Origin of the sequence: Streptococcus australis (genome assembly GCF_015553625.1) — a bacterium.
Lineage (GTDB): Bacteria > Bacillota > Bacilli > Lactobacillales > Streptococcaceae > Streptococcus > Streptococcus australis_B.
Genome location: NZ_JADNGY010000001.1, coordinates 173,015 through 230,685 on the forward strand (window position 1 = coordinate 173,015; position 57,671 = coordinate 230,685).

Genomic DNA, 57,671 nt, shown 5'->3' on the forward strand with positions numbered 1-57,671 from the left:
GTGCCAACTCGTCAATCTCACGACCGGCTGGATAGGTCAAGCCCATGACACGGCCGACCTTATCATAGGCCTCACCCACTGCATCATCACGTGTTTCCCCAACGATCTTATAATCACCCGCCTCCGAGACATAGACCAACTCAGTGTGTCCTCCGCTGACCAGCAAGGCCAAGAGCGGAAATTCTAAAGCCTCAACGCTTTGAGCGGCCATCAAGTGCCCTGCCATATGATTGACAGGAATCAAAGGAATCCCATGGGCCCAGGCAAAGGCCTTGGCTGCAGCAAGACCGACCAAAAGAGCTCCAACCAGACCTGGTCCGTAAGTTACCGCAACTGCTGTGACTTCTTCTTCTGTAATTCCTGCTTCTTCTAGCGCTTCCTCAATACAGGCCGTAATAACTTCGACATGATGTCGACTGGCAACTTCTGGAACCACTCCCCCGAAGCGTTTATGGCTTTCAATTTGGCTGGCAATGACATTGGACAAGAGCTCTGTATCGTTCTTTAAGACGGCGACACTGGTCTCATCACAAGATGTTTCAAATGCCAAAATATATCTATCCTTCATTTGCTTCCCTTTTCATCATAATGGCGTCTTCGGTAGGTGCATGATAATACCCTTTCCGGCAACCAATTTCTTTAAATCCTTGTTTCTGATAGAGAGTCCGAGCCGGAGTGTTTCCTTCTCTCACCTCTAAAAAGACCTCTTTCTCCTGAGGAACAGTTTCTAGTAGCTGACGAGCAATCCCGCGCCCTTGCCACTCTTTTCGAACAGCAATTTGGACGACCTCTAGCTCATAGAGATTTTCTTGCATGGCCAAGAAGCCCACCAATGCTTCCCCACTGTAGGCCAAGGCATACCAATTTTGAGCTTGACCGAGATCCGCTAGGACTTGCTCCAAGGTCCAAGGACTTTGTCCATAGACATCGTCTAAGATTTCTACCAACTGAGGGGCTAAATCGAATCGCCCCGCCTCCTTCTCGATACGGATCATAGGCGTTTGATGTAGGACTGACCGGACTCTTGATGGTCCTTGAGCCAGTTTTCCTCAGCTTCTACCCGCTTGAGGTAGTTGGGCACAAAACCATGAACGGAGACAGCTTCTTTTGTAAGTCCTAGTCGACCGATCCGTACCGCATCCGGTAGGGTTTCTACCATCTGAGCACTCGGTAAGGCCTCTTGTATCTGCTCGCGAAAGGCTTCCACTTCCCCAAGGAAGGTCACCTTTTCAGCTCCCTTTACTCTTTCTAATACGGCTTCAAAAGAAAGGTGCCCCTCCGGGTAGACCAACTGATCCTCTTGGTAAAAGCCCGCATAGACATGGTTGCGCCGCGCATCCATGACTGGAATGGCCAGACCTTCTATCTCTTCTGGTACCAAGGCTAGTAAGCTCGACACCCCTACTAAGTCAATCTTTAGCGTTTGAGCTAGGGTTTTAGCCGTTGCTACCGCAATTCGTAAGCCAGTATAGGATCCAGGCCCTTCTGCTACTACGATACGGTCCAAATCCGTCGGTTTCCAATCAATGCTGGCCATCAAAAATTCAATGGTCGGCATCAAGGTAATGCTGTGGTTTTTCTTGATCGTCAGCGTTAACTCTGCTAATCGGTTTTCTTCCTCCAAAAGGGCAACGGATAGGGCCTTACTGGAGGTGTCAAATGCTAATACTTTCATGTTTTCTCCTCGTTGTCTGCTTCATATTATACTACAAATAGACGCCAAACGGTAGAGGAAGCACCCCCAGACTGTCAAATCACCTGCTCTCTATTCCTTCTAAAAAAGCGCTTCCTTCTGCTTTCAGACCCTGCTTGCATCTTTTCCTTAGAGGCTATTTATGGTATAATGAATAATAATTATATCGAATCAGGACAACATAAAGCAAGAATAGGTGTCTCAGCTAGTTACTAGCTGTTTCTTTTCTGCTACAGTCCGAACAAATGAAAGGAACCGAAACGAAATGATTTACAAAGTTTTCTACCAAGAAACAAAAGAACGCAACCCTCGTCGTGAAACGACTCATGCCCTCTATCTCGATATTGATGCTAAGAATGAGTTAGAAGGACGCATTGAAGCTCGTCGCCTTGTTGAGGAAAATACACCTTACAACATCGAATTTATCACCCTCTTGTCAGACCAACATCTAGAATATGAAAAAGAGTCTGGCGCATTTGAAATTACGGAGTTCTAATCCATGGCATATACCTTAAAACCTGAAGAAGTTGGTGTTTTCGCCATTGGAGGTCTCGGGGAAATTGGTAAAAATACCTATGGGATTGAATACCAAGACGAAATCATCATTGTAGATGCTGGGATCAAGTTCCCTGAAGATGATTTGTTAGGGATTGATTACGTTATTCCTGACTATTCCTATATCGTTGAAAATATCGACCGTGTCAAAGGGGTCTTGATTACTCACGGACACGAAGACCATATCGGAGGAATTCCCTTCCTCTTGAAGCAAGCCAATGTGCCTATCTATGCTGGACCTTTGGCCCTAGCCCTTATTCGTGGAAAATTAGAAGAGCATGGCCTCCTTCGTGGTGCTAAACTCTATGAAATCAACCAAAATACGGAGTTGACCTTTAAGCATATTAAAGCGACCTTCTTCCGTACGACCCACTCTATTCCAGAACCTTTGGGGATCGTTCTCCACACGCCTCAAGGAAAAATTGTCTGCACGGGAGACTTTAAATTTGACTTTACTCCAGTTGGTGAGCCAGCCGATCTGCACCGGATGGCCGCACTAGGAGAGGAAGGCGTTCTCTGTCTGCTTTCTGACTCAACCAACGCGGAAGTCCCAACCTTTACCAACTCTGAAAAAGTCGTTGGCCAATCCATTATGAAGATTATTGAAGGCATTCATGGACGCATCATCTTTGCTTCCTTTGCATCAAACATCTTCCGTCTCCAACAGGCTGCAGATGCCGCTGTTAAAACTGGCCGTAAGATTGTTGTCTTTGGACGCTCGATGGAAAAGGCCATTGTCAACGGGATTGAGCTGGGCTATATCAAGGTACCACCTGGAACAATTATTGAACCAAGTGAGATCAAAGACTACCCGGCAAACGAAATCCTCATTATGTGTACAGGGAGCCAAGGGGAGCCAATGGCGGCACTATCTCGTATCGCTAATGGAACCCACCGCCAAGTGCAATTGCAACCGGGTGATACCGTTATCTTCTCATCTAGTCCGATTCCTGGCAACACAACTAGCGTCAACCGCCTGATCAACATCATCTCTGAAGCAGGAGTCGATGTCATCCACGGTAAGATTAACAATATCCATACCTCAGGACACGGTGGTCAACAAGAACAAAAACTTATGTTGCGCTTGATCAAGCCAAAATACTTCATGCCTGTCCACGGTGAGTACCGCATGCAGAAGATTCATGCTGGACTTGCGCGTGATTGCGGAGTAGAAAAGGATAACATCTTCATCATGAGCAACGGTGATGTCCTTGCCCTCACAGCCAACTCGGCTCGTATCGCAGGAAGTTTCAATGCTCAAGATATCTATGTCGACGGAAATCGCATCGGAGAAATCGGAGCTGCTGTCCTTCGTGACCGCAAAGATTTATCAGAAGACGGTGTTGTCCTAGCTGTTGCGACAGTTGACTTCAAGTCAAAAATGATTTTAGCTGGACCAGATATTCTCAGTCGTGGTTTCATCTATATGAGAGAGTCTGGTGACCTGATCCGTGAAAGTCAACGTATCCTCTTCAATGCTATCCGAATCGCCTTGAAGAACAAAGATGCCAACATTCAAACCGTACACGGTGCTATTGTCAATGCCCTCCGTCCTTTCCTTTACGAAAGTACGGAACGTGAACCCATCATCATCCCGATGATTTTGACACCAGATGAAGAAAATTAAGTAAAAAGAATGAGGCTGGGACAAAAGTCCTAGCCTCTCAATTGTCTTTGGATTGTCGAGCAAGACGCAGTGGTTGAGGTGGGACGATGAAATCGAATTCTAACGAATGACCGACTTCTGTCCCACTCTCATTTTTTGTATGGATTTGCTTAGTACAAGTCCAAGTAGTTATCAATTTCCCATTGTGAAACGAAGGTTGCATAGCTTGCCCACTCGATGCGTTTGGCTTCTAAGAAGCTCGTGTAGATGTGTTCACCGAGAGCATTCTTAACTACTTCATCTTCCGTCAAGGCTTTCAAAGCATTGTGAAGAGTAGATGGAAGGTCAGTGATGCCAGCTTCTTTACGCTCTTCAGCTGTCATGATGTAAATATTTTCTTCGATTGGTGCTGGCGCTTCAATCTTGTTCTCAATCCCATGCAAACCAACTTCTAAAAGAACAGCCATAGCGATGTATGGGTTAGCCATCGGATCTACGGAACGCAATTCCAAACGAGTTCCCATACCGCGTGAAGCAGGTACACGCACCAATGGGGAGCGGTTGCGTCCAGCCCAAGCGATGTATACAGGAGCTTCAAAACCTGGTACCAAACGTTTGTAGGAGTTGACAGTCGGGTTCATGATGGCTGTGTAGTTGTAAGCGTGCTTGATCAAACCACCAAGGAAATGATAAGCTGTTTCTGACAACTGCATTCCTTTTGGATCATTTGGATCAAAGAAGGCGTTGTTCCCTTCGGCATCAAACAAGGACATATTGCAATGCATACCAGAACCAGCGATACCAAATTTTGGTTTAGCCATAAAGGTTGCATACAAACCATGTTTACGAGCAATGGTTTTTACAACGAGTTTAAAGATTTGAATCTTGTCACAGGCGCGAAGAACTTCATCGTACTTAAAGTCAATTTCATGCTGACCTACAGCCACTTCGTGGTGACTGGCTTCTACCTCAAATCCCATTTGGGTTAAGACATTGACGATCTCACGACGAGTGTTATCCGCAAGGTCTGTAGGTGCCAAATCAAAATAGCCACCCTTGTCATTCACTTCAAGAGTTGGGTCTCCATTTTCATCTAGTTTAAAGAGGAAGAATTCTGGCTCTGGTCCAAGGTTGAACGATTTGAAGCCAACTTCTTCCATGTGACGAAGAGCACGTTTGAGGTTTCCACGTGGATCTCCTGCAAATGGTTCCCCTTCTGTTGTATAGACATCACAAATCAAGCCTGCGACACTACCGTTCTCATCTCCCCAAGGGAAAACAGTCCAAGAGTCCAAGTCAGGATAGAGATACATATCAGACTCATTAATCCGAACAAACCCTTCGATAGAAGATCCATCAAACATAGCCTTGTTTGATAAAACTTTTTCCAACTGTTCATCTGTCGCTGGAATTTCAACGTTTTTCATGGTTCCTAAGATATCTGAGAACATCAACCGAATAAAGGTTACATTTTTTTCTTTGACTTCGCGACGAATATCTTCAACAGTAATTGACATGTGTGTCTCCTTATGAATAAAGCAATAAGTAAAAAGAATGATCAGCGTAACTGACCATATGGCGATGAGGTCGTATGAAAGCGACTTTGCTGAAGAATGTCGCGATGAAGGGCCTTGCGAACTTCCTTCTCGCTAACTACCTTGGCAGCTTGGCGTTTAGCTTCTTTCTCAGCAATCCGTTTTTTGATTCCTGCAATATTAAGGCCTTCAGATAAGTAATCCTTAATCTCCAACAGGCGATCCATATCGTTGAGAGAAAACATCCGACGATTGCCCTCTGTACGATCCGGAGTAATGAGTTGCTGATCTTCGTAATAGCGAATCTGACGAGCTGTTAAATCTGTCAATTTCATAACACTACCAATCGGAAAGACCGCTAACGTTCGTCTTAATTCCTTTTCTTTCATATCCGACCTCCTTTTCCTTCTATTATAACGCAAAAAAAACCGATGTCAAGATTAAAATGTCATATAATCTCACATGGGTTTTCTTTTTTCTTTTATAAAGTCTCGAATGCGATCCACATCTGAATTAACTAAAATCGCTACAAAGACACCGATAAAGGTTTCAAAAATGCGGGCAAAAACATATAGGAAAGTTTCACCTGTAGGAATCGAGAGAGTAATAATCAGCATAGCTGATACGCCTCCGATAATTCCGGCTTTATTGTTCATGGCGACATTGGTCATAATGGTTAACATGGTCGCAATCGGTACAAAAATCAGGGTGACCCAATAGGCATTGTGGAAGAGGATCTTGATTATAAAGAATAGCAGAGCATAAAAACCACCGATGCTGTTACCCATCACACGCGAAGCTCCGAAGTGAACACTCTTATCAAAATCTTCTCTCAAGCTAAAAACAGCTGTCAGAGCCCCAATTTGCAGTCCTCTCCAACCAAAGATACCAAAAATCAATAGAACCAGAAAAACGGCTATCCCTGTTTTGAAGGTCCGCATTCCCAATCGAAATTTGGAACGGTCAAATTTATGTCGTTTAAAGTAATCCATTGTCCCCTATCTTTCTATCTCTTTTATTCTAACATATTTCCAGAAAGGTTCAAGCAGGGAAATGAAGATCGACTAGGTTCCTTCTAATCTATAAAGACATCTTAAAAACTTTCCTTAGGTGAGTACGGACGTCAGCGAACTTCGAAGAAGTTCCATGACTTAGTTTTGAACCTAAAGTTTCAAAACTCCCGAGTGCTTGAAACAAATGTTTCAAGCACTTTTCTCACGGCGGAAAGTTTCGGGATTTCCTTGATTAATTTCAAAAATGAGATCATATTTTATTTCGATACAGAATCACTTATCTTATATAAAAATAGTTTGTATACATTCTAAAAAAAGCACCTTTCGGTGCTTCTTCTATGGTTTATGAGGAACCGTCTTATTTTTCAGTCAAAGCTGCAAGTCCTGGAAGAACTTTACCTTCAAGGAGTTCCATTGATGCTCCACCACCAGTAGAGATCCATGAGAACTTGTCTGCACGACCAAGGTTGATCGCTGCGGCAGCTGAGTCACCACCACCGATGATTGATTTAACGCCTGGTTGTTTCACGATAGCGTCCATGACACCGATTGTACCAGCTTGGAAGTCAGGGTTTTCAAATACACCCATAGGTCCGTTCCATACAACTGTTTTCGCACCAGTCAAAGCTTCGTCAAATTTAGCGATTGATTTAGGACCGATATCCAAACCAAGGAAGCCTGGGTCAACTGCTTCACCTTCAGTGTCTTTCACTTCAGTGTAGTCAGCAAATGCGTTCGCTTCTTTTGAGTCAACTGGCAAGATCAATTTGCCGTTTGCTTTTTCAAGAAGAGCTTTAGCGACATCCAATTTGTCTTCTTCTACAAGTGAGTTACCGATTTCGATACCTTGAGCTTTGTAGAATGTGTAAGTCATCCCACCACCGATAAGAACTTTATCAGCTTTTTCAAGCAAGTTTTCGATAACACCGATCTTGTCTGAAACTTTTGAACCACCAAGGATAGCCACGAATGGACGTTCTGGAGCTTCAACTGCTTCTTGGATGTAGGCAATTTCGTTTTCAAGAAGGAATCCAGCAACAGCTTTTTCAACGTTTGCTGAGATACCAACGTTAGATGCGTGCGCACGGTGAGCTGTACCGAATGCATCGTTTACGAAGATACCATCTCCAAGTGATGCCCAGTATTTACCAAGTTCAGGATCGTTTTTAGATTCTTTCTTGCCGTCAACATCTTCAAAACGAGTGTTTTCAACCAAAAGAACTTGTCCATCTTCAAGAGCGTTAATCGCAGCTTCCAATTCAGCACCACGAGTAACACCTGGAAGGAAAGCAACGTCTTGACCCAATTTAGCAGCCAAGTCAGCCGCTACAGGAGCAAGTGATTTACCTTCTTTGTCTGCTTCTTCTTTCACACGTCCAAGGTGAGAGAAGAGGATTGCACGTCCACCGTGCTCAAGGATATACTTGATTGTTGGAAGAGCGGCAGTGATACGGTTGTCGTTTGTGATCACTCCATCTTTTACAGGAACGTTGAAGTCAACACGAACGAGAACTTTTTTCCCTTTCAAGTCAACGTCTTTAACAGTCAATTTTGCCATTGGATATGACTCCTTCTATTTTTAATACATGATAATTATATCACAAAAGATGTAAAAGAGGTAGAAAAATAGTGGATTTCTACTTCATAATAGCCTATCTGGATTGATGCTCCTGATTCAGAATCTACATCATGAAACCTCCCTTGTTTTTCACAAAGGAGGTTTATGATTGATTTTAACTTTTTTAAGCCTCTAGAAAACGTTACTCTTCTTTCTTCTTACCGGCCAAGAGGAAGCCTCCAAGTGCTGCTAAGAGAACAGCTTCTGCTGCAAAAGTAGCCTCTAAACTTGCAGTTGTTGGCAATTCCTTGTCAGTTTCTTTGCTGGTTTGATCTTGTTGAGAAGAACCTTCTTTAGTCGGTGTTAAGTAGTGACTTAAAACTTGTTGAACTCGTTGATCCAGAAGATCTGATCCGTTTTCCTTTTGATTAGATGGATCAGTTGGTTTCATCGGATTCAATTGTTCTGGGGATTTTTGATTATCAGTCGGTTGGTCTGGTTTTGTTGGATTCTCCGGCTGAATCGGTTGATCTGGTGTCGCAGGTTTCTCTGGCTGAACCGGTTGATCCGGTGTCGCAGGTTTCTCTGGCTGGATCGGTTGGTCCGGTGTCACAGGTTGATCTGGCTGGATTGGCTGATCCGGTACCTCTATCTTTTGAGTTTTGTAGACAATCGCATAGTGAGTAAAGTGTGGAGCTGTAAAGATGACTACATCTCCTACACGCTCAAAGGCTAAAGATTGAGGTGCTTGACCTTCTGGGAAGAAGAGGACTTGCTCCACTTCTTTATCCTTATCCACAGGTATTTTCACAAGTGATGGATGATGGGTATCCACATCTTGACCACTTGCATCGACTCCTTCGATATCAAAGATAGCCGCTTCTCGTCCCTTCAGCTCTTCTTTTTCTGCCTGATTTGCTTCAACTTTCGCGACTTTCAACCCCTTAACAACAGTAGGTTCCAAATTAGAGAACTGAACTTCAACTCCAGTTGCAGGGTCTACAAAGACAGCCGGCTTATCTTCTTTCAAGAGCGCAATCAAGGTTTCTAGACCTGTTTTTGCGGTTGCGAGCGCTTCAGGAGTGAGTTCTGAAGAGGCTAGGAGTTCTTTATTTTTCTCAACCAGTGCCTTCAAAGCATCACCAGAAGGATGATTTGGCTTGCTTGCTAATAGAGTGGTCGCTTCCTCTGTCAGAGCAGAGAGAGTTTCTTTTTCTTTTGTTAGATTGGCTTGTCCATCCAAGGCTTTCAAGAGAGCGGTCAATTGGTTCAACTGCTCATTGACTTGATTTTGTGTGCTGGTATCATGCTCTTTCAAGACTTTTTCAGAAGCAGCTATTCCAGCCAACAAGGCTTCTTTGACTTCAGGAGTGGCAAAAGTAAAGTCTACTTTGGCTTTTGCAGCTTCAGCTTCAGCCAATTTTTGCTTGAGGTATTCATCATTGAGAGCTGGTTTTGGATTCACGAGGACATCAAAGCTTGTGCTAGCTCCCTTGTAATGGACGGTGATAGTTTGACGACCTTCCTTGCTCGCATCAAAGCCAGTTACTTCAACACCTTCATCGGTCAAGGCGTGCGTTTCAGTCGTTTCATCTTCAAAGACGACTGTAAAGCGTCCGCCTTCTTTTTCAAATGCTTCTCCGACAATATATTCGACTTTTGGTTTGTCAGTCAATTCTAGACCAGCAACGGCTTTTTCACCTGCTTCCTCTGCACTGACCACAAAAACAGTGAGAGTCTTATCCAATTTCTGACCAAGATAAGAAACTTCTAGGTGTTGTTCTCCAAGCTTGTTACTGTCAAATCCATGAATCTCTACACCTGAGTTGGTGAGGTTGACCAGTTGATCTGCTTGTCCATCTTGATAATGAACGCGAAGAGTCGCTCCTTTCAAGGAGAGAGCATCTCCTTTTCTGTAGACCTTCTTAGCTAAGCCCTCTTCTAATTGAACTCCACTAATTTCTTTATCATTTTTTGGAACTTCAATCGCTAGAACATTACTGATCTCTTTTCCTGGTGCTTGTGCACGATAGTAAAGAAGAGACGGAGTCGATTCAAAAGCGAGCGGTTTAAAGATCAGATTTCCAGCTTGATCGGCTGTCATAGTCGCAATTGGGCTAGTCGCTTCTTTATCGGCATAAAGTGAAATCGTTGTATTCGCAGGTACATCCTTAAAGCCAACCTGGACAAAATGATTGCCTAGGTTTTGCGCTGCAGCATCCTTCATCGGGATATTGACTGTTTCGGTATCTAAACTTTCATACATTTTCCAGTTATAGATTCGAATAGCTTGCCATGGAGTCCCATTATCGGCTGTAATGACATGGAGACGCCATTCTTGAGCTTTGATCGGATGGTCGAGTGTAATATCGGACACATGGGCTTTGTTTCCACGGACTTCCTTGGCCAATTTCCACTCGCCGGCTTCATCCTTGTAGTAAAGGTCGAAGTCACGGGTATTCATCTTGCCATCATCGACAGATTCTCCACCCGCACCTGCATGGTCCATGACCCAACGAACAATGGTCCGTGGTTGTGTCAAGCGAATATCGACAGTTCCACTCAATTGAGCCGACGACCATTTATCTGAAAGACTCGTAATGGTACCATTCAACATCCCCTCGATACCTTCACTACCATCTGCATCTGGGAAACTTGAACCGATGACTTTCGCCCCAATCACTACGTTTGGCGCCAATGCTTTTGGTAGGCTGGTATCCGACACTGTCATACCCCAATCAAAGGCTACAGTTCCCGCATCTGAACGTTGACCGTTCTTCCCAACAGCAACAACCTTGAGTTCTTGAGTGGTCCCTTCAGCACTTGCAGAACGACTAACTTTTGGAAGATAGACAGTTGTCGCAGAAGACCCTGTTAAGAGACGCCAGTTATCGCCATCTTTCTCATAGACTTCATAATAATCTGCATCCGCAACTCCTTTAAAGTTTAGGACTGCTTCTGCTTCTTGCGCATTTTGCAGGCGTTTGCCTTTCACGGTTACTTCAGAAGGAGCAGCTGGTTTTTCTTGGTTCGACGTAATCGACAATTGGCCGAGATTGAACTTGTAGTCTTTGACATCTGCATCATGGTCAAAGAACATCTTAACGGCATAAATGGTCTTGCCAGCTAGGTCTCCCAAATCGAAGGTTTGAGTGGACCAATCTGCGTTTGGCGTCAATTCCTTCCATACGTATTCCGAGTAATCTTCTTTTGTAGCAACAGCTACCCAAGCAGCCGCACCAACCCCACCCTTGTGAGAGACGCTTAATTTTGTTGTTTCTGTCACAGGGATTTTGGTCGAATAGAGCATGACATTTTGACTGCTATTAGCTTTCAAATCGCCTTCAAAGGTTAGAGAGTTTCCTCCATTATAGGCTTGATCAAAGTCATAGCGCCCTTTCAATGGCGTGCTGTCTTCACTATGTTCTACCCACCAGCGCCATGTTGGAAGGTAGCCAGAGACGGATCGGTAATTCCACTCGCCATCTTTTGAAATTTTTCCATCTACAAACCAATATTTTCCGTGACCAGTATTGAATGAAGTATTAAAATCAGCATTTGTGATCGGAGTTTTATCCACGACTAGATTGGACATCCCGTACCAAGATTGATCTGCTGGTTTTCCTTTGGTTGGATCACCTTGGAAACCTGTCCAGAATAGATCTTCATGGTTATGATACCCCTCTCCTGTCTTTCCTAGACCCGTAATGGTGTCAGGTGCATAAAGCCCCAGGGATAGACGCAACTTGCCATGTTCATCTAAAATCGCATTCCAGTCCACATTGGTCTTATAAGAGCCCCCTTTTTGAAGTTCGAGTCCCGCTAAAACATCATAAGGATTGCGCTGAATCCATTTGGCTGTGCTGATAGAATAATCAACTTCTGATTTGCCCCAGTTGAAGTTGGCAAAGAAGGTATCAACTGGATTTTCCCCATTTTCAGGTTGCATGAAATTATAGTTGTATTCACCCAGTGCATTTTCATGGTAACGACCATATTCATAGGTCATGGCATCATACCAAGAGTACTTGATAGGGTAGTTAATACTCTTCGCATACTCCTTGGTGTAAAGAAGGAAATCTCTTAATTTTGGTCCTAAAGGTTCTACTAGGTTCCCTGTCGTTTCTTGGTTAATAAAGTAGCCATCGAAACCATAATACTTAGCTAGATCAACTAATTTCCGTGCGATCGGGAAGGTTTTAGAGCCTTCACTATCTTCTTTCAAGGTTTCCGCAAAATGCTCTTGATCCTTGATGCTACTAGACCAGTTATAAAAGAGTGTTCCATAGATGGGCACCCCATTTCGGTGAGCAGCATCAATCACATCCGCTGATGGTACCAGACCTTCCCAGAAGACCATGGAATCCAAATACTGCCAATAGTCAAAAGCATAGGCCTTAAACTCTTCCCCACCGACGGAAGCATGATCCTTAGCCTTTGAGTTCATGTTAGACAGAGCCTGAATCTTTGCATCAGGGTTTGCTTGCTCGTTGATTTGCTTCCCTTGAAAACGGCTAGCGAGGGGGACACTTGCTCGGTTCAAATCATCATCTACTCGTTTACCAGGTTCCCATTTCAACAAATCGTCCCATGTATCAAATTTGACCTCTTTCGGTCTTAATTGTTTTTCTTCATTAGTTGGTAAATCTTCTACTTTTTCTGTGCTTGCTTTTGGCTGTTCTGTCGCTGAAACCGCTGGACTATCTGTGGTCGTCGGGCTAACTTCGGGAGTTGCTGAAGTGGCTTCCTCAACTGGTTTCGCTGATTCTGTAGTTGGCAAGACAGCATCTGCAGTGTAGACACCAGCTTCTCTGATTAAATGATTTACATCTTCTGCAGTTGCTGAAGTGGCTTCTAAGGGTTGTTCATTCGCAGCATGCGTCTCATCCGCTGAGACAGCCCCCGTTCCTAAAAATGCCAATCCAATCAGTGCAGAACAAACTCCTACACTGAATTTTCGGATACTAAAACGTTGTTGTTTTTCAAATTGATGACCTTTCATCATGACCTCCATCTTATTTTACTAATTTCCAATCTCCTAAAACACTTCTCCTTCGCTCATGTGCAATCGCTTACATTTTTGTTTAATTGGAAATCTTCACTCAGATTTAGTTTACCCCTTTAAAGAGAGGTCTGTCAATCCATTTTAGCAAATCCTATAATAAGGTGAGGAGGAACTAAAAAAAGTACAAAAAAAGAGGAGGTCACCCTCCTCTCATCATACACATGAATTATTTAGCAATTTTTGCGAAGTATTCAAGAGTACGTACAAGTTGTGCAGTGTAAGACATTTCGTTGTCATACCATGAAACAACTTTAACCAATTGTTTACCATCAACGTCAAGAACTTTAGTTTGAGTTGCGTCAAACAATGAACCGTAAGCCATACCTACGATATCTGAAGATACGATTGGATCTTCTGTGTAACCGTATGATTCGTTAGCTGCTGCTTTCATAGCTGCGTTCACTTCATCAACAGTAACGTTCTTTTCAAGAACTGCAACCAATTCAGTAACTGATCCAGTTGGAGTTGGAACGCGTTGTGCAGATCCGTCCAATTTACCGTTCAATTCTGGGATTACAAGACCGATAGCTTTAGCAGCACCAGTTGAGTTAGGAACGATGTTAGCTGCACCAGCGCGAGCACGACGAAGGTCACCACCACGGTGTGGTCCGTCAAGGATCATTTGGTCACCAGTGTAAGCGTGGATAGTAGTCATCAATCCTTCTACAACACCAAAGTTATCTTGAAGAGCTTTAGCCATTGGTGCCAAGCAGTTTGTAGTACATGAAGCACCTGAGATAACTGTTTCAGTACCATCAAGAATGTCGTGGTTAGTGTTGAATACGACTGTTTTAACGTCATTTCCACCAGGAGCAGTGATAACAACTTTCTTAGCTCCACCTGGGTGCAAGTGTTTTTCAGCAGCTTCTTTCTTAGCAAAGAAACCAGTTGCTTCAAGAACGATTTCTACACCGTCGTTAGCCCAGTCGATTTGTTCTGGATCACGTTCAGCAGAAACTTTAACGAATTTACCGTTAACTTCGAATCCACCTTCTTTAACTTCCACAGTACCGTCGAAACGACCTTGAGTTGTGTCATATTTCAACAAATGTGCAAGCATAACTGGATCTGTAAGGTCGTTGATGCGAGTAACTTCAACACCTTCTACGTTTTGGATACGACGGAAAGCAAGACGACCGATACGACCGAAACCGTTAATACCAACTTTAACTACCATTCGTGATTTCCTCCTTATGAAAATCAAAAAATTTTTTATGTGAAAAGAGTAACTTGATAGGTTACAAATCATCTTTCAACAATATTATTATATACTTTCTTCCCCTAAAATGCAACTGATTTCAGTAGGATTAGAAATATTACACAAACTTTCATATTCATTTTCACTATCTCTTATGAGGAAGAGGAGTTGAACTCTTTCAAATCAAAAAAGCCTTCCTCCTAAGAGGAAAGCTTTTAGCTAGACGGCAAAATTATGCTTCACCTTTAGCTTTTTTAATGATTTCTTCTTGTACTGATTTCGGTACATCTTCGTAGTGGTCAAATACCATCATGAAGGTACCACGTCCTTGAGTTGCAGAACGAAGGACAGTAGCGTAACCGAACATTTCAGCAAGTGGTACATAAGCACGAACGATTTGGCTTGCACCGTGTGCTTCCATACCGTCTACACGTCCACGACGAGCAGTTACGTGACCCATAACATCCCCAAGGTTTTCTTCAGGAACTGTGATGGTTACAAGCATCATTGGTTCAAGGATAGCTGGTTGTGCTGATTTAGCTGCTTCTTTAAGAGCAAGAGATGCAGCGATCTTGAAGGCAGTTTCAGATGAGTCGACATCGTGGTATGAACCATCGTAAAGCTTCGCTTTCACGTCAACCATTGGGTAGCCAGCAAGAACACCGTTCGCCATAGATTCTTGAAGTCCTTTTTCTACTGCAGGGATGAATTCACGTGGAACCACACCACCGACGATTGCATTTTCGAACTCGAATCCTTTTCCTTCTTCGTTTGGAGTAAATTCGATCCAAACATCACCAAACTGACCTTTACCACCAGATTGACGTTTGAAGAATCCACGTGCTTGTGTAGAAGCGCGGAATGTTTCACGGTAAGATACTTGAGGAGCACCAACGTTTGCTTCAACCTTGAATTCACGTTTCATACGGTCAACAAGGACATCCAAGTGCAACTCACCCATACCAGAGATAACTGTTTCACCAGTTTCAGGGTTTGTTTCAACGCGGAATGTTGGATCTTCTTCAGCCAATTTTTGAAGGGCAATACCCATCTTGTCTTGGTCTGCTTTAGATTTAGGCTCAACCATCAATTGGATAACTGGTTCTGGAACTTCGATTGACTCAAGGATAACTTTTGCTTTTTCATCTGTCAATGAGTCACCAGTTGTTGTATCTTTCAAACCAACAGCAGCTGCGATATCTCCAGAGTAAACTGTTTCGATTTCCATACGAGTGTTGGCGTGCATTTGAAGGATACGTCCGATACGTTCACGTTTACCTTTAGTAGTGTTCAATACGTAAGAACCTGAGTTCAAGACACCTGAGTAAACACGGAAGAACGTCAAACGACCTACGAATGGGTCAGTCATGATCTTGAAGGCAAGCGCTGCAAATGGCTCTTCGTCAGATGCTGGACGTTCTACTTGTTCGTCTGTATCTGGGTCGATACCTTTGATCGCTGGGATATCAAGTGGGCTTGGAAGGTAGTCAAGGACCGCATCCAACATCAATTGAACCCCTTTGTTCTTGAAGGCTGAACCACACAATACTGGGAAGAATTCAACATTGATAGTCGCTTTACGGATACCAGCTTTCAATTCTTCGTTAGTGATTTCTTCACCTTCAAGGTATTTCATCATCAAGTCTTCGTCAGTTTCAGCAACTGCTTCGACCAATTTTTCGCGGTATTCTTGAGCTTGTTCAAGGTATTCAGCTGGGATATCTTCTTCAAGAATATCTGTACCAAGGTCGTTGGTGTAGATTTCAGCTTTCATCTTGATCAAGTCGATGATTCCACGGAAGTCATCTTCTGAACCGATTGGCAATTGGATTGGGTGAGCATTTGCTTGAAGACGGTCATGAAGAGTGCTTACTGAGTAAAGGAAGTCAGCACCGATTTTATCCATCTTGTTCGCAAATACGATACGAGGAACTCTGTATTCAGTTGCTTGGCGCCAAACAGTTTCTGTTTGAGGCTCAACACCTGATTGTGAGTCAAGAACGGTTACAGCACCGTCCAAAACGCGGAGTGAACGTTGAACTTCGATTGTGAAGTCCACGTGTCCTGGTGTGTCGATGATGTTTACACGAGTGTCTTTCCATTGAGCTGTTGTAGCCGCAGAAGTGATAGTGATACCACGTTCTTGCTCTTGCTCCATCCAGTCCATTTGTGACGCACCTTCGTGAGTTTCACCAATTTTGTGAATCTTACCAGTGTAGTAAAGGATACGCTCAGTTGTAGTTGTCTTACCAGCATCGACGTGGGCCATGATACCGATATTACGAGTTTTTTCAAGTGAAAATTCGCGTGCCATGAGGTTTTGTTCTCCTATATTTTTTATTTCTATACTATTATAACATGATTTAACAAAAACGGATAGGCAGGACCTACCCGTTCTCAGTGTTCTCATGTATGTGTTGGTTTCAACTTACAAATAAGTTGAATTGAACTAAAGAGCGGACCGAGCTCAATTGAACCCGGGCTAAAAGCTCGGAAAATAGATAAGCTTTCCTAGAATCTTTGATTCTGCGTCAAACTTCCTAATTTTCAGTCGCTTTTTTAACGCCCTCAGTATCTTATTCTTACCAGCGGAAGTGTGCGAAGGCACGGTTAGCTTCAGCCATACGGTGAGTGTCTTCACGTTTCTTAACAGCTGCACCAGTGTTGTTTGCAGCATCCAAGATTTCTTTAGCAAGGCGGTCAACCATTGTGTGCTCACCACGTTGACGAGCGATTGTTACCAACCAACGAAGTCCAAGTGTTGTACGGCGTTCTGGACGAACTTCAACTGGGACTTGGTAGTTTGATCCACCAACACGACGTGCACGTACTTCAAGTACAGGCATGATGTTTTCCATAGCTGTTTCAAATACTTCAAGTGCGTCATTTCCAGTAGCTTCTTTGATTTGCTCAAAAGCACCGTAAACGATTGAAGCTGCTGTACCACGTTTACCATCAAGCATAACGCGGTTGATAAGACGAGTAACTAGTTGTGAATTGTAAAGCGGATCTGGCAATACGTCACGTTTTGGAGCTCTATTTTTACGACTCATTTCTCTTTATCCCCTTTCCTTATGCTTTTTTCGGACGTTTAGTACCGTATTTAGAACGGCCTTGTTTACGATCGTTAACACCTGCAGTATCAAGTGCACCACGGACGATATGGTAACGTACCCCTGGAAGGTCTTTTACACGTCCACCGCGAAGAAGCACCACGCTGTGCTCTTGCAAGTTGTGTCCGATACCTGGGATGTAGGCAGTAACTTCGATCAAGTTGCTCAAACGTACACGAGCGAATTTACGAAGGGCAGAGTTAGGTTTTTTAGGTGTCATAGTTCCAACACGAGTTGCTACACCACGTTTTTGTGGTGAAGAAACGTTTGTTTGAACTTTTTTATGACTGTTGTAACCAACGTTCAAAGCTGGTGATTTAGATTTTTCTACTTTTGATTTACGCGGTTTGCGAACCAATTGGTTAATTGTAGGCATCTACATTCTCCTGTGTTTTTTTATTTTTGGTGATGATACACTTGGTGACAGCTATCATCTGTGTGTACTTTTGCAACATTTGTCAGCACGTCCCTGTACACTCTTGAGAGACCAAAAGTAAAAAGTACCGTCTATTATTGTAACATAGCGGTACTTTCACTGTCAAGATTTTTTTCTCTTTTTTGCACGATTGCTTCTTCTTAAAACCGTGCTAAATTATTGTTCATATTGTTGCGTTACAGCTGGAATTGTAGCATTCGAAACTTGAGGAACCTCATTGGACTGATATTGAGGGACTTCTGCTGGAACGACTTGTTGAGGTTGACCTGTTTGGCTAGCTTGATTCGTATCAGTTGATTGAGTATTCTGATTGGTCTGCATTCCGTAATAGTCTACAATGTACTGAATACGAGCTTGAAAGGCCTGTTTCTTTGTTTCGTCCTTCACTTTTTCCACGGCTTCTCGGGCAGCTGTTAAGGTTTCTTGGGTTGCAGTCGTTTCAAAATGAGCGACTGCCTTTTCTGCATCTTCAGCGATTTTCGCTTCCTCTTCTTCTTTTGCTTTTTTAGGGTCTTTCTTTTTAATAGGAAGAGAACCTGTCTTTTTGGCTTCTTGTTTCACCACTGTAACTTGGTCTGCAGAATTTTTTCGAACCGTATAAAGCCCACCGACAAGAACTCCTGTCAAGATGAATATCGTTGCCAATCGAAGCCATAGGGGGCTACGATCAAAACGGTCTAAAATTGTTTTCATTTTCCTATCTCCCTCTCCAGACTTAATCCTTATCGAAAATATTTCCGATTTCTACATCAATTTTATTTTCTGCTACATCAATGTTGGTTACACGTAGAAGTGACTTGTGATCAAATAAATCTTTACTTCTAGCCGAAGCATTGTCCGCAAAAATAGCGACTCCTGCTAACTCTGATTCAAACTCAGCTAAGAGGCTAACCATCCCACTGATAGTTCCCCCCCCTTTAAGGAAGTCATCGACAATCAAGACACGGCTGCCTGCTTTCAAACTGCGTTTGGACAAAAACATTTTCTCAATCCGATCGCCACTGGAACCTGATACATAGTTCACACTGACCGTTGATCCTTCTGTAATTTTTAGATCTCGTCGCACAATGACAAAGGGAACATTTAAGACATTGGCTACCGCGTTTGCTAATGGAACTCCCTTGGTTGCCACCGTCATAACAGCATCGATTTTTTGATCTCGAAAAGCCTTGGCAATAATGCGCCCAATATTATTTAGGATTTTTGGATTGCTCAACAAGTCTGAAAGGTAGATATAACCACCTGGTAAAATCCGATTGCTTTCTGACAATTGATTGCACAAGTTTTGGACAATTTCTCTTGAATCTGCATCCGAAATCGATGGTGTAAAGATGACCCCTCCACCTGCCCCAGTAAGAGTTTCAATGTGACCAATTTCCATCTCTTCAAAGGCCCGTTTAATAATGACAATGTCCTCAGAAATAGAGGATTTGGCAGATTCATATTTCTCCGCAAATGTATTTAAACTTGTCAATTCGTAGGGATGATTAATCAAGTAGTTCGAAATCACAACCATCCGCTCACTTCTTCTTAGCTTCATTTTCTCTCCACATAGTTTTTTTATTGTATTATACCATATTATACCAAAAAACGAACATTGTTAGTCTCACAACATTCGTTTTTGGTTTTTTTACTAACAAACTAAGAGCAGGTTATTTAAGGCCAGTTTATTAGGAATCTTTTAAATTTGGCTTATAGAAGGAGCGGTTGTCCAAGGCAAAAATCTTATTGGTCATTTCACCAGGGCCTACTAAAGCTAAGGCAGAAGTCATCATCATCATTTCTGCATCTAGGTTATCAATCATATGGATGATTTCGGCTTCCATGATTTTTGGACGAACCGGGCTACCATATTCTAGTAGACCATGGTGACTCAAAATCACATGGCGCAACACAATCACATCTTCTTTTTGATCGTCAATCTTTAACTCTTGTAAGACCTTGGTAATTTCTTCATCGATTAGAGCAATGTGCCCGATGAGGTTTCCTCGAACCGTATATTCCGTATTTTCAGGGCCTGAGAGTTCCAGTACCTTGGCAAGATCATGGAGCATGATGCCGGCATAGAGGAGACTCTGGTTTAATTGAGGATACACCTGAGAGATGCTCTCAGCCAAACGAACCATGGTGGCTGTGTGATAGGCTAAGCCCGTCTCAAAAGCATGGTGGTTGGTTTTGGCCGCAGGATAAGAGTAGAACTCTTTGTCGTACTTGCTGTATAGCGCCCGCACCACACGTTGCCAAACTGGATTTTCTATTTTGAAAATCATCCCCGATAGGTAATCTTTCAAATCGACTGGATTTACCGGAGGCTTTTCCTTAAAGTCTGCTGGATTCGATGGCTCCCCACTTTGAGGCAACCGTAAGGTCAACTGGTTGACCTGAGGCGTATTGTTGTAGACTTCCCGACGGCCACTCATATGAACCACGCGCCCAGCCTGAAATTGCTCCACATTATGTGACTGAGCATCCCACAATTTTCCTTCGATCGTGCCTGTCTCATCTTGGAAGACAAAGGCAAGATAATTCTTTCCAGCACGTGTCTGACGAACATCTGCTGACTTAATGAGGTAGAAACCTTCAAACAATTCGTCTTTTTTCATTTGATTAATTTTGACCATCATCTTCTCCATCTTCTAAATTCAATAGGCTTGCTATATCTAGATTCTCTGACGTTTCAATGTTTCGGAGTGTGCGCTCGATAGCATTTGTTCTTCGGTTTAAGAGGTCATCAATATTACCAGAGGCATGCTTCAACTGCCGTTGGGTCTTTTCTAAAACGCCTCCAAATTTTTGGAACTCCGTCTTGACGGATGCAAGGACCTTGCTAATATCATCTGCACTTCGTTGAATATTCAGGGTCTTAAATCCAACCGATAGGGAATTCAACAAAGCTGAAAGCGTACTTGGCCCCGCGACGACGATCTGCTCCTCTCTTCGGAGGCGATCAAAGAAGGCTGGGTCGCGGACCACTTCTGAATAGAGCCCTTCCGTCGGTAAAAAGAGAATCCCAAAATTAGTAGTGGCAGGCGGATAGAGGTATTTTTGATGAATGTCCTTGGCAAATTGTTTGATACTAGCCAATAGGAGTTTGCGACACCGTTCAATCTCCTCTTTCTCCCCACTTTCATAGGCTTCTTCCAGTCGGTAATAACCGTCCAGAGGAAACTTAGAGTCGATTGGCAGATAGACGTATTCCCCTCTGACCTGACCAGGCATCTTGATCGCATACTCGACACGTTCGCTGGAATGGGGGACTGTTACAAACTCTCTTTCGTATTGGGCGGGAGTTAGGATATCTTCGATGATCTGGCCGAGTTGGAGTTCTCCCATAATCCCACGGGTTTTGGTATTGGAGAGGACCTTATTGAGACTTCCCACATCTCTAGCGACCGTCTGCATTTCCCCAAGACCTTTATTGACCGACTCCAATTGTTTGGAGACCGTCTCAAAAGAGGTTTGAAGACGACTGTGCAAGGTTTTTTCCAACTTTTCTTCGACCGTTTGACGCATCTGCTCCAACCGCAAATCATTGGAAGCTTGAATCTGTTGCATCCGCTCGTCCGTTTTGTCTCGGTTTTTAGTAAAATTCTCAGCAAGTTCTGCTCGTAAAGCAGTCGTTTGCTGATGCATTTCTGTCCGTAATTCCATAAGACGGTCACTGATCGCCATCTCTATCTGCTGGCCAGTGATTTGCTGAGCTTGTCGCTCTCTCTCAAATCGGTAATCCAGCTGATCCGAAAGATGATCTTCTTGGTCCTCCAGTAAGTCACGGACCTGTTTGTTATCAGCTATCCGTTGCTGGTAGAGCAAGAAGAGCAAGACAAGATTTCCCACTCCTAATACAAAAAGGATTAATTCCATCTTATTTCCCATCCTTGCTATAAATGATAAGGGCGTAGCCTCGATCAATGGTTAAGGTAATCGGCTGATTGATAAACTCGTTGGAACCATAAATAGCCTTTTTAAAATAATTGGTCTGATTTAAGGGATACTTGGCTCCTTCAATCTGGATGAAAGCTCCCTCAACTGGCATAAAAGCTACATAGGTATAGCCTGCTATAGGCAGAATGGTATGGTGGCCTGCTGGACGATAGCAGAGATAATTTTGTTGGTCCATCAAGTAAAGTTGCGACATAAAAGGTGCAATCTCTGGATCGCTGGGCAAAAAAACGCTGGCCAAGTGGTGATCCAGGCGACCACCAAAGGCTCCAAAAATCAGAATGTCCGCTTGAGGCCAACCTTCTAACACTTCCTTAATCGCCAATTCCAGATCCGTATCATTTTTTTCTGGTACCGAAGTCCGTAATGCGTGAGCCGCAGATTGAATACTCTGGAATTCTTCTGGCTCGACCGAGTCAAAATCTCCAACTGCTAAAGAAAGTTCCAATCCTTGCTCTAATAGGAAAAGGCAGCCTGCATCCACCCCGACATAAACATCCAAGTCTAGCGGAATGGTTTCCACTCGGCCACCAGCTACAATCGCAACCTTAGTCTTGGATGGCTGCTCGAAGGGTTTGAACTCGTTCATTCACATCTCCATTAAACACATAGGAACCTGCTACAAAGACGTTTGCCCCTGCTTCTTTCGCAGCGTGAATCGTCTTATCATCAATTCCCCCATCGACTTCAATATCGAAATCCAAGCCTTTTTCTTCACGTAATTGAACCAATTGACGAATCTTATCCATAGTTTCTGGCAGGAAGGCTTGCCCACCAAATCCTGGGTTGACAGTCATGACAAGTACTTGGTCTACCAAGTTCAAGATGTGTTGGATACTTTCAACAGGGGTTCCTGGATTGATGACCACACTTGGTTTTACCCCTGCCAAACGAATTTTTTGAAGGGCGCCATGGATGTGTGGCGTCGCTTCGACGTGAATGCTAATGATATCTGCTCCGGCACGCGCAAACTCTTCGATATGTTGCTCAGGATTGGTAACCATCAAGTGGCAGTCAAACACTAGCTTGCTGTGAGGACGCATACTAGCAACTACACCAGCACCAAAGCTGATATTAGGCACAAAGTGGCCGTCCATCACATCGATATGGGCGTACTCCGCACCAGATACTTCCAATTTCTTCAATTCACTTTCAAAATTTGCATAATCTGCACTCAAAATAGAAGGGGCTAATTTGTTTGTTTTCATATTCTTCAGGTCTCCTTATTTGGGTAATTTTTTCGATACTTTTTTGTAGGTTTCTCGCTTATTTTCAATCTCGCTTAAGAACTGTAAGTAATTCTCATAGCGGAAGGAAGCTATGATCCCTTCCTCGACAGCAGGCTTAACAGCACAGGATGGTTCATGTGTGTGGGTACAAGTACGGAACTTACAAGCCTGGCTCACCTTGGCGATATCTGGAAAAGCATGATTCAGATCTTCCGCATTATCGACTTCATAATCTAGAGAGGAGAAGCCAGGAGTATCCGCAATTTTGCCCCCATTGAGATCATAAAAGCTGACAGCTCGCGTCGTATGGCGGCCGCGTCCAAGACTGTCGGAGATTTCTCCTGTCTCTAGTTCCAACTCCGGAGCCAAGGTATTCAAGAGGGTGGATTTCCCCACTCCTGTTTGGCCCATAAAGACCGTCACCCGATCCTTCAAGAGAGGCAAGAGCTCTTCCTTGTCAGTGACAAAGTCATAGCCCATTTGACGATAGACTGCCTGGAAAGGAAGCATCTGAGCTGGATTTTCTAGTAAGTCCATTTTTGAAATATAGACAATCGGATGAATCACTTTTTGTTCCAAGAGGACTAAAAAGCGGTCCAATAAATTAACATTAAAATCTGGCTCTTTGGCAGACATAATGACGACAGCCTGATCAATATTAACAATGGGTGGACGAACTAAGCTATTCTTTCTTGGGAATATTTTTAAAATATAGCCTTCCGAATTTTCTTCGGCTGAAAATTCTACCTTATCTCCAACATAGGGAGTTTGTCCCTTTTTTCGGAAATTTCCTCGGGCGCGTGTTTGGTAAATTTCTCCCTCGCACTCCACATAATAAAAACCGGCCAAGGCTTTAACAATCGTTCCTTGCAACTAGCACTCCTTTAAAGTTAATACTACCATTATATCAAAAAATATACGATAGCGCTTGCTGACTTGGAGATGAAAAAGAGGAAGTTATTTCATTTTTTTGAGTAAGATGCAGGCAAGGGGTTGTAAACGTTTTCAGATAGGTTTATAATAGAGGAGAAGGACATAATATATATGCCTATCGTGGGAAGTACAAACCATCTTATAAAAAGGAAGTGACGGAGACTGATACATTTCTTGACGAAGCTACCTGATTAGTAATGAAAGAAGCCCTCTTTTTGGTGCCTGATTTCTGACTTTCTTACTAATCCCTGCCAGTTATAAGGAGGTCCTTTATGAGTTTTTCATTTCTTTCCAAGAGTAACCCTCTCGTTTCTAATGTAAAGAAAGGGAAGTTTTTAACCCCTTGGTTTTTAGCTCCCTTTATTCTCTATTACATCACCCAGTACATGTCTCCGATCAGTACTGCTTCCACAAACTTCTTTTTGAACAAACAAAGTTGGATTCCCGACTGGTGGAATATTTTGGATCTTTTGTCCTTTCTCTACACCATCATCGCCTTCTTCCTCTGGGTGAAACTCATTGAAAAACGACCGGTTCGAACCATGGGCTTTTCCAAAGGAAATGGTCTCTCCGAATTCGCTAAGGGGGTCTTGGTCGGCGCCATTATGATTACTACGGTCTTAATCGTCTTCTTCATCACTGGTGATGTCCGTTTCGATCGTATTCAATTTAGTCTTCCTTTCCTCGTATCTTGGATCTTGGTTCTGATTGGCTATATTTTTCAAACGGCAGCCGAAGAAATTTATATCCGTGGTTGGTTGATTCCAATTATTTCTTACCATAAGAATGCTTACTTAGCCATCCTCATTTCTTCTACCATGTTCTCCTACTTCCACTTGAACAACAACGGAGCTTCCTGGCTTTCAACAGTTCACCTCTTCGTTTTCGGTCTCTTCACAGCAGTCTATGCCTTGAAGAGAGGAAATATCTGGGGACCTTGTGGCTTCCACTTCGCTTGGAACTTCATCATGGGAAATGTCTACGGCTTCCATGTCAGTGGCTTTGATAGTGAATCCTCTCTGATGTACTTCACAACTTCAAACCGGACCTTTATCACAGGTGGTGAGTTTGGACCTGAAGGTGGGATCCCTGGCTTAGTCGTCTTTCTCCTTGCTCTCTTGTGGGCCATCTTCCTTCTCAAAGATACCTCTGCAGAACAAGAAGAACTCTACCCTCAACTGAGCTATGAATAAGTAAAAGAAAGAAAAGGCTGGATTTACCCAGCCTTTTTCTGTTTCCTCTATAGGTTCGATAAAAAGAAACATGCTATTTTTTCTTGGCATTTCTTTTAAAAAGAGTATAATAGAACTATGCGGAGGTGGTGGAACGGCAGACACGCATGCTTCAGGCGCATGTGCCTCTTCGGGCGTGAGGGTTCAAATCCCTTTCTCCGCATCTTGGAAAGGTGGCCCAGCTCGGTACGGCACCGGACTCGAAATCCGGCAAGTGGATTTTCTTCACGCGCGGGTTCAAATCCCGTCCTTTCCTTCTACAACTAAAAAAGACATGAGCTTCATATCTCATGTCTTTTCTATTATTTGATCCCGGCTTCTAGAAGACCGTCTGCCAAGCGGGCGAAGGCTTCTAAACTAAGGGCTTCTCCTCGTACAGAAGGTTGCAGGCCTGCAGCTTGGATCCCTGCTTCCAATTTGGCTTTGATTTCTTCGGTCTTGCCAAAGCGACTGGTCAAGTTGTTCCAAAGCGTTTTGCGACGGTGGACAAAGCTAGCCTTGCTGACAGAGAAGAAGAAATCTTCATCCTTGACGGCTACTGCTGGTTCTTCGCGACGCACCATCTTGAGGATGGCAGAATCAACGTTTGGCGCTGGCACAAAGACGGTGCGAGGCACGATAAAGGCTACCTTAGCGGTCATATAGTATTGGACTGCAATGGACAAAGACCCGTAAGCCTTGGTATTAGGTTCGGCTGAAATGCGATCTGCCACCTCTTTTTGCATCATGACCACAAATTCTTGGAAAGGAATTTTAGACTCGATCAAGTGCATGAGGATGGGAGTCGTGATGTAGTAAGGAAGGTTGGCCACTACCTTAATCGGAAGCTCTGGATTTTTAAACTCTGCGATGTACTGGTTGAGATCCACTTTGAGGATGTCTTGGTTGACAACCGTGACATTGTCAAAATCCCGCAAGGTATCCGCCAGAATAGGAACCAAGCGGTCATCAATCTCAAAGGCCATCACTTCTGAGGCATTTTCTGCCAAAAACTCAGTGAGAGCTCCAATTCCAGGACCGATTTCGATGACATTGACCTGCTTATCAATCTCAGCAGTATCCACAATCTTTTGAAGGATGTTGGTATCGGTCAAGAAGTTTTGACCGAAGGATTTTTTAAAGGTAAAGCCGTGACGCTCTAGCACTGCCTTGGTCACGCTATAATCTGCAATTCTCATTTTTTCTCTTTTCTAATCCTTTTAGTGTAAGAAATAATCACTCTATCTCTCTTGTGTTTCTCTACAAGCTAGCCTAACAGTCTTCCACAAAGGCATTCTGCTCCGCTTGGTAGACATAAGCTTCCCCGTTCTTATCTAAGACGGTTTCCAACAAGGGCTCTATTTCCAAGGCCTCTTCAAGACTGATAATGGTGATCTTAGATGGATCGTCCAAATCTTCCTGAGACTCAAAGCCTGTAAAGAATTGCCAACCACTATCTTGTGGATGATGAGGGACATCGTGAATCGCCCAATTAATCTCACGTCGTAGGAAGCAATCCTTGGTAATCATGGCCCCTTTTTGCGTATCAAGATTCAGAGGAGGAACCATCAGGCTTGCGATATGTTCCTGCGCAAAATCCAGCTCATCTCCAAGCTGGATGGAGGTAATATAAGCGGGTTGATTGGTTAAACGTCCTTTGAACTTCCCATCGCGGATTTCAGTGAGTTCGACCCACATACGCTCTGCTCGACACCCATTCTCCAAGACTGTATCCAGCACAAAGATGAGGCGAACCTGGTCCCCAAGCTTCAATTGGTTGATTTCTTCTTGACTTGGAATCAAAAAATGCCGTGGATTCTTTTGATGTTCTGCGTGAACATTCTCCAAAGAAAAGCCGATCACTTTTTTCTTATCTGTAAACAGGTCGAACAATCCCATCTTCTACCTCTATCTCTTTTTTAATAACTAGCCATCGTTTCTTCAACTTGTGCCAAACAAATCCCAAACAATTCCAAGCGTTTGAGCAGTTGTTTGCCATTGCAGTAGCCGATGCGCAAGGCTTCTCCTAAATATTCCCGTCGTTTGCGACTGTCACTGCCCATCAGCAGGCCGAGTCGCATCAGATCTGACTTGGTAATATCAAAGAAATGCTCATCTTCATAGGAGCCCACCAGTCCAGCAAGGGCTTTTTCTAAGTCTTCAAAGCTGGCATGCTCGACTCCCAAGGAACAGCCCTTGGTTTTTGATTTGGGCACTGCTTCGCCACGATTTAAAAAGGCATGCTTGGCCTGCGGAATTTCTTGCATGATGATCTTACGAATGCGCTCCCCATTGTAATCCGGATCCGTAAAAACTATGACTCCACGCAACTCCTGCAAGGTGGCAATTCGTTCTAGGTCATCCTGATTAATGGCGGATCCACGTGTCTCATAGGTATCCACCTCATAATAGCGTTTCAGATTGGCCGTATCGTCCTTGCCTTCAACAACAATCACTTCTGGTATTTTTCTTTTCTCAGTCAAGGCCAAATACCTTTCTCGCATTGTCATAGGTGGCTTGAGCTACTTCCTCTGTCGTCAAACCACGTAGTGTTGCAATATGATCCACTACATATCGGGTGTAGGCTGTTTTATTTTCCCGGCCTCGCTTAGGAACTGGTGCCAGATAAGGGGCATCTGTCTCAACCAAGATTTTGTCCAAAGGTAATTCTTTGGCTGCCTCCTGAATGTCTGTCGCTTTTTTGAAGGTCACCACTCCCGAGAAAGAGATCATCATGCCTAAATCCATGAAGCGTTTGGCATCTTCCAGACTTCCTGAGAAAGAATGCATGATCCCACCGCGTGGGCCAACTCCTTCACTCTTGATAATGGCATAGGTATCTTCGAGAGCATCACGCGTATGCACTACAAATGGTAAGTCTAGTTCCTTAGATAGCTGAATTTGACGGCGAAAGACCTTCTCTTGAACTTCCTTAGGTGCTGTCATCCAGTGGTAGTCCAGACCGATTTCCCCTAAGGCGACGACTTTAGGATGTTTCAGCCGTTCCAGTAGATAAGCCTCTACCTCAGGACTATAATCGCCTGCCTCAGTAGGATGCCAACCAAGGGTGAGATAAACCTCTGGGTACTGGTCTGCCAATTCTATTGCTCGTTCAATGGTTGGTTTGTCAAAGCCAACAACATTATGGGCAATGACTCCCAGCTCTTTTGCTAGTTCTAATTCCTCTTGTTCTCGCCCTGCAAACTCTTCAACGTTGAGGTGAGTATGGGTATCAAAAATCTGCATATGGATCCTTTTCTACGATTTTTCTCACTCTATTATAACAGAAAGCATAGCTGAATACACTTTTGGCAAAACAAAAACCAGTAGTCTCGAGTTTCTACTGGTTTTTAGCTTTTTATCTGAATTAAGCAGCCAAAACTTTGCGTCCTTTACGACGACGAGCTGCCAATACGCGACGACCGTTTTTAGTTGCCATACGGTGACGGAAACCATGTTTGCGCGCACGACGAAGTTTACTTGGTTGATAAGTACGTTTCACGATGAATACCTCCTCATAGATTTTGTATTCGTTTAGCCGGCTATAATGTGATCAGTTACTAAACATACTTTACTATTCTATCTGATTCAAGGCTGTTTGTCAATAGCTATGAAAAATTTGTTGGGTCAGGTTCAATGATACCGCTTTTATTAGGCATCTCCTTCTATCCTTTGACGAGTTGCTTCATAGTATGGAAGCAAGCAGGCCATTCCTTTTTTTAATTCCTCAAGAATGGCATCTCGGCTAGTCGCTTGTGATAGATTTACATCGACTTTAACCAAGACCTTTCGGACTTGGCTAGCTTCCACACCTTTGAGAAGTCTCAGACGATTGGCTTCTGTTCCTTGAAATCGTTGGCTGACACCTTCTATTTGGGCGAAATAATAGACTGGCGAAGAAACCGGAAGAGTTAAAACTCGGTTCTGCTTTTGTAGACTCTCCTCATCCTTCTTGCGTTCGATAAAACTCACTTCCAAGGATACACCAAAGTCCTTCGCATCCCCATAAAGTCGCAAGGCGAACATCGGATCCGCTATTTCTCCCTCTCCTTGGAGATAGGCCCAAAAATGAGGGCGAAGAATTTGGGCTTGATTCATCCACTGACTGGTCCGCTCTTGTTTTAAGTGCGGAAAAATCTTCTGAAAATCACTGACCAGATGAGTGAACTCCTTGCGAGCTTCTTGGCCCATCTCTCGATAGACCAACATTCGCTCCGCATCCTCACCTGCTTTAGCAGGGGCTAGGTACTTGATCCCCTGACAATTCAAAAAGTCTTTAATCTTAACAAACATACTGCTATTCCCTTCTCAAAAATAAAAGGAGAGACCAAGCTTACACTCCTCTCTCCCTTTTGAAATCTTCTTTTTTAGACGGTAGATTAACCTTCAATATCGACGACAACGTAACGATTTGGTTCTTCCCCTTCTGAATAGCTCGTTACTCCATCCATTTTCGATACGATACGGTGGATGATCTTGCGTTCGCTATTAGACATTGGATCTGTATGTTGTGCTTGACCTTCTTCTAGAGCACGACTTGCCAATTTTTGCGCATAGCTTTGAAGAACTTCTGCACGGTGTTCAACATAATCATTGACGTTAATAGCAATGTAGAAATTCTTAGAATACCGATTGTAAAGATAGTTCTGCGCCAACAATTGAAGGGCTTTGAGAACTTTCCCGTGGTATCCAATCACACGGCCTGGCTCATTGGTATCAATCTGCATATTGATGGTTCGACGGTTGTAGCTACTTGAAATGCTAGCTTCTACATCCATTTCATCAATTACTGTTTGAACATAGGAAGTGACATCAGAAACAACCTTTTCGATGTCATAGCTTTCTTCTACTTCAATGCCCAAATCAGCAAAATCAGACGTTTGGCGTGACTCAGCTTCTTTAGGACTTGAATCGAGAATCTCCCCATGACCTTGTTCTTCAAGAATGGTTTCAGGAGCCTTCTCATGCTTAAGAATCTCAGCCTTCACTTCTTCCGAAACTTCTTGGCCTTCTTCTTCAACTTTTTTAATCGCAGCCACCACACGACCCAAATCAACAGTCTCTTCACTGACACTCTTGACAGGTTCGTTTTGAACATTTATTTCCTCAGGAACTCCCTTAACAGCTTGTTGATTAGCTTTTGTAACCGTAGTTTCTGCAATCGGTTCGATGTCTACCACAGCTGGCTTCTTACCAAAGAGACCGAGGAACCCTTTCTTTTCACGAGAAACGACAGTAATATGTGCTTTCATGCGCGGGATATCTAATTCTTTCAAACCATTTTGAATGGCTTCTTCAACATTGACTCCTGTATATTGGACCATCTGTCAAACTCCTTCTTAGTTTTTCTTTTTCTGTGCTTTATTAAATGCACGTCGTTTTTGTTTTTCTATATCTTTGATTGCCTGTTGCTCTGCTTCACGCGCCGCAATGATCTTAAATGGATTGTTCAACAGGTAAGTTTGCCCAACTTGATAGGCATTGGAAACTACCCAGTAGAGAGCAACCCCGCTGGCTGAGTACATGGCGAAGAAGAAAATCATGACCGGCATTGCATACATCATGGCTGTCATTCCACCATTTTTTTCTGGCATGGCTTTGTTGCTCAACCAGGTACTAAAGAAAGTGAAGACGGCTGCCAAAACTGGCAAAATAAAGGTTGGGTCTGTTGCGCTCATATCCAACCAAAGGAAATGACCGACTTTTAGGAATTCTACCCGACTCAAAGCTTGGAACAAGGCCATCAAGACTGGCATTTGAATAAACAATGGCAAGAAGGCCGAGGAAGTCTTCACACCTTTTTCTTTGTAAAGCGCCCGCATTTCTTCTGACATACGAGTGCGGCTTTCCAAATCCTTCCCAGGATACTTGGCCTGGATTTCTTTCACTAGTGGCTGAATCTCCTGCATTTTGCGCGAGGAGGTCATTTGGTATTGGAAAACTGGCAAAAGAATTGTCCGAATCAAGAGAGTGAAGAGGATAATCCCAACTCCGGTATTTCCTCCAATCGAAAGAAAACGAATGACTTCTGCAAAGAAGTAAACGAATTTTTCCCAAACTCCTGATGATTGGGAAGTCACTTCAGACGTTCCACAGGCTGTTAATAAAAGGAGAGCCCCTCCTAATAAGCTAGCTACTTTTAATTTCTTTTTCACGTAATTACCTTTCCTGACGATAGACTTGCGCTAATTTTAATACATGGACTAGATTTTTTTCAACTTGGTCAAAATCCAGCTCTTCAACACCCTTTCGAGCAATCACAACAAAATCATCTGCTACAAGATGATCCTGATGCTTCATCAAAACATGACGAATCAAGCGCTTGATTCGGTTGCGTGTCACAGCATTTCCTAGTTTTTTACTAACAGATAAGCCGACACGGAAATGGGGCTGCTCTTGTGGCAAACGGTAGATCACAAATTTTCTATTCGCACAATTCATACCACTTTTAAAAATGGCATTGAAATCTTTTTCTCGCTTGACACGATAGCTTTTTCTCAAACTCCCACTCCCTCTTTTAAATTTATTCTATTATACCATAATTTCAAAAAAAACCAACGACCTTCTGGCCCTTGGTTTGAAGCCTCCTCCATTACTGTTAAATCGACTAGGAGAAGAGATGCTGGATAGTTGACAAGATGATGGGTAGGCTATAAATGAAGTTCAGTCCGATATGAGCAAGGATAGGATAATACAAGGAGCCTGTCTTTTCATTCAGTAATCCAAACAGAAGAGAAGGGATCGTATAGATCAAAAAACTCAAGACAGTAAAGGGATGCTGGAGGAATTGAAATCCGCTATAGATGAGGGCAGGCGCCCATACACTCGCATAGAAGGGCCATTTTTTAAAATAGGCTTGGACAAGCGCTCCACGGAAGACCAATTCTACTGTCATCGGTCGAATGATGACCACTAGGACAAAGAGGATGAGAGATCCTAAGGCTTCCAAGGTCACCGGAAAGGAGTGATAAATAGCTAGACGTCCTTTGGTAAAACCACTGAGAAAGTAGTCCAGCCAATAGATTGCACAACTAGTGAATATAGTAGCGTAGATAGCGGGGAGGAATTGTTTCTTCTTCGCCCACTGAAAAACGGTACGTGGACTATACTTCTTCACAAATGAAAAAACAAGCATCAGATAACCTGCTTCTAAAAAGAGAAGGGTCCAAAAATAGCTAAGGGCTTGGCCGACTTGGTTGCTGACTAGCTGGGCTAACTCGCGAAATTGCGGCCTCACCAAGATGTAAAAGACCAGCAATAAAAGTGGATAAAAGAGCTTGGCCTTTGTCTTTAAAAATTTCATACATTCCTTTCAAGGGATTAAAAATGATTTATTGCATCTTACCATAATCATTCCTAGGATTCAATTAGAAAGTAGATAAAAAAGAGGTCGAGACAGCCGTCTCTAACCTCTAGTTTCTATTGGAATACCAGCTTATTGTAGCGATTATCAAGCTTTCTTCTACCCTTTTCTGTAAGTCGTAAAGCCCACTAGCACAGACACAAGAATGGCTAGGCAAAGAATGGTCTCTAGCCAGACAAGGGGCCTTAAAAGAGGACTTTGCAATAAGCCTTGGGCCATTTTCAGGGAAGTAGCTGTGATGACTGTAGGAAAGGTTAAGGCTGAAAAGGCTGGTTGAAACCCTTCTTTTATCATTCTGGGCAGACGCGTTAAAACGAAGAAATAAAAACCTTGAGAGAGACCGATCATGATATATAAGAGCCAAACCGGCAGACTAGCTCCACCAAGACGAACGAGGGCCGCTAACAGAAGAGAAAAGGGCGCACAATAAATGCCTTCTTGCCCCAATAAGTGGCTCGGTAAAGGGGTAGTTTTCAATCCCTGATAGATTAGCGGGTAAAGAATCAAGGTTAAGACAAAGCCAAACCCGAGAGTCAGATAGGCCAACTCAACCACCCCTACCACTGGATAGGTCAAGGCTGCCACAGCAATCCCTACATAAAGGACGGTCCAACTAGGGGTGGCATTGGCTCTTGGTTTTGCAAAAATATGGGTCTTGGTAAAGTAGAAAATTAAGCTACAATCTAAAAGGAAAGCAGACCACCAAACTGTCTGGGCAAGTCCTCCAAATGTAGGAAACAGTCGTAGGAGATAAGTCGATAGAATCATCCCAGCCATGGGAAAGGTCGCCATTCCAGATAGAAGGGCTGGTTCTTGAAGTTCAATCTTCGTTTCTTGCCAGTAGATCAGATGGTGAAACAAAAAGAAAACCCATAGAATCAAACCCGTCAAACTGAAAAAATGGGCCAGAACTGGGAAGGTATCAGACAGAAGGTTTCCCGCTCCTGCTAAACCTAATAGACAACCTGAAAATGCTAAAGGAATCTTTTTCATCTTGAGCTCCAATTATTTTATCGCTTTCAGTATAACATAAAATACCAGAAGGCATCATCAAAAAAAGAAGTAGATATAAAATCTCCTTCTCATTTTCTTATTTTTAAGCTTAGCTCCATCATTTCATGCACAAGCTTGGTTCTTTTACGCGTAGGGCTGCAATTCTGGATTGATAGGTGTATTGGCCAAGTTATTGGCATAGTTACAGAGACTAGCCAGACTCACACCTAGGACCACATCCAAAGCATTTTGGTGACTATAACCTGCTTCTAAAAATTCAGCTAAGGCCTCATCTCCAACGCGTCCCTTGGTATTGATCACTGCTAGGGTGAATTTAGCCAAGGTATCCAATTTCGGATCTGTTTCAATCGGAGTACGATTGCGCAGAGCTTGAAGAAGGTCGTCATTCATTTGGATCTGTTTGATCGAAAAAGCTGTATGCCCTGCCACACAGAAGGCACAACCGTTGGTCACCGCAGCAGTGATTTGGACAACTTCACGTTCAACTGGTGTCAAACTGTTGCGACGGTTAATCGCACCGACTGTACGATAGGCTTCTAGAGCTGTCGGCGCATTTGCTAAAAGACCGATGAGATTTGGAATATAGCCGTTGTTATCTTTTTGAACAGTTTCAAGAACCTCTTTTACCTCTTCTGGCGCTGTCTCAACTGTATGAATCTGAAATGTTGTCATAAATCTACCTCTTTTTCTCTTGGTGGCACTTAGTCTATCATAGAATAGAAAGCTTGAAAAATATATATTTCATATACCTTCCATAAAAAATAGTTATCACCAAGAAGAAAAGATTCAGACCTATCGACCCCACTTCTGCTCCCGTTCAAAGCAACTGCTTCAAGAGAAAGGGCCTTCCTCTCATTCCCCTATCCTTCTATGCCCGAGCAAGTAGCAGATAGATTAACAAGACTAAAAAAAAGAGGACACTAACGATCAAGGTCGCTAGCTTCATCCCTCGACGGGCTAGCCAATAATTTGGCTTCCCTAAGTTACTGGTCGCATCTGTTGATAGTGATTGTTGTTGACGAGGTTGAAACATCACCAACAAGATTAGACTGATCGATAGAAGGAACATCAGCACAACAAATAGCATTTCCATCTTATCCTCCAAAAACTCGGAAAAGGGTGAGCAGTACCCCCAACAAGATAACGAGACCGATGACAACATTTAAGGTCAGGTTAACTTTTTCCGAGCGCGTTGCTTTTTCTTTTTCCGCGGATCGTCGCTTCAGAGCATTCATTCGTCCTTCTACTTCTTTATAGAACAAGTCCTTCTTCTGATCAGGCATTTCTATCACCTATCCCTTCCTGGAATCTCGAACGGAACTCTTCCTGTTCGATCGCGTTAGACTGTGCAATTTGATTTGAAACTGCATGTCGATAGTTCTCTATTGATTGATAAATTTCTTTGATGCGTGCCACGAGTTCGTCTTTTGCTCCTTGCCTAAAGACATTTTCTTGAGCAAGATAAGGCGGGTCATGTAAGGTCTGTTCAAAGCCTAGAATCAGCTGTTGGTGCTCAAAGGCCTTACGAACAATTCCCTGTACCTCCCCAAAATGATTGATATCTAGATAGATACTGGATTGGTGAAGAAGCTCCTTGATCCGCTCCTGGCTAATATTCTGATACAAGACCAAATTGGGGTAGCGGACCAGAGACAGGAGCTTCGGAGACATTTCTGTCACTGCCGCAACTCGGAAGGTCACATCCGGTAAGTGCTCTAGCAAATAAGGCAAGGCTTCAATCTGATCTGAATTTGTTAATACAAAAGCATCCTTGCGAACATCATCTTTGATTACAAAATCATAGATATAGCCAAGAGGGGCAAAAAAGCCCTGCTGCTCTGGTGATACCAACTGTAGAGCACGGAGATAGGTCTCCCTTTGAGGGATGAAGATCTTCTTCGTCCGTATCTCTGGACTGTTTAGGATGAGTTGCATATTGCCTGGCAGACTATCCCGTAATGGCTCTTGCCAAACCAAGACATCCCGGCCTACCAGTCCCATTTTGCCGAGTTGCAAACTCAAAGCAAAAGACTGAGCCAGCGTATTGAAAATCACCTGATCTAAAGCAAATCCTCGGTATTGGACATAAAAGACGTAGAAATCTAGTCGATTTTTAAAGATACGCATAGGCTCATGGTCCAGTGTCAAAAGCAGATCACCTGTTTGATGATTTTCTGTCAGGCGTTCTATTTCTTCTTCAAAGTAGGTGGTTAACAAAGGATTGCCCTGACCATCACAACTGGTTACCGCTATTTTGCGACCATACTGATCATAGCGATCCACTGTCCTTACTTGTCCCTCTTGATTGAACCACTCTACCCGCTCAACGATTCGCTTATGAGTCGCTCCTTGGTAATAGATACGCGCTTTTTCTTGGCCGTAATAGGAAATCCGGCCACCAGACGCATCTCCAGTAATTTCCCAAAAATCAGGGACTAAAACTTCGTTAAAGAAGCGCCCCCGTTTTTCGCCTGTCGGTCGACCTAAAAAGTAAAGAAAGGGCGACTCCACTCCATCGGGTAAAAAACCATTTGGTTCCAAGACGATTGTTGGATGCGTGTAACCTGCTCTTTGTAAAGAATAGAGCAGATCTTGGCTTTCGCGCGAAAACCGATCAAACACATTAAGCATGGGTCACCTCCTCAATCAACTGAGACCAAGCTTTTTCAACCTTACTGGTTAGAAAATCTTCTGCACGCGCATAAGATGCTTGACGCATGGATGCCATCTTTTTGCTCTGGTATAACAAGCGGATCATTTCAGCGAAGGACCTCGCTATCCTGTCCACAACCTGATCTGGTTCAGTCGGAAGCAAGTAGCCATTCTCCCCATCTCTAACAAAGTTCTGATTGCCGTAGGGCACATCAAAGCCAATGATGGGAAGACCAGAACCAATCGCCTCCATCAAGGTGAGACCAAAGCCTTCACTGGTTGAAGCTGATAGATAGACTTCATAATCTTTGTAAATATCGGTCAAATCCATATGCCCTTTGAGCTGGATATAGTCCGTCGCTCCTAACTCTTCAATCAGCGACCGCAATTTCTCCTCCTCCCCACCTTTTCCATAAATATCAAAAGAGAGAGCTGGGAGAGCTTTTTTTGCTTCGACAACTGCTCGAACTAACCAGTCGATGTGTTTTTCTGTTGCCAGACGCGAAGCCGTCATCAAAGAAAAAGGTTTACGAGAGTCCTTTTGCAGTAGACTTGCAAGACTTCCTACCGGAATGGTGTAAATAGCAGGAGAATGCTGGGTATATTTTTCAAATTGCGCTGCCAAAATTTCCTTTTGCCGATCTGTCGCGACAATAAAGAAGTCCACCTTATCCGCATTAGTAAATTGGTAATCGTAATAATTGTTCCACAAAATATATTGATCATCAGTACTGTTGACACTATAGTGCTCCGCATGGACCACGACTCCTAGACGAGCTTTTTGGGCCTCTTCAAAAATGGGTTGGCCGATGTCCGTCTCCCGATCCAAAATCACCAAATCTTGTTTGGTCAAGTTGAGGGTTTGCATGAAATAGCGAATCAATTCCTGCCGGCCCAGGAGATAACGATCTGGGAAACGGTAAATCTCCTGACCATCTGCCACCTGCATCCGATAGGCCACACTTCCGTCTTCATTGTAGAAACGCCGTTCAATCAAATGGGCTTGATTATTTTTGGGGATAAAGTACTCTGTACAGTAGCGAGTATAGGAAAAATAATCTTTTCTGACTAGGATCCCTCCAGAAACATACTCACAGCGCTCTACATAGGGACTCTTTTCGTCCCGAAGATAGCAGGTCAAAAAACTGTCTTGGTCTTCGTAGAAATAGCGTTTCACCTTCCCTGTGGTCTCTTCTCGCGTTGGGCTCCCAGCGAACCCAGCCAGGACTTGATCCACCGTATAAGTGGTTGGCGCAATTTTGATATCCGTAAAATGAGTGTAGAGCCATATGATTTCATGGTCTTTAAATCCAATATTCTCTGTTAAGTGTTGAATATTGTCTGCTAATATCATATCCATAAAAATAAATTTTGCAGGTTCTTGGATCTGTCTTAGCAATTTGGCCCGATAGGCTTGTGCATACTCGACGCCACTACTGGCCCATCCAATCCCAAGATTGATATTGTATACTGTCATAAATCCTCTTTTATGGGAAATACAGGACAATTTCCCCTTTTGTATTGATTTCTACTCGACTGAGTAAGAGATTGCGAACCATCTGCTCTTTTGCCAAAGCCTTCATCCGATCAAAAGATAAAGAGGCTTCTTGGAAAAATTCGACCAGTGGATTCTTTTGACTGGCGTACTGACCAGACAAGGCCACACGTAATTGTTGCAAATAATCCACTTGTTCCACCCAATTTTCGTCAATAGCTTTTAAGAGCACCATACGTTGAAACTGAGCAATTACCTCATCGGATTCCAGCCTTTGATATTTAGCAAGCAACTCCGAGCGGGCTAGCTCCCAGAGGAAATCCTCTTTTGCCTGCTTGGAAGGAATGGCTTGATGGATCTGAGCAGGATTAACCTGATAACTGATATGATCTAAAATATAGTGATAGAAGGCAATCGGGTCTTGATACTTTTTATTTTTAGCCACTTGGGCAAACACTTCCCGAGCAATTTTCTCGATTAATCCATCCAAACGTCTGTCCAGCCTGATCAACCGATCCCGTTCCTTATAAACCAAATCGCGTTGAATGTTCATACTCTCTGCGAACTCCAAGGTCAAGTGACGACTAGCTTGCGCAGCACTTTCACTCACATCCTGAGCTTGAGCGACGATGCGATGGTATTTCCTCCGAGTTAGAGGTTTGGCTTTTCGAAGTCGATCCTCTACGTCGTAATCTTGATACCTATCTTGAATCCAGTTTGGCCCCCAGTGTTTGATTAAATCATCCTCCAGAGAGACAAAAAACTTGGTTTTTCCAGGATCTCCTTGACGTCCTGATCGTCCTCGAATCTGGAGATCTATCCGGCGATTCATCATCCGCTCCGTCCCGACGACAACCAAACCACCTAAGGCAGCTACACCCTGCCCTAATTTGATATCTGTCCCCCGACCTGCCATCGAGGTCGCAACGGTCACTGCACCTTTTTGCCCAGATTCAGCAATGATCTGTGCTTCACGAGAAGCCTTGTTAGCATTCAACAGATTATGGGGAATTCCTTCACGAAGGAGAAGGTTTGAATACAAGACAGACATCTCAACCGAGCCGGCAAAGATCAAAATCGGGTTTCCCTTTGCATGGACTTCTTTGATGTAGGCCATAGAAGCATAGACTTTTTCTGGCAAGGTCTGGTATATCTCATCTGGAAGATCCTGCCTAATCCGTTTTCGATTGGTTGGGATCTGAATCACTGACATGGCATAGGTCTCCAAAAATTCAGCTTCTGCAACCTTCCCGGTTCCCGTCATACCGCCAAGTTTTTGAAACATCTTGAATAAATTTTGGTAAGTAATCGAAGCCATGGCCCGTGTCTCTGGTGTCAATGAAAGTCCTTCCTTGGCTTCAAGAGCCTGATGCAGTCCCCCTTGAAGACGAGTCAATTCCATAAGACGCCCCGTTGCTTGATCCAAAAGGACAAGCTCCTGTTCTCCTTTTTTATTCGAACGGACGACATAGTCCTTGTCCCTTTTATAGTGTTGATGTGCTTGTAAAGCCAGACTAATATGGCGGACAAGATCACGGTGCTCAGGATCATACAAATGCTGCAGGGATAGAAAAGCCTCGGCTGCTTTTACACCTTTTGGGGTCAACCACACCTGTTTCTTGTCCCCATCAGCCTTGTATTCTTCTCCTTCTTTGAAGGTTCGGATCAAGGTGTCTACAATCCCATATAGATTGGACTGCACACGAGGAGAGCCCGAAATCACTAAGGGTGTCTGAGCACTATCCAATAAGATAGAATCGATTTCATCTACAATCGCATAGTTCAAATTTGCCAGGAATTGGCCATCAAGTGAGGCGGTTAAATTTTCTGAAAGATAATCAAAGCCCAAGCTGCTATTGGTGGTATAAACAATGTCAGATTGATAGAGCGACCGCTTCTTAGCTGGGGAGAGTTCGCCCTCAGTATCTTGAAGTGGAACTCCGACTGTCAAACCTAGAAAACGATAAATCTTACCCATTTCTTCCGCATCACGAGTTGCCAGGTAAGTATTGGGGGTAATCACCATAACCCCCTTCCCTTCTATTGCATTCAGGTAGGCGGGCATGGTTGCCGTTAGGGTCTTTCCTTCCCCGGTTTCCATCTCTGCAATATTTCCTTGGTGGAGGACGATCGCTCCCATGACTTGAACATCGTAAGGAAACATCCCCAAGACTCTCTGAGAGACTTCTCTCACGACTGCATAAGCTTCTGCTAGCAAATCGTCTAGTGACTCTCCTTGTCGGAAACGACGGCGGAATTCCTCTGTCTTTTCTTGTAACTGCTGGTCTGTCAACTGGGACATCCGATCTTTCCAGCTATTCACCTCATTTAAGATCTTTTTTATTTTTTTCAATTTTATAGAATCCACTGGGTCCTCATTTACTATCCATCTGCTTGATCTATATCAGAACAACTCATTGTTCAGACGAAATCGGTGAAATCGTGATATGGTGAAAGGTAAACTCTTGCATCCCTGCACTGAGGAGATGCACTTGGTAAGAATAGGCTTGCTCTGGATACACAAACTTAACTTGCCCTTCTGTACTGACCTGCCGGTCCACTATCTTGCCAAAACGATCCTGGCAAACAACTTCTAGCATAACCGTATGAGCAGGCCTAGAAGTCATCTGAACTTCAACTATATAGGTCCGGCCTCTCTGTATAAGTGGCAGACTGGGTGCCATCCGATCCTCCCCATAGCTTGTGAGGGATTTCCAACTTTTTAAGACTTGACCAGAAGGCATCAAAGGATTCGTAAATCGAATCTGATCTTCTGCTAATCTTTCTATCACAGACCCCCATAAATAATCAACTGAAGAGATCGGCCCCCAATAAAGGAGACGATCTTTTTGCTTTCTCATCCTAATCATCCGCTTCTTCCAAAATCTCTTTCCATGATTTCTTTGTATTGGGTCAAGAACCACTCAATGATAGACTCCGTTGCATCATTGTGGCGACCCGGGCGACTTGAACTAATGATCCGAATAGGCTGGTGATAAAGAGCTTCTAAAATATCCGAATAAGCCTTCTGGTCGTAATCATCGTCTCTCATATAAGCCAAGGCTAAGAGGGTATCCTTTAACTCTGCCTGATGAAATCGATCCCAAAAACGCTTGTTCAAGGCCTCTATGCCTTCACTTGACACTCGACCAAGAAGCAATTGCATCATATCGAGCGAGGTTCCAAATTCATCTGGTCGTTTAAACTTCAGATTGGCAGCTACATCCCCAAGGTTGACAATCGGTTTCCCAACCAAGATCGCATGAGGTGAGTAAGAGGCTCCATAGTAGAGAGCTCCATAAGTGCCCATCGATAGACCTGAAAAGTTCAATTCTTTGGGACCAAATCCTAAGGATTGAAGATGGTGATCGATAAAATCCTGAATCTTCTTTTCCAACTCTGGAGAGCCTAGATAGAAGCATCCCCCCTCTAGACGTGGATCCGAAAAGAGAATAAAGGGCGCTCCCATATTTTTCATCATGGCAAAGCCTTCAAAGCCCTCTGCAGGACGATAACCGGAGAAATAGACATTCAGAGGTGGCTTCAGGTCTCCTGGATGGAAATAAGCAAAAATTTCCTGACGCTTGCTGTCTCTGAGAGTCTGTGAACCAAGAGCAATTTCTCCAAAAGGACCATGAGAGAAGCGCTTGTGCAAAGCACCGATTATGAGTCGCCCCTGGCCCTTCGCTTCTAGTGAAAAGGATAGGTAATAACGATCGGGCTCGTCAATTAAAACCGGCCTTTCCAAATCTGTTTCTGAATAGACAAGCTCCTTCACTAAAGATCCCAAGGTCCCACTCTGGAAAAATTGGACCCGCAACTGGATCTGGCAGTCTGGCGTTTTCTCGTACTCTAGCCATAGATCCGTAGGAATGACCCCATCATACGAATAGGTGTTGACCCACTGGGCTATGGGAGTATATTCTTCTCCATATGAACCCTCTAACTCCAAAAAGTGTTTCCCTCTGACCGTTTGACTGCCTGCAAAGTCAGCTCTAACTCGTAACTCTCTGACACTAAAGGCATCCCCATACTGGCCGTCATAAAGGAAACGATGAAGTTGATAGAGAAAGGGAGCCTTATCGGAAAAATCCCAAGCCTTAGCCTGAACCAGTTGCATCAAATGATCCAGTTCTTCTGTAACTGACTCTTGATCATATACTTGATCATAGAAAACAGTGTAGGGCTGAAAGAGACTCAATTCTTCTTTGAAGCTCAATAACCTCTCAGGATGATCCAGCACCAAGGCCTGGAACTCCTTAATACCTTGCTCCGCCATGTAGTCCTCTATCTGTAGAGGGGTTTGGATAGAAAAATAATGCCAGTTCAGACCTTCTGGAATTGTCACTTCTTCCTGCCAATTTGTAGGTCCAATTTGAAGAATATGGCCTGTTTCCAACTTCCTGTCCATCCTAGTTTTTCATCCATCCTTCCCATTTGGCGATCAAGCGCTGGCCTGTGTATTCTTGGATCTTTTCGACAGAATAAATCAGCGCTTCATTCCACGGTTTCAGATCTCTAAGGAAATAGTCTATCGCTTTTTCTAGCTCTTCCTCCATCTCACCCAAGACATATCCATTTTTAAAATGGTCTACATACTCCGTATGGGTACGATTGATCTGAGGGATTCCTGCCGAAATGCCTGCAATTTGTGTATACAGATCGGGTTCCTCACTTACGTCTATTATTAAGCGAGTCTGTTCTAATTCTTTGATGATATCATTTTCGTTAAAGAAATTTCGAACCTTATAACGATCTAGCTTCTTTTCAAAGAGAGAGGCATCTTCGAGGAGGTGGTTTTCTCCCAGTTCTCGAGAATCAACCTGCCCCCCTAGAGAAGCTATCCCCATCTTGCTAGCCAAGTCTTCTAACTGATGATCCAGTGCCGCTACTGTTTCATCAGAAGCATTGTAAATCGCGAAAATGACCTCAAACAAGGGATTTTTCGCTAAGATTTCAAACATTTTCTGTAAAACGGATTGAGAGGGGAGATCCTTTTCATCCAGGTGGAAAAAGATTTTCGACTCCTTCCTCTCCTGACTGCTTCCTAACCTCAGCCGTGAATCAAAGGACGTCAGGCGATGGATCTTAGAAGTAAGACTTGGAGCAAGACCAAGCAAGTCCTGTTTCGTTTTTTCACTATCCGTTATCACCAAGTCAACCTCTTTTAAAGAAAAATGAAGCGACGAATCTTCTTGAGATAAGGGCTGGCGTTGCCCATAAAAAGAAAGAACCTTTGAAACACCTAGTCCCACTTGTTGGACAAAGGGTAGATTGACCGGATGGGCTGCAATCACCAGACGATCTTGACCCGGAACCAGGTCTCCTAGGTTGGCTTTCAATTTTTCAGCAACCACTTCTCCCATGTCCGGATAGGTTTCTCGTTTGAACTGCTTCTGAAAAGCTTCATTGACCAAGACCATGTGGCTAGCATCTGTCAACAACTCTCTCAAGACCCAGTCACCTTCAGGGGTTAGATAGTCTTGAAAATAGGGACTTCCCTCTTTGTAGTATATAAGACTGGAAATAAAGCCTCGGTCATCCAGATACTGCACATAAACCGTTTCCTTATCCTTTACCCGTCTCACTGAGAGGATATTCCCGTCTACCCCCAGATCGATACTAGCAATCTCCTGGCCGCGACAGAACGCCACTATTTGAAAAGGCGTATAAGTAAAGCTTGTGTGAGCAGGCCATTCCAAATCCTCGACCTGAATCGGAAGCATCTCTTGATGAGGGGAAATCCCCTGAATGTGGTCAAAAATCGACAGATAGTCTATTTCTAACAAATCTTGCCGATGGAGGTCGTAACGCAATTGCGGGCAATAGTGCGGAATCACTAATTTCCGCTCCACTCCCGCTTCCTGGAAGACCCGAAGCTGGTGAATAGTCTCATCAAATTCAATCGTAGCTTGCGTCCAATACCAAGGCGTCACCCTACTGTGCCAAATCCGCTCACTGCCATACCAGGCTGGTATAAAGTAATACATAACAACTCCTAAAACAATCTTGTATAGCCTTGGTTCACGCGAAGGGCTCGAACTTCCTCTCGGATGGTCGACATCATCCCCACAAACATGAGAAAACTCCCTGGAATCATGGCCAAACGCAAAAGTCCTCTATCCCAGAGCAGAAGAAGGAAAGGCAATGCTGTAAACAGAATTAAATAAAGTGTCCCAAAGACCGTTAAACGAAAGACAATTCGATTGATGTACCGACGTGTCTCTTCGCCAGGATAAACGAAATCAATATACTCTGAGTTTTTCATCATCTTGTCTGCAATTTCTTCCCCATTGACCGTCACAAAGGCAAAAGCAAAGGACAAAATTGCTATCATCAGACCGTAGAGCAGGATCCAAGCTGGCGCTCCTATTACCAACTCCTTTGCGATACTGGCAGCCCATGACGCACGGGGATTGATGGCTTGGACTAGCAAAAAGATATACTGCGGGATAGAAACCAAGGTCATGGCATACATAAAGGGCATCCCCCCAGCTGGATTGAGCTTGACCTCTAAAAAGGTGTGAGGTTTCAAACTATTATGAATCCCCAGTTTATTCACAGGGATCCGATAGCGAGCATACTCAATGCATACGACCATGAAAATAAATGTTAATAAAAGGGGCACTAGAAACAGGAGGCTGTATGCTGAACCCCCACTCTTTGACAAGGTTCCAAGGACATCCTCTGGCAAGTACAGGAGCATCCCCGCCATCATGATCACAATAGAATTCCCCAAGCCTAGGGCCGTATTTAAATCAGCTAACCAGACCAAGAAAAAGGTTCCTGCAATCATTATCAAGGCATTGAGCGAGACAACTAGAAGGGGGCTCAGATCTGTTTGTAAGGGGAGATAAAGAGAGATGGCCAGAGATTGAACAAGAGCAAGAGCAAGTGTCAGGTACATCTTCCGTCGTTCCACAAGCTCCGAACTGGTCCTCTCCAGGTTATACCGTTTAGATACTGTAAACAACCGCCACAAAATCATGGAAGACATCCAGGGAGAAAGTCCAAGAGCGAAGATGGACATGCCACGAAGATTTCCACCCATGATAGCACTCGTCAACTCCAGACCCCTTGCAGCACCTTCATTCACATTTAGAACCTTCGCTAGGTCTACAAAGGGCAAGGTGATTTTACTTCCTAAAACATAAACAAAAACGAATAGGATTGTCCAAAATAATCGTTTCCTAACTCCAGATTGTTTCATCATATCCTGCTCTTCTACTCCCCCTTCTTTCGAATGCTTATCCTAACTAAGTCCTCTCATCAAATTTGACCATTTCACCTAAACGATCTCTGATCTATAAGAGAAAAAAAGTTCTTCAGAAGATGATCTGAAGAACCACTATTCATCTAGCTTTTCTCCATTCATTATACCATATTTCACTAGGCTTTTCACCCGACATTCTCAAAGAAAACCGACAAATCCACTCATGGATCTGCCGGTATATCAGAAGAATCGAAAGAAGCAAATTTTCAATTTAAGAAAGATGATTGTATTTACTTTTTACGATGGAAAAATGAGGCCAAGCCTGCAAAGAAAGCTACTACAAGCGTAATGAACAGCTCACGTGACGTCACTCCCAGAGAGTCCGACGCCGATTTCGCTTCAGAGACAGAAGCAGCCGATTTCTCGCCAGAAGAGCTCATCTGAGGAGTCACTTGACTTTGTGAATGGGATTGACTTGCCGAGCTAGAGGTAGAACGACTCGTTGAAAGAGAAGTCGATTCTGAGGAGAGCTGGCTTGCTTTTAATGAAACAAGTGTGCTCGCTGGCTCCTGAAGACTCGCCGAAGCAGACCCGTACACCACTGTAGATTCGTTTACTGCATTTGAAGCCAAGGCAGAAGCGGATGACCAATTTGATGCCTGTGACATAGAATGAGTAGACGAAGTCGATCTATTTGTAGAAGTCGAAGACTGATCAGAAGCACTCGTTTGATGCGATGCTGAAGCCAATTCAGAGGTTTGTTTGTTTGAAGCAGATTCGGATGGGCTTGCTAAAACAGACGCTGAATTCAAGACTGATTTTGATGCGCTTGCTGACGCGGAAACGGATGCTGAAGTCAACTTAGACACTGAGGCAGACTGAAGCTCAGAAGATTCCATTTGAGCTACAGATTCTGATATGCTGGTTGAAACTGACTCTGAGATTGAAGCGGATGCCAATTCAGAGGCTTGTTTGTTTGAAGCAGATTCAGAGGCACTGATTGAAACAGACTCAAAACTCAAGATAGATTCTGAAGCTCTTGCTGACGCGGAAACGGATGCTGAAGTCAACTCAGACACTGAGGCAGATTGAAGTTCAGAAGATTCCATACGAGCTACAGATTCGGATGTGCTGGTTGAAACTGACTCAGATGTTGATGTCGACTCTAACTCAGAGGATTGCTTGCGAGAAGCAGATTCTGATGCACTTTCTGAAACAGACTCAGAACTCAAAATAGATTCTGAAGCTCTTGCTGAAACTGACTCAGAGGTCGAAGCCAATTTAGAGGCTTGCTTGCGAGAAGCCGATTCGGATGCACTTTCTGAAACAGATGTTGAATTCAAGACCGATTCTGATACGCTTACTGAAACTGATGCAGAGTTCAAAACAGACTCTGAACTACTTACTGATACAGACTCACTAGTTGACACTGAATCAGATGTTGATGTTGACTCTAACTCAGAAACTTGCTTGCTTGAAGCAGACTCAGAACTCAAGATAGATTCCGAAGCTCTTGCTGAAACGGACTCAGAGATTGAAGCGGATGCCAATTCAGAGGCTTGTTTGGTTGAAGCAGATTCGGATGCACTTTCTGAAACAGATGCTGAATTCAAGACCGATTCAGATACGCTGGCTGAAACTGACTCTGAGGCCGAAGCCAATTCAGAGGCTTGCTTGCGAGAAGCAGATTCGGATGCTCTTGCTGAAACAGACGCTGAATTCAAGACCAATTCAGATACGCTGGCTGACGCACTTGTCGATGTTGAAACGGAAACGCTGATTGATTCAGAAGTCAACTCAGACACTGAGGCAGACTGAAGCTCAGAAGCTTGTTTGTTTGAAGCAAATTCGGATGTGCTCGCTGAAACAGATGCTGAATTCAATTCCGATTCGGATACGCTGGCTGAAACAGATGCACTTGATTCTGACACACTTGTAGATGCTGAAGTTGACACGCTTGTTGATTTCGAAGTCAACTCAGACACTGAGGCAGATTGAAGCTCAGAAGATTCCATTTGAGCTTCAGATTCTGATGTGCTTGCTGAAACAGATGCAGAATTCAAAACAGACTCTGAACTACTTACTGATACAGACTCACTAGTTGACACTGAATCAGATGTTGATGTTGACTCAAACTCAGAGGCTTGCTTGCGAGAAGCAGATTCAGATGCACGGATTGAAACAGACTCGGAATTCAAGACTGATTCGGATGCGCTGGCTGAAACTGACTCTGAGGCCGAAGCCAATTCAGAGGCTTGTTTGTTTGAAGCAGATTCTGATGCGCTTGCTGAAGCCGAAACGGATTCCGAACTCAACTCAGATACAGATGTAGACTGAAGCTCAGAAGATTCCATTTGAGCTTCAGATTCTGATGTGCTAGTTGAGACTGACTCTGATGTTGAAGCAGACGCCAACTCAGAAACTTGCGTGCGTGAGGTCGAATCAGAGACACTGTTTGAAACAGACGCTGAATTCAAGACTGATTCTGATACGCTGGCTGAAACCGATGCTCTTGCTTCTGACACACTTGTCAAAGCCGAAGCTGAAACGCTTGTTGATTTCGAAGTCAACTCAGACACTGAGACAGATTGAAGTTCAGAAGATTCCATACGAGCTACAGATTCTGAAGTGCTAGTTGAGACTGACTCAGAGGCTGAGGTTGAAGCCGATGCCAACTCAGATGCTAGCTTGCTTGAGGTTGACTCAGATGCACTTGTTGAAACGGATGTTGAATTCAAGACTGATTCTGACGCGCTTGCTGAAACTGACGCACTAGTTTTTGAAGCACTCGTTGAAACTGACTCAGAGGTCGAAGCAGACGCCAACTCAGAAGCTTGTTTACTTGAGGTTGATTCAGATGTACTTACTGAAACGGACTCGGAACTCAAGACTGATTCAGATACGCTTGCCGAAATCGACGCACTTGCTTCTGAAACACTTATCGATGATGAACTTGACACACTAGTTGATTCCGAAATCAACTCAGATACTGAAGCGGATTGAAGTTCAGAAGATTTCATTTGAGCTACAGATTCCGAAGTACTTGCCGACGTTGATGCAATCGACTCTGATACAGACAACGATCCACTCAATGATTTGGATGCAGATTTCTCTGAAGCAGATAGAGAGCTACTTGCTGATTCTGAAACGGATACTTCTGAGGCTGATACCGATGCACTTGTCGATGCTGATGAGATCGACTCTGATACAGACAAGGATCCGCTCAATGATTCGGATGCTGATTTCTCTGAAGCTGACAGAGAACTACTTAACGATTCTGAAACGGCTACCTCTGAGGCTGATAACGAACTACTTACCGAGATGGAAACAGACTCCAACTCAGATGCTAGCTTGCTTGAGGTTGACTCAGATGCACTTGTTGAAACGGATGCTGAACTCAAGACAGAATTAGATGCACTGATTGAAACAGACTTAGAATTCAATTCCGATTCGAATGCGCTGGCCGAAATCGACGTACTTGCTTCTGAAGCACTTATCGATGATGAAGTTGACACGCTAGTTGATTCCGAAATCAACTCAGATACTGAAGCGGATTGAAGTTCAGAAGATTTCATACGAGCTACAGATTCTGAAGTACTTGCTGACGTTGATGCAATTGACTCTGATACAGACAAGGAACCACTTAATGATTTGGATGCTGATTTCTCTGAAGCTGACAACGAGCTACTTGCTGAAGTAGAAACAACCGACTCTGATACAGACAGGGAACCACTTAATGATTCAGAAGCAAATTTCTCCGAAGCAGATAGAGAGCTACTTGTTGATGCTGAAACGGATACCTCTGAGGCTGATAACGATGCGCTTGTCGAAGCGGAAGAAATCGATTCTGATACAGACAAGGATTCGCTTACTGATTCAGAAGATGACTTCTCTGAGACTGACAACGAACTACTTGCTGAAGTGGAAACAATTGACTCTGATACAGACAGCGATCCACTCAAGGATTCAGAAGCGGATTTCTCTGAAACTGACAATGAACTGCTTGCTGAAGCCGAAACGGATACCTCTGAGGCTGATAACGATGCGCTTGTCGAAGCGGAAGAAATCGACTCCGATACAGACAAGGAGCCACTCAATGACTCAGAAGCTAACTTCTCTGAAGCAGATAGAGAGCTACTTACCGATACTGAAGCTGAGACCTCCGAATCATTCTGCAAATTAGACTGAGAAGAAGATAGCGATTGAGATTCGAGTTCCTGTGAAATAGAAAAACTATCTGATACCGAGTCACTACTTGACATCGACTCAGATAAGGACGTTGATTGACTATCCCACAGAGAAACAGCTACAGACAGAGATTGAGATTCTGAAGCAACTACTTGCGAGGTGCTTTCTGAGTATGAAAGACTATCTTGTGTTGACATCGAATGAGAAGCTGAATAAATGAATGATTGAGAACTCAATTCAGAAGGAGTCATTCTTCGGTAATAGTAATTCACACTCTTCAATGGAAAGTAACTAACTCGGGTCGAAACCGTATGATAAAACTTAGAAAATCCGTCTGCACCTTGAAGGGATGCATCATCACCCACAATATGGTTACCGCTATGCTGTGCTTGATTTTCTGGAGCGGAAGTATAGGGTTTACGGAAAGAATATTCCTTACCCGTTTTTTCATCCGTATAGCTCTCCTTCTCTGTCAAGGAGAACCAACCTGAGATTTTTAACTTAAAGTTTTTTCCATCTGAAAAATCGGGAGTAACTGTAAGAGAATAATCTTCTTTCTTACTTTTTACCTCTCGCGTCTCAAGATGTTCAAAGGTTTCATTCCAATGATCATTTCTAAAGGCCTTTTCATAGACTAAGGTATAATTTGCAAGGTCAAATACTGTACCGTTATCACCTTTCCGGTAATTTCTCTGTTTGGAAGGATCCAACACATAGTATTTTAAAGTGAAATCGCCATTTGGACTCGTCACTTCTCGGACAAGCTTAATATAGTGGTCTCTTGCCCCTCCTCGATATGCTTCGACAGTCTGTTTCCCAACTTCACTAAGATCAAAAATACCAGACATTTTATTCTGATGGTAGTCTACTAGCGGAACTTGAACAAAACCATCCAATTGTCGAGCAGCTGAAGCTGTGTACTCCTGACCTTCAATACCAACCTGGGCATAAGAAGCCAAAACAGTTTCCCTGCCATTCGGGACGTAAGCTCCTTGTCGGAATTCTCCCTTGTCCCGAATGAGCTTGTAATAGGTAACATGTTCAGCACTTCGTGATGGAACAATGGATGCTACTGTCGATGGTGCATAAAGACCTACATTTTTAGGTTCTAGCACATCATAAAGCTGTTGAATCATAAATTTAGGAGTCTGGTAACTTACACTTTGCATCCGTATAACTCCAGGTTTCCCATCATTATAAATTGAGTAAAAGACCCTGTATTGGCGGTTTGTATCTGAACCAACTAATTCCTTTGGTAAATCAAACTCAACCACACTATTTGCTTTAACTGTTTGAGCATAAACCTCCGTACCACTAGACTTTTTAACCAAGCGGAAGTATACATCGACACCTTTAGGAGTAGTTGAACCAATCGAGCTACGATCGACGGATAAGGTTGCATAATAATCCAGAGGATCCGGCTTCACTCGATTAACGAAATCCCAAATAGCAAAAGTATAGCGCGTCACATCATGAGTCTCAGAAAGAGATTTGAGAGCCTCAGGATCAAGATTTGTAACAGATTTATCTAAATGCGGATCCTTTTCTACTCCTGCAAATTTCAAAGCAGCATCTTCGATATTAGCTCCGTTTCGGTCTTCCAAATCAGGAGTAATTTCTGATAACTCTTCAGAGTCCGTTACGGTTTCATAAATTGGTGCCAACTGAGCTGCAATGGCAGGTTTGCCGTTTACACTGCTATTCCCCACAAAACCTGATGCTTTCAGAGCAAGCATCAGCTCGTCAACAGACTGATTTAAGCGTTGACGCTGACCCACATAAGCTTGCGTCCCTACATTTTCATGAAGCAACTGAGTACTGGTTGATAAATCGGTTTGCACCTTAGCGATAGCAGCTGAAAGAGCTGCTTTTTGATCCGCATCTGTAAGGTTTGAGGCATAGTTTTCGGCCATTTGGGTCAACAAGGTCGCTTCTGACAGATTCTGTTCTAGACCAACCTTATCCGTTGCACTTAGAACCCTTTCGGTCGTTTCCAGGCTTGACTCTGATGTCGTCGTAGCTTCTGAAGCAGATTCGCTCAGAGCCACAGTAAGGCTCTCAGAACCGTGCTCGCTTAAAGAGACTGAAGCACTTGTCGATTCGAAACTTTCTTCTGACATTGATCTGGCATCAGAAACAGATCCAATCACTAAGCTATTGGCCTCTGCTAAGGTCTCTTTCTGTAATTCAGAAGTTGTCACCACATCAGTTCCTGCTTCATCCGCAAAAGCCGTGTTGATAATGGAGGTAGCACCAGCAGCTGCTCCCGTCGCCAATAAGCCTTTCAGTACAAATTGACTTGTAGAACGGATCCCATCCCGCTCCTTATCTGACTTCGTTACAACTCTTGTTTCTACTTCTCCACGAACAATTTTAAATAAACCTAAGGTAGAATTTTCTGAACGAACCCAGTGCTTCCCAGACTTGATTAACTTGAAACGAGTCGTTCGATCCATCTCCCTAACTTTTCCATTCAAACGTTTAAAAAACATGAATATCCCCTCAACATTATAGTCATTAAATATTATACATTATTACTATACATATTCAAGTAATTTGAGGTAAATAACAATTCAATTTTCAAAAAATTCCTCCTCGAAAGTATTTTCATTATTTTTTGATAAAATCAGCGAAATCTAATAGGGTAAAACAGAAAAAAAGAACCTCAAAATGAGATTCTTTTGTAGACACTCAAAATAATAGATGGCTGTTTTCACATAGCGATACAGGATTATTCTTCCTCTTCTTTTTTACGGCGCCCCAATAGAGCTAGCCCAACGAAAGATGCAAGAGTAGCAAATAAGATTGATCCTGTAGATTTCTTCTCCCCAGTTGCCGGAAGAACTTCTTCCGATGAGCTTTCTTTGTTGGATAAGGACTGGATGAGTAATCCTGAAACACTCTCAGACCGAACTTCGCTTGTTGAATCCAGCCTTGAAAGATACTGAGAATGACTGATTGACTCTGAATGACTTTGCGAGTCAAATGAGGACTCTGAGAGGGTTTCACTTGTTGAGATTGAACCGCTCAGGGATCCCGATGACGACTCGGTTAGACTGACTGAATCAGACTGACTCTCAGACCTAGACTCCGGTGGCGAGACAGACTCGCTTGTTGGAGCAGATTGGCTCAAAGAACTCGAGATAGAAGCTGAATTCCTTACCGACTCGGATTGAGAAGTTGACATAGATTCACTTGCGGAAATTGAGGCACTCATTAATTCGGAGACGGACTCGGTTTCTGAGGTCAACTGGCTAGTTGAAAGCGATTGGGAAGCTGAGACCGACCCTCTTGTAGAATCCGAGATACTCAAAGAGACTGACTCTGATTCCAACTCAGAAGTCGAGGCTGAGTCACTTGCTGAGAATGAAGTACTCAAAGACTCTGAGACGCTCTCTAACAGGCTCTCAGATGCTAATTGACTTTCGGCAACCGACTCTGAAGTCGAAAGAAAATCACTTGTGGAAATGGATGTACTCAACGATTCTGAAACCGACTCAGAAGCACTTGCCGATGTAGACTGACTATGCGACTCGGACTCGGAGGTCGAAGCTGACTCGCTTGTGGAAACCGAGCTACTCAATGATTCAGAGACTGACTCGGAGACACTTTCTGACAGGCTCTCAGATGCTAATTGACTTTCGACAACCGACTCTGAAGTCGAAAGAAAATCACTTGTGGAAACGGATGTACTCAACGATGCTGAAACTGACTCTGAAACACTTGCCGATACCGATTGACTTACAGATTTGGATTGAGATGTCAATACAGACTCACTTACAGAAACTAAGGTACTCAAGGAGTCAGAAACTGACTCTGAAACACTTGCCGATATAGACTGACTAAGCGAATCGGATTCAGAGGTCGAAAGAGATTCACTGGCGGATACCGAAGTGTTCAACGATTCTGAAACAGACTCGGAGATACTTACCGATACTGACTGACTTAACGACTCGGACTCAGAAGTCAAAATGGATTCACTTATCGAAACTGAGGTACTCAAGAATTCTGAGACGGATTCGGAAACACTTGCCGAGGCAGACTGACTAAGCGAATCGGACTCAGAGGTAGAAACGGAATCACTTGTGGAAACCGAGGTACTCAAGGAGTTAGAAACTGACTCTGAAACACTTGCCGATATAGACTGGCTAATCGACTCGGATTCAGAGGTCAAAACAGATTCACTTGCAGAAACCGAAGCACTAAACGATTCTGAAACCGATCCTGAGGCACTTGCCGATATAGACTGACTAAGCGAATCGGATTCAGAGGTCGAAACGGAATCACTTGTGGAAACCGCTGTGCTTAACGATCCTGAGACACTCTCTGACAGGCTTTCTGATGCAGACTGACGTACGGACTCTGATTCAGAGGTCGAAACTGACTCACTCGTGGAAACCGAGGCACTCAACGATTCCGAAACCGACTCGGAAACACTTGCCGATGTAGACTGACTGACAGATTCGGATTGAGAGGTCGAAACGGAAGCACTTGTGGAAACCGAAGTACTCAACGATTCCGAAACCGACTTGGAGATACTTGCCGATGCTGACTGGCTAATCGACTCGGATTCAGAGGTCAAAACAGATTCACTTGAAGAAACCGAAGCACTCAACGATTCTGAAACCAACTCGGAAACACTTGCCGATATAGACTGACTAAGCGAATCGGATTCAGAGGTCGAAACGGAATCACTTGTGGAGACCGAGGTACTCAACGATTCCGAAACCGACTCTGAAACACTTGCCGATATAGACTGACTAAGCGAATCGGATTCAGAGGTCGAAACGGAATCACTTGTGGAAACCGAGGTACTCAACGATTCCGAAACCGACTCTGAGGTGCTTTCTGAAGTAGCCTGACTGAGCGATTTAGAGATTCTTAATGACTCCGACTCGCTGACTGATGCAGACTGACTCTCTGACACCACCGCACTGACTGATTTAGACTCACTAACAGAAACCGAAGCAGATTCCGAAAGGCTCTCTGATTCTAGAACACTCAAAGATTGAGATGCCGCTTGTGATACCGAGAGACTTGTAGAGAGCGAGGTGCTTTGAGAAGCAACGATTGATGTTGATGCACTCTCCGATTCTGAATAGTTCTCAGACAAAGACTCTGATAATTTGGCCGATTGTGACTGCATTTGAGACGTACTTTGCGCTTCCGATACGCTCTGGGAATAACTCACCGAGAGCGACTGCGTTCGAGGATCCTCTGTCAAAGGCACCTTTACAGTATTGGACGTATCATCCTTGAAGACAACCGTAATGTCTCCGCCAGCAGAGACTGAATAGCTCTTAAAATCTTTAGACGCCAGTAGACGTGGATTTGCTGCCTTGAATTTTTCCCAAATCTGCACTTTTTCAGACTCAGTCAGATTGGTCAAATCAGTCACCTGAGTATTAGAAGTCACTGGAGCAATTGGATTTCGGATACCATCATTTTGAGGTAACACTTTAATGCGGAAAGAACGGTCGAGGAACTGATTTCTAGAATTGGTAAAACGAACCGTGATTGTATAAGTCTTCCCAGGTTCGACAACCTCTGTACCTCCTACTTTCCCTTCAATCAACATGGGAGCAAAAGGCGATTTCAAGGTTGCATTGGGAACGAGAACCCCCTCAACCCGTTCACTATTGGGAGCATAGCCCATATAAGTGAGAATGACGCCACCATTCTGCTCTCTCACAATGTATTGCAACCTAATTGGATCTGAATTATAAGCTGTAATGAGATGATTATTTGCCGGACCGCTCATGACAAAAGGAGTACGAAAGGCACTGTCCGCTTCTAAGGCACTACCTGTACGCGGATCTCTCTTCCCTGATTGCTCTCTTAACACAGCATTGACCAAGCGATTCCGAGCAGACTTGGCCTGAAGAAGAGTCGCCTCTCCATCTTGATCCGGATTGGCTAATTGGTTACGGATCGCCTCCAGAGCCTCTTCCGCTTCCAACACAACTCCTTCTCCACCTTTCAATTCTTTCGCTTGCTCTATATAGGAATAAAGGTCCCGAGCTATACTTTGAAGCTGTTTGTCCCTAGCAGGATCTGAGACGGTTACAGCCTCTTGAACCCCATTTGAAAGGACGCTAACTTCCGTCATTGAAGTAGAGAGTGCTTCAGAATGCTTCATGAACAAAGTAGTAGAAAGAGACCCACTCTGTAAGTCTGATGAAGACCACTCGCTCGTAGACAGACTTGTCATTGACGACTGTTCCACACTGCCTAACACCAAGCTATCTTTACCAACCACTCCCACTTCTGAAGCTACTTCTGACTGTATAGTTGGATCTGCTAGTTCATCAGCAGTTGCTTGATGCACGATTGACGTCGCACCTATAATGGATCCAGTAGCAATCAAGCCTTTTAAGGCTATAGAGCTTGGAGCATCCATACTAGAATGATTGGAAACATCTCTTTCTTTTTTAGGTCGTAAAAAAGAAGCATTCAAACAGGCTACTCGAATCCAATGTTTCCCCGATTTTATTAATTTAAATCTCGTCACTCTATTCCATGTTTTTTTTAGCAAGGTAAGAATGCCCCTCTCTCCTCAAAAATTATTCTCTCTTGATTATACATGATTGAATCCTATTTTCAATCATTTTGGCTATATCTATGCTCTAACTCAGCAAAAAAGCCATCGAATCGATGACTTTTTAGAAATGAACAGCATGTTTTCGAAAGCTGATTCCTATTTAGAAATTTCTGCCAACATTTTCTCAATGTGTTGGATGGATTTTTCACGTCCAAGCAAGTAAATGGTATCTGGCAATTCTGGACCATGCATTTCACCTGAAACAGCGATACGGATTGGCATGAAGAGATTTTTCCCTTTGATACCAGTTTCCTTTTGGACCGCTTTGATTTGTGGGAAGATATTTTCTACCACAAACTCATCGTCTGACATGGCTTCGAGTTTTGCTTTGAAGGCTTCAAGTACAGTCGGAACCGTTTCACCAGCCATGACTTCTCGCTCAGCTGCTGTCAATTCTGGGAAGTCTGAGAAGAAAAGGTCTGTCAATGGAACGATTTCGTCCACCGACTTCATTTGTGGTTTGTAGAGTTCCACCAATTTCTCAGCCTTGTCTGTTAAACGACCTGCTTCTTCAAGGAATGGTTTGGCCATTTCAAAGATAGTCTCAAGATCCGCATTCTTAATGTACTCATTACTCATCCAGTCCATTTTCTTCTGGTCGAAGGCTGCTGGAGACTTGCTAAGGCGGTTTTCATCAAAAAGCTTGATGAGTTCTTGGCGAGAGAAGATTTCGTCTTCCCCGCCAGGGTTCCAGCCAAGAAGAGCGATAAAGTTAAAGACTGCTTCTGGAAGGTAGCCCTTCTTACGGTAATCTTCGATGAACTGAAGTGTATTGGTGTCACGTTTAGACAACTTCTTACCAGTTTCAGAGTTGATAATCAAGGTCATGTGACCGAACTCTGGTGCATCCCATCCAAGCGCTTCATAAACCATAAGCTGTTTTGGCGTATTAGCAATGTGGTCGTCTCCACGAATAACGTGAGAGATTTGCATATCGTGGTCATCAATCACAACGGCAAAGTTGTAAGTTGGGTAGCCATCTTTCTTTTGGATAACCCAGTCACCACCGATATTGCCACCTTCAAATTCGATATCGCCTTTAACCATATCATGCCATTTGTAGATACCAGATTCATTAACAGCCAAACGAACCGTTGGGATGATCCCTGCTGCTTCACGTTCTGCAATGTAAGCTGATTTTTCTTCTTCGCTCATACCAAGGTATTCGTTGATGTAGTGAGGTGTTTCCCCAGCTGCTTCTTGGCGTTCACGCTCTGCTGCCAACTCTTCTTCTGTAACGTAAGACTTGTAGGCTTTCCCTTCGGCCAAGAGTTGGTCGATATATTTTTGATAGAGTTCCAAACGCTCTGATTGGCGGTAGTTTTCATGCGTCTCAGGACTTTCATCCCAGTCCATGCCCAACCAACGAAGGTTTTCAAGCTGGGAACGTTCTCCGTCTTCGACGTGGCGCTTACGGTCCGTATCTTCGATACGGATGATAAAGGTTCCACCATGGTGGCGCGCATACAAGTAGTTAAACAATGCTGTACGAGCATTTCCGATGTGTAGTAGTCCGGTTGGACTTGGTGCATAACGCACACGAATATCTTTAGTCACGTATGTTTCTCCTAATTGTTCATTGATTCTGGGCTTCTCTTCTAACTGGCCCAGGCACTTTTCACTCTATTATAGCATATCTCTGCATGAGTAGCTTCCTAATCGAGTCGTTCTTCTAGTTCAAAATCAATTGGCAGGGTTGCTAAGAAATGCTCCAACTCCCGCTCCCAATAAAACCATTCATGTTTTCCTGGTCCATGGCTGTAGGTGATATCAAAACCGAGGTCCTTCAGATGATCAACAGCTGTATTGTTGGCCTCATACAGAGCATCCTGCTCGCCACACCACGCCCATAAGACCGTCTTTTTATCTGAGTACTTCTCAGCAATGCTTTCCAAGGAGTAAGGACTCGTCGTCCAATCTTCTAACTCTCCAAAGACCCCTTGCCAATAAGCCTTACTGCCAAGGTCGGTATCTGCTAGTTGACGTCCCTCAAAGCTAAGAGCACCAGAAAAACTAGCAGCATGCGAGAAGCGATTGGTTTGAAGGGCCAGTTTGAAA

The 57,671-nt window shown here is 43.7% G+C and carries 47 protein-coding genes and 2 tRNA genes (2 of these 49 running past the window's edge); 5 read left to right on the forward strand and 44 right to left on the reverse strand.

The window, feature by feature from the left end:
* The 3 genes in view from tsaD to tsaB are tightly spaced (each overlapping or abutting the next) and all read right to left on the reverse strand, a layout consistent with a single transcriptional unit that may run on beyond the window.
* A protein-coding gene (gene tsaD / locus I2D56_RS00810; RefSeq protein WP_195347761.1) for a tRNA (adenosine(37)-N6)-threonylcarbamoyltransferase complex transferase subunit TsaD crosses the window boundary here: on the reverse strand, positions 1 to 568 show its 5' portion. It extends 455 nt beyond the left edge of the window; only the first 568 of its 1,023 coding nucleotides appear in the window; it begins with the start codon at positions 566 to 568; its stop codon lies off the left edge, out of view.
* Positions 558 to 995 carry a ribosomal protein S18-alanine N-acetyltransferase gene (gene rimI, locus I2D56_RS00815; RefSeq protein WP_195347762.1) on the reverse strand — a complete coding sequence of 146 codons (438 nt, stop codon included), beginning with the start codon at positions 993 to 995 and terminating at the stop codon, positions 558 to 560. Before rimI ends, tsaD begins: the two co-directional genes overlap by 11 nt.
* Positions 992 to 1,675: a tRNA (adenosine(37)-N6)-threonylcarbamoyltransferase complex dimerization subunit type 1 TsaB gene (gene tsaB / locus I2D56_RS00820; protein ID WP_023027296.1), complete on the reverse strand. Its 684-nt coding sequence runs from the start codon at positions 1,673 to 1,675 to the stop codon at positions 992 to 994. Before tsaB ends, rimI begins: the two co-directional genes overlap by 4 nt.
* 283 nt (positions 1,676 to 1,958) lie before the next feature.
* On the opposite strand from tsaB, the gene I2D56_RS00825 reads away from it, so the two are divergent.
* Positions 1,959 to 2,189, forward strand: coding sequence for a DNA-dependent RNA polymerase subunit epsilon (locus tag I2D56_RS00825; RefSeq protein WP_123160642.1), 231 nt, complete (start codon positions 1,959 to 1,961; stop codon positions 2,187 to 2,189).
* A gap of 3 nt (positions 2,190 to 2,192) precedes the next feature.
* Complete coding sequence (gene rnjA / locus I2D56_RS00830) at positions 2,193 to 3,875, forward strand: ribonuclease J1 (protein ID WP_023027298.1); 1,683 nt, start codon at positions 2,193 to 2,195, stop codon at positions 3,873 to 3,875.
* Positions 3,876 to 4,024: 149 nt separating this feature from the next.
* On the opposite strand, the gene glnA is transcribed toward rnjA, so the two are convergent.
* The 16 genes from glnA to rsgA all read right to left on the reverse strand — a co-directional run bounded on the left by glnA (position 4,025) and on the right by rsgA (position 23,816).
* Positions 4,025 to 5,371, reverse strand: coding sequence for a type I glutamate--ammonia ligase (glnA, locus tag I2D56_RS00835; RefSeq protein WP_023024488.1), 1,347 nt, complete (start codon positions 5,369 to 5,371; stop codon positions 4,025 to 4,027).
* 41 nt (positions 5,372 to 5,412) lie between these two features.
* Entirely contained in the window at positions 5,413 to 5,778 is a 366-nt protein-coding gene (locus I2D56_RS00840; protein WP_023024490.1) for a MerR family transcriptional regulator, read from the reverse strand.
* A gap of 69 nt (positions 5,779 to 5,847) precedes the next feature.
* Positions 5,848 to 6,381: an FUSC family protein gene (locus I2D56_RS00845; protein ID WP_117744746.1), complete on the reverse strand. Its 534-nt coding sequence runs from the start codon at positions 6,379 to 6,381 to the stop codon at positions 5,848 to 5,850.
* Between the two features lie 379 nt (positions 6,382 to 6,760).
* Positions 6,761 to 7,960, reverse strand: coding sequence for a phosphoglycerate kinase (locus tag I2D56_RS00850; protein ID WP_195347763.1), 1,200 nt, complete (start codon positions 7,958 to 7,960; stop codon positions 6,761 to 6,763).
* A gap of 202 nt (positions 7,961 to 8,162) precedes the next feature.
* Positions 8,163 to 12,962, reverse strand: a complete 4,800-nt coding sequence (locus tag I2D56_RS00855; RefSeq protein ID WP_195347764.1) for an endo-beta-N-acetylglucosaminidase — start codon at positions 12,960 to 12,962, stop codon at positions 8,163 to 8,165.
* Positions 12,963 to 13,191: 229 nt separating this feature from the next.
* On the reverse strand, positions 13,192 to 14,202 hold the full coding sequence (gene gap / locus I2D56_RS00860) for a type I glyceraldehyde-3-phosphate dehydrogenase (protein ID WP_006595530.1): 1,011 nt from the start codon (positions 14,200 to 14,202) through the stop codon (positions 13,192 to 13,194).
* Positions 14,203 to 14,455: 253 nt separating this feature from the next.
* Entirely contained in the window at positions 14,456 to 16,537 is a 2,082-nt protein-coding gene (gene fusA, locus I2D56_RS00865; protein WP_023024498.1) for an elongation factor G, read from the reverse strand.
* A 268-nt stretch (positions 16,538 to 16,805) separates the two neighbouring features.
* Entirely contained in the window at positions 16,806 to 17,276 is a 471-nt protein-coding gene (gene rpsG, locus I2D56_RS00870; protein WP_003003105.1) for a 30S ribosomal protein S7, read from the reverse strand.
* 19 nt (positions 17,277 to 17,295) lie between these two features.
* Positions 17,296 to 17,712 (reverse strand): 30S ribosomal protein S12, encoded by a 417-nt coding sequence (gene rpsL / locus I2D56_RS00875; RefSeq protein WP_001142333.1) that lies wholly within the window; start codon positions 17,710 to 17,712, stop codon positions 17,296 to 17,298.
* A gap of 216 nt (positions 17,713 to 17,928) precedes the next feature.
* Entirely contained in the window at positions 17,929 to 18,465 is a 537-nt protein-coding gene (locus I2D56_RS00880) for a hypothetical protein (protein WP_023024500.1), read from the reverse strand.
* 22 nt (positions 18,466 to 18,487) lie between these two features.
* Positions 18,488 to 19,312, reverse strand: a complete 825-nt coding sequence (gene purR / locus I2D56_RS00885; RefSeq protein WP_042507484.1) for a pur operon repressor — start codon at positions 19,310 to 19,312, stop codon at positions 18,488 to 18,490.
* 130 nt (positions 19,313 to 19,442) lie between these two features.
* Positions 19,443 to 20,393, reverse strand: coding sequence for a 3'-5' exoribonuclease YhaM family protein (locus I2D56_RS00890; protein ID WP_195347765.1), 951 nt, complete (start codon positions 20,391 to 20,393; stop codon positions 19,443 to 19,445).
* Positions 20,380 to 21,636, reverse strand: coding sequence for a DNA recombination protein RmuC (locus I2D56_RS00895; RefSeq protein WP_195347766.1), 1,257 nt, complete (start codon positions 21,634 to 21,636; stop codon positions 20,380 to 20,382). Before I2D56_RS00895 ends, I2D56_RS00890 begins: the two co-directional genes overlap by 14 nt.
* Before the next feature lies 1 nt (position 21,637).
* The gene (locus I2D56_RS00900; RefSeq protein ID WP_195347767.1) at positions 21,638 to 22,303 is read right to left on the reverse strand and encodes a thiamine diphosphokinase; all 666 of its coding nucleotides are present in this window, start codon (positions 22,301 to 22,303) and stop codon (positions 21,638 to 21,640) included.
* Positions 22,263 to 22,922: a ribulose-phosphate 3-epimerase gene (gene rpe, locus I2D56_RS00905; RefSeq protein WP_195347768.1), complete on the reverse strand. Its 660-nt coding sequence runs from the start codon at positions 22,920 to 22,922 to the stop codon at positions 22,263 to 22,265. Before rpe ends, I2D56_RS00900 begins: the two co-directional genes overlap by 41 nt.
* Positions 22,923 to 22,937: 15 nt before the next feature.
* On the reverse strand, positions 22,938 to 23,816 hold the full coding sequence (gene rsgA / locus I2D56_RS00910) for a ribosome small subunit-dependent GTPase A (RefSeq protein WP_195347769.1): 879 nt from the start codon (positions 23,814 to 23,816) through the stop codon (positions 22,938 to 22,940).
* A 332-nt stretch (positions 23,817 to 24,148) separates the two neighbouring features.
* Between rsgA and I2D56_RS00915 the strand changes: the two genes are divergently transcribed.
* From I2D56_RS00915 to I2D56_RS00925, 3 genes are all read left to right on the forward strand, one after another.
* Complete coding sequence (locus tag I2D56_RS00915) at positions 24,149 to 25,069, forward strand: CPBP family intramembrane glutamic endopeptidase (protein WP_154857216.1); 921 nt, start codon at positions 24,149 to 24,151, stop codon at positions 25,067 to 25,069.
* 119 nt (positions 25,070 to 25,188) lie between these two features.
* Positions 25,189 to 25,271: transfer RNA gene (locus tag I2D56_RS00920), tRNA-Leu, on the forward strand.
* Between the two features lie 4 nt (positions 25,272 to 25,275).
* Positions 25,276 to 25,364: transfer RNA gene (locus I2D56_RS00925), tRNA-Ser, on the forward strand.
* A 46-nt stretch (positions 25,365 to 25,410) separates the two neighbouring features.
* Here the strand turns inward: I2D56_RS00925 and rsmA are convergent.
* The 25 genes from rsmA to I2D56_RS01050 form a co-directional block, all read right to left on the reverse strand.
* Positions 25,411 to 26,286 (reverse strand): 16S rRNA (adenine(1518)-N(6)/adenine(1519)-N(6))-dimethyltransferase RsmA, encoded by an 876-nt coding sequence (gene rsmA, locus I2D56_RS00930; RefSeq protein ID WP_195347770.1) that lies wholly within the window; start codon positions 26,284 to 26,286, stop codon positions 25,411 to 25,413.
* Positions 26,287 to 26,359: 73 nt separating this feature from the next.
* Positions 26,360 to 26,986: an immunity protein Imm33 domain-containing protein gene (locus I2D56_RS00935; protein ID WP_048715703.1), complete on the reverse strand. Its 627-nt coding sequence runs from the start codon at positions 26,984 to 26,986 to the stop codon at positions 26,360 to 26,362.
* 20 nt (positions 26,987 to 27,006) lie between these two features.
* A complete protein-coding gene (rnmV, locus tag I2D56_RS00940; protein WP_173018618.1) occupies positions 27,007 to 27,591 on the reverse strand; it encodes a ribonuclease M5 in 585 nt (194 codons plus the stop codon).
* Positions 27,563 to 28,333 carry a TatD family hydrolase gene (locus tag I2D56_RS00945; protein ID WP_195347771.1) on the reverse strand — a complete coding sequence of 257 codons (771 nt, stop codon included), beginning with the start codon at positions 28,331 to 28,333 and terminating at the stop codon, positions 27,563 to 27,565. Before I2D56_RS00945 ends, rnmV begins: the two co-directional genes overlap by 29 nt.
* 121 nt (positions 28,334 to 28,454) lie before the next feature.
* Positions 28,455 to 28,589 (reverse strand): 50S ribosomal protein L34, encoded by a 135-nt coding sequence (gene rpmH / locus I2D56_RS00950; RefSeq protein WP_003003086.1) that lies wholly within the window; start codon positions 28,587 to 28,589, stop codon positions 28,455 to 28,457.
* 149 nt (positions 28,590 to 28,738) lie between these two features.
* Positions 28,739 to 29,380, reverse strand: coding sequence for a hypothetical protein (locus I2D56_RS00955; protein WP_023024524.1), 642 nt, complete (start codon positions 29,378 to 29,380; stop codon positions 28,739 to 28,741).
* 86 nt (positions 29,381 to 29,466) lie between these two features.
* Positions 29,467 to 30,411 (reverse strand): RNA-binding cell elongation regulator Jag/EloR, encoded by a 945-nt coding sequence (gene jag, locus I2D56_RS00960; RefSeq protein ID WP_023027308.1) that lies wholly within the window; start codon positions 30,409 to 30,411, stop codon positions 29,467 to 29,469.
* A 15-nt stretch (positions 30,412 to 30,426) separates the two neighbouring features.
* Positions 30,427 to 31,242 carry a YidC/Oxa1 family membrane protein insertase gene (locus I2D56_RS00965; protein ID WP_023027309.1) on the reverse strand — a complete coding sequence of 272 codons (816 nt, stop codon included), beginning with the start codon at positions 31,240 to 31,242 and terminating at the stop codon, positions 30,427 to 30,429.
* Between the two features lie 4 nt (positions 31,243 to 31,246).
* On the reverse strand, positions 31,247 to 31,588 hold the full coding sequence (rnpA, locus tag I2D56_RS00970) for a ribonuclease P protein component (RefSeq protein ID WP_023024530.1): 342 nt from the start codon (positions 31,586 to 31,588) through the stop codon (positions 31,247 to 31,249).
* Between the two features lie 106 nt (positions 31,589 to 31,694).
* On the reverse strand, positions 31,695 to 32,390 hold the full coding sequence (locus tag I2D56_RS00975; protein ID WP_120701541.1) for a CPBP family intramembrane glutamic endopeptidase: 696 nt from the start codon (positions 32,388 to 32,390) through the stop codon (positions 31,695 to 31,697).
* A gap of 159 nt (positions 32,391 to 32,549) precedes the next feature.
* Positions 32,550 to 33,443: a TDT family transporter gene (locus tag I2D56_RS00980; protein WP_117744755.1), complete on the reverse strand. Its 894-nt coding sequence runs from the start codon at positions 33,441 to 33,443 to the stop codon at positions 32,550 to 32,552.
* Positions 33,444 to 33,587: 144 nt separating this feature from the next.
* The gene (locus I2D56_RS00985; protein WP_023024535.1) at positions 33,588 to 34,136 is read right to left on the reverse strand and encodes a carboxymuconolactone decarboxylase family protein; all 549 of its coding nucleotides are present in this window, start codon (positions 34,134 to 34,136) and stop codon (positions 33,588 to 33,590) included.
* Between the two features lie 196 nt (positions 34,137 to 34,332).
* Positions 34,333 to 34,557 (reverse strand): accessory Sec system protein Asp5, encoded by a 225-nt coding sequence (gene asp5, locus I2D56_RS00990; RefSeq protein WP_023024536.1) that lies wholly within the window; start codon positions 34,555 to 34,557, stop codon positions 34,333 to 34,335.
* Position 34,558: 1 nt separating this feature from the next.
* Positions 34,559 to 34,747: an accessory Sec system protein Asp4 gene (asp4, locus tag I2D56_RS00995; protein ID WP_023024538.1), complete on the reverse strand. Its 189-nt coding sequence runs from the start codon at positions 34,745 to 34,747 to the stop codon at positions 34,559 to 34,561.
* Entirely contained in the window at positions 34,740 to 36,095 is a 1,356-nt protein-coding gene (gene gtfB / locus I2D56_RS01000; protein WP_195347772.1) for an accessory Sec system glycosylation chaperone GtfB, read from the reverse strand. Before gtfB ends, asp4 begins: the two co-directional genes overlap by 8 nt.
* On the reverse strand, positions 36,088 to 37,593 hold the full coding sequence (gene gtfA, locus I2D56_RS01005; RefSeq protein ID WP_195347773.1) for an accessory Sec system glycosyltransferase GtfA: 1,506 nt from the start codon (positions 37,591 to 37,593) through the stop codon (positions 36,088 to 36,090). Before gtfA ends, gtfB begins: the two co-directional genes overlap by 8 nt.
* Before the next feature lie 10 nt (positions 37,594 to 37,603).
* Entirely contained in the window at positions 37,604 to 39,979 is a 2,376-nt protein-coding gene (secA2, locus tag I2D56_RS01010; RefSeq protein WP_195347774.1) for an accessory Sec system translocase SecA2, read from the reverse strand.
* A gap of 46 nt (positions 39,980 to 40,025) precedes the next feature.
* On the reverse strand, positions 40,026 to 40,481 hold the full coding sequence (gene asp3, locus I2D56_RS01015; protein WP_195347775.1) for an accessory Sec system protein Asp3: 456 nt from the start codon (positions 40,479 to 40,481) through the stop codon (positions 40,026 to 40,028).
* Positions 40,478 to 42,022: an accessory Sec system protein Asp2 gene (gene asp2, locus I2D56_RS01020; RefSeq protein WP_195347776.1), complete on the reverse strand. Its 1,545-nt coding sequence runs from the start codon at positions 42,020 to 42,022 to the stop codon at positions 40,478 to 40,480. The genes asp3 and asp2 overlap by 4 nt, the downstream gene beginning before the upstream one ends.
* A gap of 1 nt (position 42,023) precedes the next feature.
* Positions 42,024 to 43,601 carry an accessory Sec system protein Asp1 gene (asp1, locus tag I2D56_RS01025; RefSeq protein ID WP_195347777.1) on the reverse strand — a complete coding sequence of 526 codons (1,578 nt, stop codon included), beginning with the start codon at positions 43,599 to 43,601 and terminating at the stop codon, positions 42,024 to 42,026.
* A gap of 8 nt (positions 43,602 to 43,609) precedes the next feature.
* On the reverse strand, positions 43,610 to 44,824 hold the full coding sequence (secY2, locus tag I2D56_RS01030; RefSeq protein ID WP_195347778.1) for an accessory Sec system protein translocase subunit SecY2: 1,215 nt from the start codon (positions 44,822 to 44,824) through the stop codon (positions 43,610 to 43,612).
* 290 nt (positions 44,825 to 45,114) lie between these two features.
* Positions 45,115 to 51,504 (reverse strand): accessory Sec-dependent serine-rich glycoprotein adhesin, encoded by a 6,390-nt coding sequence (locus I2D56_RS01035; RefSeq protein ID WP_195347779.1) that lies wholly within the window; start codon positions 51,502 to 51,504, stop codon positions 45,115 to 45,117.
* Positions 51,505 to 51,743: 239 nt separating this feature from the next.
* Positions 51,744 to 55,523 (reverse strand): LPXTG cell wall anchor domain-containing protein, encoded by a 3,780-nt coding sequence (locus I2D56_RS01040; RefSeq protein ID WP_272125557.1) that lies wholly within the window; start codon positions 55,521 to 55,523, stop codon positions 51,744 to 51,746.
* A gap of 186 nt (positions 55,524 to 55,709) precedes the next feature.
* Positions 55,710 to 57,170, reverse strand: coding sequence for a glutamate--tRNA ligase (gene gltX, locus I2D56_RS01045; RefSeq protein WP_195347780.1), 1,461 nt, complete (start codon positions 57,168 to 57,170; stop codon positions 55,710 to 55,712).
* A 98-nt stretch (positions 57,171 to 57,268) separates the two neighbouring features.
* Positions 57,269 to 57,671 carry the 3' portion of an alpha/beta hydrolase gene (locus I2D56_RS01050; RefSeq protein ID WP_154854360.1) on the reverse strand. The gene runs 380 nt beyond the window's last position, so the window shows 403 of its 783 coding nt (coding positions 381–783); its start codon lies off the right edge, out of view; it ends in the stop codon at positions 57,269 to 57,271.

Bases quoted from the DNA above. Each gene is read 5' to 3' on its own strand.
- rimI (WP_195347762.1), bottom strand. From the start codon at position 995: ATGATCCGTATCGAGAAGGAGGCGGGGCGATTCGATTTAGCCCCTCAG.
- tsaB (WP_023027296.1), bottom strand. From the start codon at position 1,675: ATGAAAGTATTAGCATTTGACACCTCCAGTAAGGCCCTATCCGTTGCC.
- I2D56_RS00825 (WP_123160642.1), top strand. From the start codon at position 1,959: ATGATTTACAAAGTTTTCTACCAAGAAACAAAAGAACGCAACCCTCGT.
- rnjA (WP_023027298.1), top strand. From the start codon at position 2,193: ATGGCATATACCTTAAAACCTGAAGAAGTTGGTGTTTTCGCCATTGGA.
- glnA (WP_023024488.1), bottom strand. From the start codon at position 5,371: ATGTCAATTACTGTTGAAGATATTCGTCGCGAAGTCAAAGAAAAAAAT.
- I2D56_RS00840 (WP_023024490.1), bottom strand. From the start codon at position 5,778: ATGAAAGAAAAGGAATTAAGACGAACGTTAGCGGTCTTTCCGATTGGT.
- I2D56_RS00845 (WP_117744746.1), bottom strand. From the start codon at position 6,381: ATGGATTACTTTAAACGACATAAATTTGACCGTTCCAAATTTCGATTG.
- I2D56_RS00850 (WP_195347763.1), bottom strand. From the start codon at position 7,960: ATGGCAAAATTGACTGTTAAAGACGTTGACTTGAAAGGGAAAAAAGTT.
- I2D56_RS00855 (WP_195347764.1), bottom strand. From the start codon at position 12,962: ATGAAAGGTCATCAATTTGAAAAACAACAACGTTTTAGTATCCGAAAA.
- gap (WP_006595530.1), bottom strand. From the start codon at position 14,202: ATGGTAGTTAAAGTTGGTATTAACGGTTTCGGTCGTATCGGTCGTCTT.
- fusA (WP_023024498.1), bottom strand. From the start codon at position 16,537: ATGGCACGCGAATTTTCACTTGAAAAAACTCGTAATATCGGTATCATG.
- rpsG (WP_003003105.1), bottom strand. From the start codon at position 17,276: ATGAGTCGTAAAAATAGAGCTCCAAAACGTGACGTATTGCCAGATCCG.
- rpsL (WP_001142333.1), bottom strand. From the start codon at position 17,712: ATGCCTACAATTAACCAATTGGTTCGCAAACCGCGTAAATCAAAAGTA.
- I2D56_RS00880 (WP_023024500.1), bottom strand. From the start codon at position 18,465: ATGAAAACAATTTTAGACCGTTTTGATCGTAGCCCCCTATGGCTTCGA.
- purR (WP_042507484.1), bottom strand. From the start codon at position 19,312: ATGAAGCTAAGAAGAAGTGAGCGGATGGTTGTGATTTCGAACTACTTG.
- I2D56_RS00890 (WP_195347765.1), bottom strand. From the start codon at position 20,393: ATGGTCAAAATTAATCAAATGAAAAAAGACGAATTGTTTGAAGGTTTC.
- I2D56_RS00895 (WP_195347766.1), bottom strand. From the start codon at position 21,636: ATGGAATTAATCCTTTTTGTATTAGGAGTGGGAAATCTTGTCTTGCTC.
- I2D56_RS00900 (WP_195347767.1), bottom strand. From the start codon at position 22,303: ATGAACGAGTTCAAACCCTTCGAGCAGCCATCCAAGACTAAGGTTGCG.
- rpe (WP_195347768.1), bottom strand. From the start codon at position 22,922: ATGAAAACAAACAAATTAGCCCCTTCTATTTTGAGTGCAGATTATGCA.
- I2D56_RS00915 (WP_154857216.1), top strand. From the start codon at position 24,149: ATGAGTTTTTCATTTCTTTCCAAGAGTAACCCTCTCGTTTCTAATGTA.
- rsmA (WP_195347770.1), bottom strand. From the start codon at position 26,286: ATGAGAATTGCAGATTATAGCGTGACCAAGGCAGTGCTAGAGCGTCAC.
- I2D56_RS00935 (WP_048715703.1), bottom strand. From the start codon at position 26,986: ATGGGATTGTTCGACCTGTTTACAGATAAGAAAAAAGTGATCGGCTTT.
- rnmV (WP_173018618.1), bottom strand. From the start codon at position 27,591: ATGCGAGAAAGGTATTTGGCCTTGACTGAGAAAAGAAAAATACCAGAA.
- I2D56_RS00945 (WP_195347771.1), bottom strand. From the start codon at position 28,333: ATGCAGATTTTTGATACCCATACTCACCTCAACGTTGAAGAGTTTGCA.
- I2D56_RS00955 (WP_023024524.1), bottom strand. From the start codon at position 29,380: ATGTTTGTTAAGATTAAAGACTTTTTGAATTGTCAGGGGATCAAGTAC.
- jag (WP_023027308.1), bottom strand. From the start codon at position 30,411: ATGGTCCAATATACAGGAGTCAATGTTGAAGAAGCCATTCAAAATGGT.
- I2D56_RS00975 (WP_120701541.1), bottom strand. From the start codon at position 32,390: ATGAAATTTTTAAAGACAAAGGCCAAGCTCTTTTATCCACTTTTATTG.
- I2D56_RS00980 (WP_117744755.1), bottom strand. From the start codon at position 33,443: ATGAAAAAGATTCCTTTAGCATTTTCAGGTTGTCTATTAGGTTTAGCA.
- I2D56_RS00985 (WP_023024535.1), bottom strand. From the start codon at position 34,136: ATGACAACATTTCAGATTCATACAGTTGAGACAGCGCCAGAAGAGGTA.
- asp5 (WP_023024536.1), bottom strand. From the start codon at position 34,557: ATGGAAATGCTATTTGTTGTGCTGATGTTCCTTCTATCGATCAGTCTA.
- asp4 (WP_023024538.1), bottom strand. From the start codon at position 34,747: ATGCCTGATCAGAAGAAGGACTTGTTCTATAAAGAAGTAGAAGGACGA.
- gtfB (WP_195347772.1), bottom strand. From the start codon at position 36,095: ATGCTTAATGTGTTTGATCGGTTTTCGCGCGAAAGCCAAGATCTGCTC.
- gtfA (WP_195347773.1), bottom strand. From the start codon at position 37,593: ATGACAGTATACAATATCAATCTTGGGATTGGATGGGCCAGTAGTGGC.
- asp3 (WP_195347775.1), bottom strand. From the start codon at position 40,481: ATGATTAGGATGAGAAAGCAAAAAGATCGTCTCCTTTATTGGGGGCCG.
- asp2 (WP_195347776.1), bottom strand. From the start codon at position 42,022: ATGGACAGGAAGTTGGAAACAGGCCATATTCTTCAAATTGGACCTACA.
- asp1 (WP_195347777.1), bottom strand. From the start codon at position 43,601: ATGTATTACTTTATACCAGCCTGGTATGGCAGTGAGCGGATTTGGCAC.
- secY2 (WP_195347778.1), bottom strand. From the start codon at position 44,824: ATGATGAAACAATCTGGAGTTAGGAAACGATTATTTTGGACAATCCTA.
- I2D56_RS01035 (WP_195347779.1), bottom strand. From the start codon at position 51,504: ATGTTTTTTAAACGTTTGAATGGAAAAGTTAGGGAGATGGATCGAACG.